Source organism: Streptomyces speibonae, assembly GCF_984686075.1.
Genome location: NZ_OZ480260.1, coordinates 7,315,028 through 7,372,698 on the forward strand (window position 1 = coordinate 7,315,028; position 57,671 = coordinate 7,372,698).

The 57,671-nt window shown below is 73.8% G+C and carries 39 protein-coding genes (2 of these 39 running past the window's edge); 14 read left to right on the forward strand and 25 right to left on the reverse strand.

Annotated elements, in window-relative coordinates; all coding sequences use genetic code 11:
* Together AC5L3C_RS33070 and AC5L3C_RS33075 are read right to left on the reverse strand one after the other, a co-directional pair.
* On the reverse strand, window positions 1-282 hold the start of the coding sequence (locus AC5L3C_RS33070) for an acyl-CoA thioesterase (protein WP_125508731.1). 585 nt of this gene lie to the left of the window's left edge; 282 of the gene's 867 nt are visible here — the first part of the coding sequence; the start codon lies at window positions 280-282; the stop codon falls past the left edge of the window.
* Window positions 283-301: 19 nt separating this feature from the next.
* Entirely contained in the window at window positions 302-2,845 is a 2,544-nt protein-coding gene (locus AC5L3C_RS33075) for a DEAD/DEAH box helicase (protein ID WP_493654121.1), read from the reverse strand.
* A gap of 115 nt (window positions 2,846-2,960) precedes the next feature.
* On the opposite strand from AC5L3C_RS33075, the gene AC5L3C_RS33080 reads away from it, so the two are divergent.
* Window positions 2,961-3,755: a metal-dependent hydrolase gene (locus tag AC5L3C_RS33080; protein WP_493652800.1), complete on the forward strand. Its 795-nt coding sequence runs from the start codon at window positions 2,961-2,963 to the stop codon at window positions 3,753-3,755.
* Window positions 3,756-3,775: 20 nt separating this feature from the next.
* On the opposite strand, the gene AC5L3C_RS33085 is transcribed toward AC5L3C_RS33080, so the two are convergent.
* From AC5L3C_RS33085 to AC5L3C_RS33105, 5 genes are all read right to left on the reverse strand, one after another.
* A complete protein-coding gene (locus tag AC5L3C_RS33085; protein WP_493652801.1) occupies window positions 3,776-4,030 on the reverse strand; it encodes a type B 50S ribosomal protein L31 in 255 nt (84 codons plus the stop codon).
* 51 nt (window positions 4,031-4,081) lie between these two features.
* Window positions 4,082-4,552: a DUF5709 domain-containing protein gene (locus AC5L3C_RS33090; RefSeq protein WP_493652802.1), complete on the reverse strand. Its 471-nt coding sequence runs from the start codon at window positions 4,550-4,552 to the stop codon at window positions 4,082-4,084.
* A gap of 249 nt (window positions 4,553-4,801) precedes the next feature.
* Window positions 4,802-6,583: an ABC transporter ATP-binding protein gene (locus tag AC5L3C_RS33095; protein ID WP_493652803.1), complete on the reverse strand. Its 1,782-nt coding sequence runs from the start codon at window positions 6,581-6,583 to the stop codon at window positions 4,802-4,804.
* Entirely contained in the window at window positions 6,580-8,421 is a 1,842-nt protein-coding gene (locus AC5L3C_RS33100) for an ABC transporter ATP-binding protein (RefSeq protein ID WP_493652804.1), read from the reverse strand. Before AC5L3C_RS33100 ends, AC5L3C_RS33095 begins: the two co-directional genes overlap by 4 nt.
* Before the next feature lie 222 nt (window positions 8,422-8,643).
* A complete protein-coding gene (locus tag AC5L3C_RS33105) occupies window positions 8,644-9,108 on the reverse strand; it encodes a MarR family winged helix-turn-helix transcriptional regulator (RefSeq protein WP_125508745.1) in 465 nt (154 codons plus the stop codon).
* Window positions 9,109-9,240: 132 nt separating this feature from the next.
* Between AC5L3C_RS33105 and AC5L3C_RS33110 the strand changes: the two genes are divergently transcribed.
* Window positions 9,241-11,043, forward strand: a complete 1,803-nt coding sequence (locus AC5L3C_RS33110) for an ABC transporter ATP-binding protein (RefSeq protein ID WP_493654123.1) — start codon at window positions 9,241-9,243, stop codon at window positions 11,041-11,043.
* 43 nt (window positions 11,044-11,086) lie between these two features.
* Entirely contained in the window at window positions 11,087-11,932 is an 846-nt protein-coding gene (gene mltG, locus AC5L3C_RS33115; protein ID WP_493652805.1) for an endolytic transglycosylase MltG, read from the forward strand.
* 18 nt (window positions 11,933-11,950) lie between these two features.
* On the opposite strand, the gene AC5L3C_RS33120 is transcribed toward mltG, so the two are convergent.
* Window positions 11,951-13,030: an NAD(P)-binding domain-containing protein gene (locus tag AC5L3C_RS33120; protein ID WP_493654125.1), complete on the reverse strand. Its 1,080-nt coding sequence runs from the start codon at window positions 13,028-13,030 to the stop codon at window positions 11,951-11,953.
* Between the two features lie 82 nt (window positions 13,031-13,112).
* On the opposite strand from AC5L3C_RS33120, the gene AC5L3C_RS33125 reads away from it, so the two are divergent.
* The gene (locus AC5L3C_RS33125) at window positions 13,113-13,535 is read left to right on the forward strand and encodes a secondary thiamine-phosphate synthase enzyme YjbQ (protein ID WP_493652806.1); all 423 of its coding nucleotides are present in this window, start codon (window positions 13,113-13,115) and stop codon (window positions 13,533-13,535) included.
* Between the two features lie 15 nt (window positions 13,536-13,550).
* Here AC5L3C_RS33125 and AC5L3C_RS33130 read toward each other — a convergent pair whose 3' ends face one another.
* Complete coding sequence (locus AC5L3C_RS33130) at window positions 13,551-14,414, reverse strand: universal stress protein (RefSeq protein ID WP_493652807.1); 864 nt, start codon at window positions 14,412-14,414, stop codon at window positions 13,551-13,553.
* Window positions 14,415-14,717: 303 nt separating this feature from the next.
* Between AC5L3C_RS33130 and AC5L3C_RS33135 the strand changes: the two genes are divergently transcribed.
* Both AC5L3C_RS33135 and AC5L3C_RS33140 read left to right on the forward strand, forming a co-directional pair.
* Window positions 14,718-15,188, forward strand: coding sequence for a cation:proton antiporter regulatory subunit (locus tag AC5L3C_RS33135; RefSeq protein WP_493652808.1), 471 nt, complete (start codon window positions 14,718-14,720; stop codon window positions 15,186-15,188).
* A 4-nt stretch (window positions 15,189-15,192) separates the two neighbouring features.
* The gene (locus AC5L3C_RS33140; protein ID WP_125508755.1) at window positions 15,193-16,440 is read left to right on the forward strand and encodes a cation:proton antiporter; all 1,248 of its coding nucleotides are present in this window, start codon (window positions 15,193-15,195) and stop codon (window positions 16,438-16,440) included.
* Between the two features lie 30 nt (window positions 16,441-16,470).
* On the opposite strand, the gene AC5L3C_RS33145 is transcribed toward AC5L3C_RS33140, so the two are convergent.
* Window positions 16,471-17,544, reverse strand: coding sequence for a DNA polymerase III subunit beta family protein (locus AC5L3C_RS33145; RefSeq protein ID WP_493652809.1), 1,074 nt, complete (start codon window positions 17,542-17,544; stop codon window positions 16,471-16,473).
* A 69-nt stretch (window positions 17,545-17,613) separates the two neighbouring features.
* Entirely contained in the window at window positions 17,614-17,757 is a 144-nt protein-coding gene (locus AC5L3C_RS33150; RefSeq protein WP_493652810.1) for a hypothetical protein, read from the reverse strand.
* On the opposite strand from AC5L3C_RS33150, the gene AC5L3C_RS33155 reads away from it, so the two are divergent.
* Window positions 17,756-18,061: a hypothetical protein gene (locus AC5L3C_RS33155; protein ID WP_493652811.1), complete on the forward strand. Its 306-nt coding sequence runs from the start codon at window positions 17,756-17,758 to the stop codon at window positions 18,059-18,061. The two genes, AC5L3C_RS33150 and AC5L3C_RS33155, sit on opposite strands and share 2 nt — an antisense overlap.
* On the opposite strand, the gene AC5L3C_RS33160 is transcribed toward AC5L3C_RS33155, so the two are convergent.
* Both AC5L3C_RS33160 and AC5L3C_RS33165 read right to left on the reverse strand, forming a co-directional pair.
* A complete protein-coding gene (locus AC5L3C_RS33160) occupies window positions 18,027-18,515 on the reverse strand; it encodes a hypothetical protein (RefSeq protein WP_493652812.1) in 489 nt (162 codons plus the stop codon). The two genes, AC5L3C_RS33155 and AC5L3C_RS33160, sit on opposite strands and share 35 nt — an antisense overlap.
* 201 nt (window positions 18,516-18,716) lie before the next feature.
* Window positions 18,717-19,109 (reverse strand): DUF5997 family protein, encoded by a 393-nt coding sequence (locus tag AC5L3C_RS33165; RefSeq protein WP_493652813.1) that lies wholly within the window; start codon window positions 19,107-19,109, stop codon window positions 18,717-18,719.
* A 58-nt stretch (window positions 19,110-19,167) separates the two neighbouring features.
* On the opposite strand from AC5L3C_RS33165, the gene AC5L3C_RS33170 reads away from it, so the two are divergent.
* Complete coding sequence (locus AC5L3C_RS33170; protein ID WP_493652814.1) at window positions 19,168-19,938, forward strand: LysR substrate-binding domain-containing protein; 771 nt, start codon at window positions 19,168-19,170, stop codon at window positions 19,936-19,938.
* Between the two features lie 18 nt (window positions 19,939-19,956).
* Here the strand turns inward: AC5L3C_RS33170 and AC5L3C_RS33175 are convergent, their stop codons facing one another.
* The 3 genes from AC5L3C_RS33175 to AC5L3C_RS33185 form a co-directional block, all read right to left on the reverse strand.
* The gene (locus tag AC5L3C_RS33175; RefSeq protein ID WP_493652815.1) at window positions 19,957-20,706 is read right to left on the reverse strand and encodes a DUF4142 domain-containing protein; all 750 of its coding nucleotides are present in this window, start codon (window positions 20,704-20,706) and stop codon (window positions 19,957-19,959) included.
* A 277-nt stretch (window positions 20,707-20,983) separates the two neighbouring features.
* Entirely contained in the window at window positions 20,984-21,667 is a 684-nt protein-coding gene (locus AC5L3C_RS33180; protein WP_493652816.1) for an HAD family hydrolase, read from the reverse strand.
* 19 nt (window positions 21,668-21,686) lie between these two features.
* Complete coding sequence (locus AC5L3C_RS33185) at window positions 21,687-22,163, reverse strand: Lrp/AsnC family transcriptional regulator (protein ID WP_493652817.1); 477 nt, start codon at window positions 22,161-22,163, stop codon at window positions 21,687-21,689.
* A 205-nt stretch (window positions 22,164-22,368) separates the two neighbouring features.
* Here AC5L3C_RS33185 and AC5L3C_RS33190 point away from each other — a divergent pair, with 205 nt between their 5' ends.
* The 3 genes from AC5L3C_RS33190 (at window position 22,369) to AC5L3C_RS33200 (ending at window position 25,607) form a co-directional block, all read left to right on the forward strand.
* On the forward strand, window positions 22,369-23,856 hold the full coding sequence (locus tag AC5L3C_RS33190; protein WP_493652818.1) for an FUSC family protein: 1,488 nt from the start codon (window positions 22,369-22,371) through the stop codon (window positions 23,854-23,856).
* A 105-nt stretch (window positions 23,857-23,961) separates the two neighbouring features.
* Window positions 23,962-24,993, forward strand: a complete 1,032-nt coding sequence (locus AC5L3C_RS33195) for a lactonase family protein (RefSeq protein ID WP_493652819.1) — start codon at window positions 23,962-23,964, stop codon at window positions 24,991-24,993.
* A 101-nt stretch (window positions 24,994-25,094) separates the two neighbouring features.
* A complete protein-coding gene (locus AC5L3C_RS33200; protein ID WP_493652820.1) occupies window positions 25,095-25,607 on the forward strand; it encodes a hypothetical protein in 513 nt (170 codons plus the stop codon).
* 90 nt (window positions 25,608-25,697) lie between these two features.
* Here the strand turns inward: AC5L3C_RS33200 and AC5L3C_RS33205 are convergent, their stop codons facing one another.
* Both AC5L3C_RS33205 and AC5L3C_RS33210 read right to left on the reverse strand, forming a co-directional pair.
* Window positions 25,698-26,618, reverse strand: coding sequence for a sirohydrochlorin chelatase (locus AC5L3C_RS33205; RefSeq protein ID WP_125508780.1), 921 nt, complete (start codon window positions 26,616-26,618; stop codon window positions 25,698-25,700).
* A gap of 84 nt (window positions 26,619-26,702) precedes the next feature.
* Window positions 26,703-27,713: an N-acetylglucosamine kinase gene (locus tag AC5L3C_RS33210; RefSeq protein WP_493654127.1), complete on the reverse strand. Its 1,011-nt coding sequence runs from the start codon at window positions 27,711-27,713 to the stop codon at window positions 26,703-26,705.
* A 111-nt stretch (window positions 27,714-27,824) separates the two neighbouring features.
* Between AC5L3C_RS33210 and AC5L3C_RS33215 the strand changes: the two genes are divergently transcribed.
* The gene (locus AC5L3C_RS33215; RefSeq protein ID WP_125508782.1) at window positions 27,825-28,502 is read left to right on the forward strand and encodes a uracil-DNA glycosylase; all 678 of its coding nucleotides are present in this window, start codon (window positions 27,825-27,827) and stop codon (window positions 28,500-28,502) included.
* Window positions 28,503-28,538: 36 nt separating this feature from the next.
* On the opposite strand, the gene AC5L3C_RS33220 is transcribed toward AC5L3C_RS33215, so the two are convergent.
* The 7 genes from AC5L3C_RS33220 to AC5L3C_RS33250 form a co-directional block, all read right to left on the reverse strand.
* Window positions 28,539-29,324 carry a thioesterase II family protein gene (locus tag AC5L3C_RS33220; protein WP_493652821.1) on the reverse strand — a complete coding sequence of 262 codons (786 nt, stop codon included), beginning with the start codon at window positions 29,322-29,324 and terminating at the stop codon, window positions 28,539-28,541.
* A 50-nt stretch (window positions 29,325-29,374) separates the two neighbouring features.
* Entirely contained in the window at window positions 29,375-29,677 is a 303-nt protein-coding gene (locus AC5L3C_RS33225; RefSeq protein ID WP_493652822.1) for a transposase, read from the reverse strand.
* Window positions 29,674-30,780, reverse strand: a complete 1,107-nt coding sequence (locus AC5L3C_RS33230) for an HAD-IIIC family phosphatase (RefSeq protein WP_493652823.1) — start codon at window positions 30,778-30,780, stop codon at window positions 29,674-29,676. The genes AC5L3C_RS33225 and AC5L3C_RS33230 overlap by 4 nt, the downstream gene beginning before the upstream one ends.
* A gap of 13 nt (window positions 30,781-30,793) precedes the next feature.
* Window positions 30,794-31,891, reverse strand: coding sequence for an acyl-CoA dehydrogenase family protein (locus AC5L3C_RS33235; RefSeq protein WP_493652824.1), 1,098 nt, complete (start codon window positions 31,889-31,891; stop codon window positions 30,794-30,796).
* On the reverse strand, window positions 31,884-32,150 hold the full coding sequence (locus AC5L3C_RS33240; RefSeq protein ID WP_493652825.1) for an acyl carrier protein: 267 nt from the start codon (window positions 32,148-32,150) through the stop codon (window positions 31,884-31,886). Before AC5L3C_RS33240 ends, AC5L3C_RS33235 begins: the two co-directional genes overlap by 8 nt.
* Window positions 32,147-33,001, reverse strand: coding sequence for a 3-hydroxyacyl-CoA dehydrogenase family protein (locus AC5L3C_RS33245; protein WP_493652826.1), 855 nt, complete (start codon window positions 32,999-33,001; stop codon window positions 32,147-32,149). Before AC5L3C_RS33245 ends, AC5L3C_RS33240 begins: the two co-directional genes overlap by 4 nt.
* Window positions 33,002-33,135: 134 nt before the next feature.
* Window positions 33,136-33,804, reverse strand: coding sequence for an O-methyltransferase (locus tag AC5L3C_RS33250; protein WP_493652827.1), 669 nt, complete (start codon window positions 33,802-33,804; stop codon window positions 33,136-33,138).
* Window positions 33,805-34,505: 701 nt separating this feature from the next.
* Between AC5L3C_RS33250 and AC5L3C_RS33255 the strand changes: the two genes are divergently transcribed.
* Window positions 34,506-50,648, forward strand: coding sequence for an SDR family NAD(P)-dependent oxidoreductase (locus AC5L3C_RS33255; protein WP_493652828.1), 16,143 nt, complete (start codon window positions 34,506-34,508; stop codon window positions 50,646-50,648).
* A protein-coding gene (locus AC5L3C_RS33260) for a type I polyketide synthase (protein ID WP_493652829.1) crosses the window boundary here: on the forward strand, window positions 50,581-57,671 show its start. It continues 7,249 nt past the right edge of the window; only the first 7,091 of its 14,340 coding nucleotides appear in the window; its start codon is at window positions 50,581-50,583; the stop codon falls past the right edge of the window. Before AC5L3C_RS33255 ends, AC5L3C_RS33260 begins: the two co-directional genes overlap by 68 nt.

Genomic DNA, 57,671 nt, shown 5'->3' on the forward strand with positions numbered 1-57,671 from the left:
CGCGGTGACCCGCCGGGTGGTGAACGACCGGCCGTCCCGCACCCGTTCGACCTGGTACACGATCGGGACCCCGGGCCTGCCGGGGCGCAGGAAGTACGCGTGCAGCGAGTGCACGGGACGGTCGCCCTCCGTGGTGCGGCCCGCGGCGACCAGCGCCTGGCCGGCCACCTGGCCGCCGAACACCCGCTGCAACGACTCCTGCGGGCTGCGGCCACGGAAGATGTCGACCTCGATCCGCTCCAGGTCGAGCAGGGCGACGAGGCTCTCGGCCGGGCTCGTCATGGGCGGCATCCTCCTGTGGTCACAACTGGCCGACATCGGTGACACGCACGACCGCGCGCCCCTCCGCGTCGGAGGCGGTGAGGTCGACCTCGGCACTGATGCCCCAGTCGTGGTCGCCGTTCGGGTCGTCGAAGATCTGCCGGACCCGCCACAGCGCGTTCTCCGGCTCCTCCTCGATCAGCAGCAGCTTCGGACCGCGGGCGTCCGGGCCGGTGCCCAGCTCCTCGTACTCGTCCCAGTACGCGTCCATCGCCTCGCCCCAGGCGTCGGCGTCCCAGCCCGACTCGGCGTCCAGCTCGCCCAGCTCCGCCACCTGGTCCAGGGCGGCGAGTTCGACCCGGCGGAACATGGCGTTGCGGACCAGGACACGGAAGGCCCGCGCATTGGCCGTGACCGGCTTGACCTGGTCCGCCTTCTCCTGGGCCTCCTCGGCGGTCATCTCCTCCGGATTCGCCAGTTGCTCCCACTCGTCCAGCAGGCTCGAGTCGACCTGGCGCACCATCTCGCCCAGCCAGGCGATCAGATCCTCCAGATCCTCGGACTTCAGGTCGTCGGGCACGGTGTGCTCCAGCGCCTTGTAGGCGCCCGCGAGGTAGCGCAGCACGATGCCCTCCGTGCGCGCCAGCTCGTAGTGGGACACCAGCTCCGTGAAGGACAGCGCCCGCTCGTACATGTCCCGGACCACGGACTTCGGCGACAGCGGGTGGTCGCCGACCCAGGGATGGCTCCGGCGGTAGGTGTTGTACGCCTGGAAGAGCAGTTCCTCCAGCGGCTTGGGGTAGGTGACGTCCTGGAGGCGCTCCATGCGCTCCTCGTACTCCACCCCGTCGGCCTTCATTGCGGCGACCGCCTCGCCGCGCGCCTTGTTCTGCTGGGCGGCGAGGATCTGGCGCGGATCGTCCAGGGTGGACTCCACCACGGACACCATGTCCAGCGCGTACGACGGCGACTCGGGGTCCAGCAGCTCGAACGCGGCCAGGGCGAACGTGGACAGCGGCTGGTTCAGCGCGAAGTCGTGCTGGAGGTCCACGGTGAGGCGGACGATGCGGCCCTCGGCATCCGGCCGGTCGAGCTTCTCGACGATGCCGCCGTCGAGCAGCGAGCGGTAGATGGCGATCGCCCGCCGGATGTGCCGCAACTGCTGCCGGCGCGGTTCGTGGTTGTCCTCCAGGAGCCGCCGCATCGCCTCGAAGGCGTTGCCCGGCCGGGCGATCACCGACAGCAGCATCGTGTGGGTCACCCGGAAGCGGGAGGTCAGCGGCTCCGGCTCGGACGCGATCAGCTTGTCGAAGGTCTGCTCGCTCCAGGCGACGAAACCCTCCGGCGCCTTCTTGCGCACCACCTTGCGGCGCTTCTTCGGATCGTCGCCGGCCTTCGCCAGCGCCTTCTCGTTCTCGATCACATGCTCCGGGGCCTGCGCCACCACGAAGCCCTCGGTGTCGAAGCCGGCCCGGCCGGCCCGGCCCGCGATCTGGTGGAACTCACGGGCCCGCAGGGTGCGTACGCGATTGCCGTCGTACTTGGTCAGGGCGGTGAACAGCACCGTGCGAATGGGCACGTTGACGCCTACGCCGAGGGTGTCCGTACCGCAGATGACCTTCAGCAGGCCCGCCTGCGCGAGCTTCTCCACCAGCCGCCGGTACTTGGGCAGCATGCCCGCGTGGTGCACACCGATGCCGTGCCGGACGTACCGGGACAGATTCCGGCCGAACCTGGTGGTGAAGCGGAAGTTGCCGATGAGATCGGCGATCCGGTCCTTCTCCTCGCGCGTGCACATGTTGATGCTCATCAGCGCCTGCGCCCGCTCCACCGCCTGCGCCTGGGTGAAGTGCACGATGTACACCGGCGCCTGGCGCGCCGCCAGCAGATCGGTGAGCGTCTCGGTCAGCGGCGTGTAGCGGTACTCGTAGGACAGCGGCACGGGCCGGGTCGCCGAGCGGACCACCGCGGTGGGGCGGCCGGTGCGCCGGGTGAGGTCCTTCTCGAAGAAGGAGACGTCGCCGAGGGTCGCCGACATCAGCACGAACTGCGCCTGCGGCAGCTCCAGCAGGGGAATCTGCCAGGCCCAGCCGCGGTCCCCCTCCGCGTAGAAGTGGAACTCGTCCATCACGACCTGTCCCACGTCGGCGTTCCTGCCGTCGCGCAGCGCGATCGACGCCAGCACCTCCGCGGTGCAGCAGATGACCGGGGCGTCCGCGTTCACGGACGCGTCGCCGGTGAGCATGCCGACGTTCTCCGTGCCGAAGATCTTGCACAGCTCGAAGAACTTCTCCGACACCAGCGCCTTGATCGGCGCGGTGTAGAAGGTGACCTCGTCGCGCGCCAGGGCGGCGAAGTGGGCACCCGCGGCGATCATGCTCTTGCCGGAACCGGTGGGCGTCGACACGATCACGTTCGCGCCGGACACCACCTCGATCAGCGCCTCCTCCTGGTGGGGATAGAGCGTGAGCCCCCGTTCCTGCGCCCACGACTCGAAGGCTTCGTACAGGGCGTCGGGGTCGGCGGTCGGCGGGAGCTGATCGATGAGGGTCACTCCCCCATCTTGCCTGCCCGCCCGCCCGATGCGGGAATCGGTTACGGGCCCGAAGATCGCGACCGCTACGCTGTGTCGCCGGCGGGGTGCCGACGCACCCGGTCAACCTGCGGGCGGCGAACGAGGAATGGGGCGGGCAACGGCGATGATGGGACCAGCACACTCACTGTCGGGTGCCGCGGCCTGGCTCGGGGTCGGTGCGGCGACGGCCGCGGCCGGGCACCCGATGCCCTGGCCGGTGCTCCTGGCCGGCGCGCTGATCTGCGCCGGCGCCGCGCTCGCCCCGGACCTGGACCACAAGGCGGCCACGATATCCCGGGCGTTCGGACCGCTCTCCCGCTGGCTGTGCGAGATCGTCGACAAGCTCTCCTACACCGTCTACAAGGCCACCAGGAAGCAGGGCGACCCGCGCCGCTCGGGCGGGCACCGCACCCTCACCCACACCTGGCTGTGGGCCGTCCTGATCGGCGGCGGCACCTCGGTCCTCGCGATCACGGGCGGCCGCTGGGCGGTGCTGGCCATCCTCTTCGCGCACATGGTGCTGGCCATCGAGGGCCTGCTGTGGCGGGCGACCCGCGGCTCCAGCAGCGACGTCCTGGTGTGGCTGCTGGCGGCGACCAGCGCCTGGATCATCGCCGGCATCCTGGACCAGCCGGGCAACGGCTCCGACTGGCTGTTCACCGAGCCGGGCCAGGAGTACCTGTGGCTGGGCCTGCCGATCGTGCTGGGCGCGCTGGTGCACGACATCGGGGACGCGCTGACCGTCTCCGGCTGCCCGATCCTGTGGCCGATACCCGTGGGGCGCAAGCGCTGGTACCCGGTCGGCCCGCCGAAGGCCATGCGGTTCCGGGCGGGCAGCTGGGTGGAGCTGAAGGTGCTGATGCCCGCGTTCATGCTGCTGGGCGGGGTCGGCTGCGCGGCGGCGCTCAACGTGATCTGACGGCCGGGCCCCCGGAGGAATCAGCCTGCGTCCTCACCGCCGTACCGGCGCTCGAAGCGGGCCACCCGGCCCTCCGTGTCCACGGTCCGGGCCTTGCCCGTGTAGAACGGGTGGCTCTCCGAGGAGATCTCCACGTCCACCACCGGGTAGGTCTCGCCGTCGTCCCACTCGATGGTCTGCCCGCTGGTCGCGGTCGACCGGGTGAAGAAGGCGTACCCGGCGGCACGGTCGCGGAAGACCACGGGGTGGTAGTCGGGGTGCTTGTCCTGCTGCATGAATGCTCCTCGGGCGACTCGGGCCCGCCCCGCGGCGGGGGAGTGGCGGGCTCAGCCGGGCAGGGTGTCCTCGTCGACGATGTGCACGGCGGCCTCCTCGGCGGACGCGGCCGCTCCGTCGATGCCGACGTCCATGGCCACCAGCGCCTCCTCCTCGTCCTCGTGCGCCCCTTCGTCGGGGGCCACGAGCCGGCCGGAGCGCTCGCCGCCGACCTCGTTGTCCAGGAGTTCCCCGTCGGTGCCCGAGGAATCCCCGATTCCGTCGCCGTCGGGCGAGACGGTGTCGGGCACCTCCTCGGCGAGCCGCTGGTCCAGTGTCTCGCCCTCATGACGCTCGGCGGCCGTCACACCGTAGTGCTCCACGGCCCAGGGCCGCTCCGGAGGGGACCAGCCCCGGTCGAGGGGATCGGAGACGCCGTCGTTCTCCAGGGTGTCCTCGGCGTCGAGCAGTCCGGCATCGTCCTGGATCTCGGACGCGTCGGGCTGGTAGACGTCGTCTCCCCAACCGTCGGCGCTGTTCACGGCTACCTCCAGAGGGTGGGGCCGGGCCCGTTCCCGCCGCTGCCCGCGCCGGGCCGTCTGCACGGGGCGCCGGCGCCACCCGTCCCCCGGTCCCTCAGGGTCCGGGCGCTCCCCGAGCCGGTGCCTGACTCCAGCCTTCCACCGGAGCTCCCCAACGCGCAACGCCACGCCCCGTGCGGCCGGTGTGGGCCGGTCCCCGCCGCGTCGACGGACGGCGGGAACGGACGCGGGCCGCACGGCGGCGCGGGTTCACCCGTGCCAGGACCGCCACAGCGCCGCGTAGGCGCCGTCCGCGGCGACCAGTTCGTCGTGGCTGCCCAGCTCGCTGATGCGGCCGTTCTCGACGACGGCGATGACGTCCGCGTCGTGGGCGGTGTGCAGCCGGTGGGCGATGGCGACGACCGTCCGGCCGTCCAGCACCCGGGCCAGGGATCGCTCCAGATGACGTGCCGCACGCGGGTCGAGCAGCGAGGTCGCCTCGTCCAGTACCAGCGTGTGCGGATCGGCGAGCACCAGCCGGGCCAGCGCGATCTGCTGGGCCTGCGCCGGGGTGAGCGCGAACCCGCCCGAGCCGACCTCGGTGTCGAGGCCCTCGTCGAGCGCACGCGCCCAGCCGTCCGCGTCCACCGCGCCGAGCGCCGCCCACAGCTCCGCGTCCCCGGCGTTCGTCCGGGCGAGCCGCAGATTGTCGCGCAGGGAGCCCACGAAGACGTGGTGCTCCTGATTGACCAGCGCCACGTGCGCGCGGACCCGCTCGGCGGTCATCCGCGACAGCTCGGCGTCCCCGAGGGTGACCCGGCCGTCCCGGGGCGCATAGATCCCGGCGAGCAGCCGGCCCAGCGTGGACTTGCCCGCGCCCGACGGACCGACCAGCGCCAGCCGGGTGCCGGGGGCGACCTCGAGGGACACCTCGCGCAGCACGTCCACCCCCTGGCGGTAGCCGAAGTGCACCCGGTCCGCGTGCACCCGGCGCCCCTCGGGGGTCAGGCCGGTGTCCCCGGCGTCGGGCTCGATGTCCCGGACCCCGACCAGCCGGGCCAGCGACACCTGCGCCACCTGCAGCTCGTCGTACCAGCGCAGGATCAGTCCCACCGGGTCGACGAGCATCTGCGCGATGAGCGCGCCCGTGGTCAGCTGGCCCACCCCGATCCAGCCCTGGAGGACGAACACCCCGCCGATCATCAGCACCGAGCCGAGCACGGTCACATGGGTGATGTTGACGACGGGGAAGAGCACCGAGCGCAGCCACAGGGTGTAGCGCTCCCAGGCCGTCCACTCCCTGACCCGCTGGTCGGTCAGCGCCACGCGGCGCGGACCCAGGCGGTGCGCCTCCACGGTCCGCCCCGCGTCCACGGTCTCCGCGAGGGCGGCGGCCACGGCGGCGTACCCGGCCGCCTCCGAGCGGTAGGCCGCCGGCGCCCGGCGGAAGTACCAGCGGCATCCGGCCACCAGCACCGGCACGGCGACCAGCACGGCCGGTGCCAGCTCCGGCGCGGTGACGACCAGTCCGCCCAGCAGCAGCGCCGCCCACACCACACCGATGGCCAGCTGGGGCACGGCCTCGCGCATCGCGTTGCCGAGCCGGTCGATGTCGGTCGTGATCCGCGACAGCAGATCACCGGTGCCCGCCCGCTCCAGCACGCCCGGCGGCAGTCCCACCGACCGCACCAGGAAGTCCTCCCGCAGATCGGCCAGCATCCGCTCACCGAGCATCGCTCCGCGCAGCCGGACCTGGCGGACGAACACCGCCTGGACGGCCAGGGCGCACAGGAACAGCCCCGCCGTGAGTCCCAGGTGCAGCTCCCGCTCCCGGTCCGAAACCCGTTCCACCAGTCCGCCCAGCAGATAGGGACCCACCATGGAGGCGATCACGGCGACCGTGTTCACGGTGATCAGCAGCAGGAAGGCCGTGCGGTGCCGGCGCAGCAACTCCCGTACGTAGCCGCGCACGGTCGCGGGCGCGCCCACGGGGAGGGTGGTCGCCGCGGTCGGGGCCGCCGGGTCGTGTTCCGGTGGCGCCACGCCGATCATGCCGTCTCCTCGATCTCTTCCAGCTCATCCAGCTCGTCGAGCTTGTCCAGCTTGTCCAGTCCGTGCAGTACGCCGTCCGCCGCCGGGCCGTCGGCCGGTGCGGCCGCGTCTCCGGGTTCGCGGGTCACCACGGCCCGGTACCGCGGTTCGGTGCGCACGAGTTCGCGATGGGTGCCCACGGCGGCCACGGTGTCGCCGTGCAGGAACACCACCCGGTCCGCCCGGTCCAGCAGCAGCGGGGACGAGGTGAACACCACGGTGGTGCGGCCCGCCCGCAGCGCGCGCACGCCCTGGGCGATCCGGGCCTCGGTGTGCGCGTCCACGGCCGAGGTCGGCTCGTCCAGGACGAGCGCCTCCGGGTCCGTCACCAGTGACCGGGCCAGCGCGAGCCGCTGGCGTTGCCCGCCCGACAGGGACCGGCCGCGCTCGGTGATCCGGGCGTCCATCGGGCCCCCGGCGGCCGACGGGCCCTCCACGAGCGCCGCCAGCACGTCGGCGCACTCCGCGGCCTCCAGCGCGTCGCGCGGCTCGACCGCTCCTGAGGCGGGCACGTCGAACAGCTCGCGCAGGGTGCCGGAGAGGAGCACCGGATCCTTGTCCTGCACCAGCACGGCCTCCCGGGCGGAGTCCAGCGGCAGCTCGTCCAGCGGCACCCCGCCGAGCAGCACCGAGGCGCCCCGCTCCGGGGCGTGCCCGCCGAGCCGCTCGGCCAGCCGCCCCGCCGCGTCGGGGTCACCGCAGACCACGGCGGTGAGCCGGCCGGCGGGGGCGAGCAGACCGGTCGCCGGGTCGTACAGGTCACCGGCCGGCATCCCGGCGGCCCGCGAACCGGCGGTGTCGGTGGCCCGTTCCAGCGCCAGCACGCGCGCGGCCCGCTTGGCCGAGGGGCGCGAGAAGGAGTACGCCATGGCGATCTCCTCGAAGTGCCGGATCGGGTAGGTGAGCAGCATGACCGAGCTGTAGACGGTGATCAGGTCACCGACGGCGATGCGGCCGTCGCGGGCCAGATGGACGCCGTACCAGACCACCGTGATCAGCAGCAGCCCCGGCAGCAGGACCTGGATCGCGGCGATCAGCGACCACATCCGCGCACTGCGCACGGCGGCGTGCCGGACCTCCTGGGAGGCGGTGCGGTAGCGGTCGAGGAAGAGGTCCTCGCCGCCGATGCCGCGCAGCACGCGCAGACCGGCGACGGTGTCGGAGGCGAGTTCGGTGGCCCGTCCGGCCTTCTCGCGCTGCTCGTCCGCCCGCCGGGTGGCCCGGGGCAACAGCGGCAGCACGGCCATCGCCAGCACCGGCAGGCCCGCGGCGACGACGACTCCGAGCGCCGGCTCGTACATGAGCAGGCCGACGCAGACCAGCACGACGGCGACCGCGGCCGCGGTGAACCGCGACAGGGCCTCCACGAACCAGCCGATCTTCTCCACGTCACCCGTGGAGACGGCCACCACCTCTCCGGCGGCGACCCGGCGGGTCAGCGCCGAGCCCAGGGTCGCGGCCTTGCGCCCCAGGAGCTGCTGTACCCGGGCGGCGGCGGTGATCCAGTTGGTGACGGCGGCACGGTGCAGGAAGGTGTCACCGACCGCGATGCCGGCTCCGGCCAGCGCCATCAGCCCTCCGGCCAGGGCGAGCCGGCCGCCGGAGCCGTCGACCGCGGCCTGCACGGCGATGCCGACGCCGAAGGGCAGCGCGGCGACGGAGGCGAAGTGCAGCAGGCCCCACGCCAGCGCCTTGAGCTGCCCGGACAGCTGGTTTCTGAAGAGCCACCACAGGAAGCGGGGCCCCGAACGCGCGTCGGGCACCCCGGGGTCGGGAAACGGAAGGTCTTGGATCTGCATGACGTCCCAGCGGCTCGGTCAGAGGGCGGCGGAAGGAAGCGGGAGGGCGGCACGGGGCAGGACCGTGCCGGTGGGAGGACTGTGGGCAGGCGGGCGCACCGCCGCGGGGGCGGAGCCAGCAAACCGTGACAGGTTGACGCCGCCACTCACGGCGGGGCAACCGGTTTTCCCCGTCCCGCACAGAACCGGCTGCCGAAACGGGTGGTCGTCACCGCACGGGCGTCAGGGGGACGCGTCCCGGCACGGCGGGGTGACCGTCCCGTCGATCAGGGTGTCCAGCAGCTCGCCCAGCGTCCGGCGCTGTTCGTCGCCCAGCGGGGCCAGGATCTCCTCGGCCGCGGTCCGGCGCGCCGCGCGCAGCTCCCGCAGCGCCGCCCGCCCGTCGTCGGTGAGCTCGATCCGGATCACCCGCCGGTTGGCCGGATCCGGTACCCGCCGCACCATGCCGTGCGCCTCCAGCCCGTCGACCAGCGTGGTCACCGCCCGGGGGACCACCTCCAGCCGCTCGGCCAGATCGGCCATGCGGGGCGGGGAGCCGTAGTGCGCGAGGGTGCGCAACAGCCGCGACTGGGCAGGGGTGATCCCGAGCTCGCGCCGCTCCAGGTGACGCTTCTGGATGCGGTGCACCCGGCGGGTGAGCCGGAGCAGCTGCTCGGCCAGCAGGCCGTCGGGATCGGAGGCGGTCATGCGGGAACATTATCAGGATGCCGCTCATTGTGAGTACAGGTAACAATGGGGGACGGCCCCGCCACCGCGGCTGCGCCACCCCCGGGGCAGCACCCCAGCACCCCCCGGGGGGTGTCCGATCCGAAGGAGACCATGCACCCCGACCACCGACCCGACTGGACCCCGCCTGCCGGTGCAGAGGAGCAGCCTCGGCAGGTGCGGCGCATCCTGCGGCTCTTCCGTCCCTACCGGGTCCGCCTCGCGATCGTCGGCCTGCTGGTCGGCGCCGCGTCGCTGGTCTCCGTCGCCACCCCGTTCCTGCTGAAGGCGATCCTCGACGTGGCGATCCCCGAGGGGCGGACCGGGCTGCTCAGTCTGCTCGCGCTCGGAATGATCCTCAGCGCGGTCCTCACCAGCGTCTTCGGCGTCCTGCAGACCCTGATCTCGACGACCGTCGGCCAGCGCGTGATGCACGATCTGCGCACCGCCGTCTACGGGCGGCTCCAGCGCATGTCGCTCGCCTTCTTCACCCGCACCCGCACCGGCGAGGTCCAGTCCCGCATCGCCAACGACATCGGCGGCATGCAGGCCACCGTGACCTCCACGGCGACCTCCCTGGTCTCCAACGTCACCAGCGTGGTCGCCACCGTCGTCGCGATGCTCGCGCTCGACTGGCGGCTGACCGTGGTGACGCTGGTGCTGCTGCCCGTGTTCGTCTGGATCAGCCGCCGCGTCGGCGACGAGCGGAGGAAGATCACCACCCGCCGGCAGAAGCAGATGGCCGCGATGGCCGCCACGGTCACCGAGTCGCTCTCGGTCAGCGGCATCCTGCTGGGCCGCACCATGGGCCGCTCAGACTCCCTGACCGGCGCCTTCGCGGACGAGTCCGAGCGTCTGGTCGACCTCGAGGTGCGGTCGAACATGGCCGGCCGCTGGCGGATGGCCGTGATCACGATCGTCATGGCCGCGATGCCGGCCGTCATCTACTGGACCGCCGGAATCGCCCTGCGGACGGGCGGTCCCGAAGTCTCCCTCGGTACGATCGTCGCGTTCGTCTCGCTCCAGCAGGGCCTGTTCCGCCCGGCCGTGAGCCTGCTGTCCACCGGCGTCCAGATTCAGACCTCGCTCGCCCTGTTCCAGCGCATCTTCGAGTACCTGGACCTCCCCATCGACATCACCGAGCGCGCGGAGGCGGTGCACCTCGACCGGATCGAGGGCGAGGTGCGCTTCGAGAACGTCACGTTCGCCTACGACGACAAGGACGGCCCCGTTCTCGACGGCATCGACATCACCGTGCCCCCGGGCGGCAGCCTCGCCGTTGTCGGGCCGACCGGGGCCGGCAAGTCCAGCCTCGGCCATCTCGTGCCACGGCTGTACGACGTCACGGGCGGCCGGGTCACCCTCGACGGGGTCGACGTCCGCGACCTCGACTTCGACACGCTGGCCCGCGCGGTGGGCGTCGTCTCCCAGGAGACCTACCTCTTCCACGCCACGGTCGCGGACAACCTGCGCTTCGCCAAGCCCGGGGCGACCGACGAGGAACTGCACGCGGCGGCGCGGGCCGCCCAGATCCACGACCACATCGCGGCCCTGCCCGACGGGTACGACACCGTGGTCGGCGAGCGCGGCCACCGGTTCTCCGGCGGTGAGAAGCAGCGCCTGGCGATCGCCCGGACCATTCTGCGCGACCCGCCGGTCCTCGTGCTCGACGAGGCCACCAGCGCCCTGGACACCCGTACGGAGGCGGCCGTCCAGCAGGCCATCGACGCGCTGTCGGCCAACCGGACCACGCTCACCATCGCCCATCGGCTGTCCACCGTGCGCGATGCCGACCAGATCGTGGTGCTCGACTCCGGCCGGGTGGCGGAACGCGGCACGCACGAGGAGCTGCTGGAACGCGACGGACGCTATGCGGCCCTGGTACGCCGGGACGCCCGACTGGAGCCGACAAGATGAAGATATGCCGGGTTTGCGGCGATATGCGGGTTACCGTGCCCGCATGCAGACGAACACTCCGTCACGGAGCACCATCCGACTGACGCGCCGGGGCCGCTTCGCCCTCGCGACGCTCGGGGCCGTCGTGGCCGGCACCGCCGTGGCGGTGCCGCTGCTGATCATGAAGGGCGACGACGAGGCCCGTCCCACGGCCCTGGTGGTCCCGGCAGGCTGGCGGGCGAGTCAGGTCTACGCCGCCATCGACAAGACCCTCGACCTCCCTGCGGGCACCACGAAGAAGTCCCTCGCCAAGGCGGACCTGAAGCTGCCGAACGAGGCCGAGGGCAACCCCGAGGGCTACCTCTTCCCGGGCACCTACCCGCTGCCCGAGAAGACGACCCCGCACGAGCTCCTGTCCCGGATGGTCGACACGGCCAACAAGAAGTTCAACGGAGCCCCGATCGCCGCCGGCGCCCAGCGCAACGCGATGAACGTCTATCAGGCGGTCACGGTCGCGAGCATCGTCCAGGCGGAGGCCGCCACCAAGGCCGACATGGGCAGGATCGCCCGGGTGGTCTTCAACCGTCTGGAGCGCGGCATGCCGCTGCAGATGGACTCGACCGTCAACTACGCCCTGGGCCGGACGAAGCCGGGCACCACGGAGGCGGACACCAAGGTCGACAGCCCCTACAACTCCTTCCAACGCATGGGCCTGCCGCCGACCCCCATCGACAGCCCCGGCGAAGACGCCGTTCGCGCCGCGATCAACCCCACCCCCGGCGACTGGCTGTACTTCGTCACGGTCAAGCCCGGCGACACCCGCTTCACCGCCGACTACGCCGAACACCAGCGCAACGTCGCCGAGTCCCACGCCCGGCAGCAGACGTCCGGCGAACCGGCCAGGACCTGACCCCGCCCGCCCCGGACCTCACGCCGCGACCGGTTCCTCCCGTGCCAGCAGCCGCCGGATCTCCCGTACGGCCGCGCGCCCCGCCCGGTTGGCGCCGATGGTGCTCGCCGAGGGGCCGTACCCGACCAGGTGGATCCGCGGGTCGGCGACCGCGCGGGTGCCCTCGACGCGGATCCCGCCGCCGGGCTCCCGCAGCCGCAGCGGCGCGAGATGGTCGATCGCGGGCCGGAAACCGGTCGCCCAGAGGATCACGTCGGCCGTCACCCGCCGCCCGTCCGCCCACTCCACCCCGTCCGGGGTGATCCGGTCGAACATGGGCAGGCGGTCCAGCACGCCGCTCTCGAGACCCTGCCGGATCGCGTCGTTGACCGGCAGCCCGGTCACCGAGACGACACTGCGCGGCGGCAGCCCCTGGCGCACCCGCTCCTCGACGAGCGCCACGGCCTCCCGCCCCGCCTGCTCGTCGAAGGGGCCCTCGCGGAAGACCGGGGGCCGCCGGGTCACCCACGTCGTCTCCGCCGCATGGGGGGCGATCTCCAGCAGATGCTGGGTGCCCGAGGCCCCGCCGCCCACCACGACCACCCGCTGCCCGGCGAACGCCTCGGGTCCCGGGTACTGCGCGGTGTGCAACTGGCGCCCGCGGAACGTCTCCTGGCCCGGATAGCGCGGCCAGAACGGCCGGTCCCAGGTGCCGGTGGCGTTGATCAGCGCCCGCGTCGCCCAGGTGCCCTCCGAGCTCTCCACCAGCAGCCGCCCACCGGACCCCTCCCGCACCGCCCGCACCGCCACCGGGCGCCGCACCCTCAGGTCGAAGACCCGCTCGTAGCGCGCGAAGTACTCGCTGATCACCTCGGACGAGGCCCGCGCGGGGTCGGCGTCCGTGAGCTCCATCCCGGGCAGCGCGTGCATCCCGTGCGCCTTGCCGTACGTCAGCGAGGGCCACCGGAACTGCCAGGCGCCGCCGGGGCCGGGGGAGTGGTCCAGCACCACGACGTCGCGGTCCGGCTCGAATCCGGTGCGCCGCAGGTGATGGGCGGCGGCCAGTCCGGCCTGCCCGGCGCCGATGACGACCACCTCGACCTCGCGCATGTAGTTCACGCTTCTACCAACAGCGCGGCGCCCCCGGATCTTCCCCGCCCGCTCCCGCACGAGGGCCGCCGCGTCGGCCAGGATGGAGGACATGCCCGATGCCTTCACCACCCGAGTCCTGACCATCGCCACCGGCTCCGACGAGAGGGTCGTCGACCTCACCGGCGACTGCGAGTCCTTCCTGCGGGAGGCCGCGGCCGGCCGCGACGGCCTGCTGAACGTCTTCGTGCCGCACGCCACCGCCGGAATCGCCGTCATCGAGACCGGCGCCGGGAGCGACGACGACCTCCTCTCCGCCCTGCACACCCTGCTCCCCGCCGACGACCGCTGGCAGCACCGGCACGGCAGCCCCGGTCACGGCCGCGATCACGTCCTGCCCGCCTTCGTGGCGCCGCACGCGACGCTCCCCGTGGTGAACGGGCGGCTGGAACTGGGCACCTGGCAGTCGGTCTGCCTGGTCGACACGAACAGGGACAACCCCGACCGGCGGGTCCGGCTCAGCTTCCTCGGCTGACCCGGACGCCCGCGCTCACCCGCCCGCCGTCCCGTCGGCGGAACCGGTTTCGGCCCGGACGACGGCGACGGGGCAGTCGGCGTGGTGGAGCAGGGCCTGGCTGACCGAACCGAGCAGCATCCCCGTGAAACCGCCGTGGCCGCGGGCACCGGTCACCACCAGCTGCGCCTCCCGGGCCGCCGCCAGCAGCGCGGGGCGCACCCGGCCCCGCTCCAGCCGCAGTTCCACGGCGACCCCGGGGCGCGCCGCCCGCTCCGGTGCCACCGCCTCCTCGAGCAGCCGGCGGTGCCGCTCCTCCAGCTGGTCGAGATCCACCACCACGTTCAACGGGTCGGCCGGGCCCGCGTACGGCGTCTGCTCGCTCCAGGTGTTCCACACGTGCATCGCGACCAGCGGCGCCCCGCGCAACGCGGCCTTGAGAAAGGCGAAGGAAGCCGCGGCGTTCCCGGCCGGCGAGCCGTCCACGGCGAGCAGCAGGGGACCCCGCGGATCCCGCCGGCCGCGCACCACCAGCAGCGGACCGTGCCCGTGCGCCGCCAGCTGCACGACCGTCGAGCCCAGCAGCAGCCCTCCGAACCCGGTGCGGCCCCGCTCGCCCACCACCGTGAGCACCGCGTGCCGCGACTCGCTGCGCAGCACCGTCAGCGTCTCACCGGACGCCACGGTGCGGGTGATCTCCAGTCCCGGCGCCAGGTCGTAGGCGCGTTGTTCCGCCTGTGCCAGCACCCCGTGGATCATCGGATCCAAGTCGGCGGCGCGGCTGAAGGCGTGCACGATCCGCAGCCGCGCGCCGCGCAGCCGTGCCTCGTGGGCCGCGACATCGACCGCGGCGAGGCTGGACGGCGAACCGTCCACTCCAACGATCACCGTGTCGTCCACAGCGCCCTCCGTCCCGGCGGCGCATCCGAGTACCCACCACGGACGGCACGTACGCGTCGCCGCACGGCCGGAGCGGGCACGCGGCCACGGCCTTCCCCGGCAAGACGGACTCCCCGGGCATTCTCGACCCCTGATGAGGACCGTGTCCATCCGTGACGACACCCATATTCCGGCCACTGAGCGGGATGGCACCATTAACCCCCTGGGGGTGGACCACCATCGTCGTGCGACGGCCGGCCGGTCACCCCGGGAACCATGACATCGGAAGATTCGGGAAGGGGACGGGCTGTGCCTGCTCCACGGATGAGCGCGACGCCGCTGCCAGGCATCGGCGTGAAATACGACCTCACCACGCGTGAGCACGAGCACCTGTCCGTGATCGCGCACCGCGACGGTGCCCGCACGGTCAACGTCTACCGCTCGGACGACCCGGACGCCTGCGCCCGGTCGCTGCGTCTGACGGTCGCCGAGTCGGCCGCACTGATCGACGCCCTGATGCCCGCCCACCACAGCCCCAACCTGCTGCACACCACGGACCTGGGGCTGGTGGCCGAGCGCATCGAACTGTCCTCCGTCTCCTACTGGAACGGGCGGCTGCTGGGCGAGACCCGTATGCGCACCGACACCGGTGCGTCGATCGTGGCCGTGCTGCGGCGGGCGGAGGCGATTCCGTCGCCCGCGCCGGACTTCCGGCTGGCCGGCGGGGACACCCTGATCGTCATCGGCACGCGCGAGGGCATCGAAGCCGCCGCCGACATTCTCGGGCGGGAGTGAGCGCGTGCACTCTTCCGCCATCTTCCTGATCGAGTTCGGCGCGATCATCCTCGGGCTCGGCCTGCTTGGCCGTCTCGCCGGGCGGCTGCAATTCTCCCCGATCCCCCTCTACCTGCTGGCCGGTCTGGCCTTCGGCGAAGGCGGACTGCTGCCGCTCGGCGCGAGCGAGGAGTTCGTCGCGATCGGCGCCGAGATCGGCGTCATCCTCCTGCTGCTGATGCTCGGCCTGGAGTACACGGCCAGCGACCTCGTCTCCAACCTCAAGACCCAGTACCCGGCCGGTCTCGTGGACATGGCGCTGAACGCCCTGCCCGGCGCGATCCTGGCCCTGCTGCTCGGCTGGGGCCCGGTCGCCGCCGTGGTCCTGGCCGGTGTCACCTGGATCTCCTCCTCCGGCGTCATCGCGAAAGTCCTCGGCGACCTCGGACGGCTCGGCAACCGGGAGACCCCGGTCATCCTCAGCATCCTGGTGCTCGAGGACCTGGCGATGGCCGTCTACCTGCCGATCATCACCGCCCTGCTGGCCGGCGTGAGCCTCGCCACCGGCAGCGTCACGCTGGCCATCGCGCTGGGCGTCGCCGGTCTCGTGCTGTTCGTCGCCGTCCGCTACGGCCGGGTGATCTCCCGCTTCGTCTCCAGTGACGACCCGGAGAAGCTGCTGCTGGTCGTGCTGGGCCTCACCCTGCTGGTCGCGGGCCTCGCCCAGCAGTTGCAGGTGTCGGCCGCGGTGGGCGCGTTCCTGGTGGGCATCGCCCTGTCCGGGGAGGTCGCCGAGGGCGCGCACAACCTGCTGGCGCCGCTGCGGGACCTGTTCGCCGCGGTGTTCTTCGTCTTCTTCGGCCTGCACACCGATCCCCAGTCGATCCCGCCGGTGATACTGCCCGCGCTCGGGCTCGCCGTGGTCACCGCGCTGACGAAGATCGCCACCGGCTACTGGGCGGCCCGCCGGGCCGAGATCTCCCCCAAGGGCCGCTGGCGCGCGGGCGGCACCCTGGTGGCCCGCGGCGAGTTCTCCATCGTCATCGCCGGACTCGCGGTGACCGCGGGCATCGAGCCGCAGCTCGGCCCGCTGGCCACGGCGTACGTCCTGGTCCTGGTCGTTCTCGGTCCGCTCACGGCCCGGTACACCGAGCCGGTCGCGATGCGCCTGGCGGCGCGCCGTGCGGCGGCGGCCGACGCCGTGCCCGCACCGAGCACGACGCCGGCCGCGGAAGCGCTGGAACCGGTGGAGGACGGCGGCGTCGAACGCTGACACCGCCGCCCACCCCGCCCGGACGGGCCGTCAGTTCTCCAGCCGCACCGGCATCAGCAGGGAGAACGTGTGCGGGTCGTCCGGGCGGCGGATCGCCAGGGGAGCCGTGGGGGCGCCGAACTCCAGGACCAGCCGGCCGCCGGCCGCCGCGGCGAGCGCGTCCAGCAGGAACGCGCGGTCGACGGCGACGAGGCCGGGGCCCGCGGCGCCGTCACCGGCGACCGTGACCGTCCCGTCGCCCGACACGTCCAGCACGGTGAGCTCGCGGCCCACGGCGTCCTCGTGCGCCCGGACCGGCCCCGTGCGCACCGCCGTCCCGAAGGCGTCCACGTCCACCACGGCGCGCCGCCCCTCCGGGAGCCGGACGAGGCGCCGGTAGTCGGGGAAGTCGTGACCGAGGCACTGCCCGGCCGTCTGCCCACCGCCGGTCTCCAGGCTCACGCGGTCGCCGTCCAGGGCCAGCCGCACCTCGTCCTCGCCGTCCAGCAGCGCCCGCATCGCGTCGGCGAGGGGGAGCGGCACGGTCATCCGGTACCGGGCCCCCTCGTGCCCGCCGGCGTCGACGCGCGCCACGGCCATCCGGTACCGGTCGGTGGCGACGACGTGGAGGGAGCCGTCCTCGGCGTCGAAGTGGATCCCGCCGAGCACCGGCAGCTCGGGGTCGGTGCCGGCCGCGAACCGGACCGCGTCCAGTGCGGCGGCCAGAGCGGGGCCGGAGAGGGACAGCCCGGCGGGGGTGCCGGTGCGGAGCGAGCTCATGGGGTTCTCCCTGTGGTCGAGTAGGGCTCGGAGTGCGGAGAACGCCTCGCGTGCGTCGGCCAGCCCCTGTTCCAGGCGGACCAGATGCGCCTCGAGAAGCCGGCGCACGAGATCGGTGTCGGCGCCCGTCCAGCCGGCCAGCACCAGCCGGACGTCCGCCAGCGGCATGCCGGCCCGGCGCAACCGGGCCAGCACCCTGGCCTCGTCCAGCTGCCCGGGGCCGTACCAGCGGTAGCCGCTGACCGGGTCCACATGGTCGGGGACCAGGACACCGGCGCGGTCGTAGAACCGCAGGGCGCTCACGCCCAGCCCGCTGTCGCGGGCCATCTCACCAATGCTGCGCATGTCGTTCTCCACACCCGGGACCCTGATCCCTCGACAAGGTCGAGGGTCAAGCCCCATCCGGCCGGCCGGTCACCGCGCGCCCTTCCGGTTGCGGGTCCTGCCCCGGAACACACCGCCGGAGAGTTCGGCCGTGCGGGTGATGGCCTCACCCGGGCAGGCGGACCCGGAGCCCACGGCGTACCACCGGCGCGCGACGGCGCGTTGCTCCGGCATGGACAGTACTGGGACGGCGCGGCGCCTTCTCGGGCACGACGCCGCACGCCGGACGTACGCCGAACTCACCAGCGGGTACGCGGGGTACACGCCGATCTACGCCACGCTGGTCGCGGAGTGGCGGGCCAGAGGCCACACCGTCCCGGAGCACCGCGACGGCCTGTGGGCCTCCTTCGCCGCCGCGACGGCGAGCGAGCGCGCGACGGTGCTGCCGGTGCCCTTCCGCGTGCCCCTGCTGAGGCCGCCGGACGAGGACGGCCGTGAGGACGTCACCAGCAGTCCGGCACCACGGTCTCCGCGCTGACCGGTGCCAGCACGGCGAGCGTGCCGGTGGCCCGGCGCAGGGCCAGTTCCAGCGGCACGGGCGCGTGCAGGGTGCCGGTGCCGTCCGGCGGGACGAGCCATTCGAGCCGGCCGGCGGGCCGGTACGGCGGCGGGACGGCCACCCACGCCCCGCGGCCGACGTGCCGCACCCCGAACCCCACCCACTCACTGGCCGGGTCGGGCGGCAGGAAGAACCCCACCCTGCGCGCCGTGACGTCCACCAGCGTGGGCCCGGGCGCCTTCAGCGGATCGCGCCACAGGATGTCCAGGGCGAGCAGCCCCAGCCGGTCGGGCACGCTGAGCACGTCCCAGTACCGGCCCGCCGCGAGCAGCGCCGTGCCCTTGCCGTTGTCCCACTCGCGCTTGCACTCCTGGGGATCGGTGGCCGCCGCGGCCAGCCACTCGACGGCTTGCTTCCACATGACGCTGTGCATGTCCCCACCCCGGGCGCGGTCGGCTGCGCCGCTGCGGGCGCGTGCGATACGGCCATGTTGGTAGATATTTCTATCCATCGGAAGGGGTGGCGTGGGCTGGCGTTTTCGGCCGCCGCGGACGGACACGGGCTCACCTGGGGAAATGCGAACACCCCCGGACCGGACATCCGGTCAGGGGGTGGGACGTGTGCCGGTCGGGTGTCAGTCGCCGCGCTGTGCGCGCTCCCGGTCGCGCTGCTTGATGCGGGCCGCTTCCCTGCGGACCTCCGCCTGGGTGGCGCGCTCCCGCTCCAGCCACTCCGGCCGCTCCTGCTTCAGCGCCTCGATCTGCTCGGTGGTCAGGGGCTCGGTGACTCCGCCGCGCGCGAGACCGGCGATGGACACGCCCAGCTTCGCCGCGACCACCGGGCGGGGGTGCGGCCCGTCGCGCCGCAGATCCCGCAGCCACTGCGGCGGATCGGCCTGGAGCGCGTTGAGCTCGGCACGCGAGACCTCACCCGCACGGAACTCGTCGGGAGTGGCCTCGAGGTACACACCCAGCTTCTTCGCCGCGGTCGCGGGCTTCATCGTCTGGGTGCCTTGGTGCTGCGTCATGGCGTCCAGGGTAACGAGCGCGTGCACCGCCCCCGACCACGGCCGGTAACCTGGCCGGGTGACAGGCTCGGAAGTGTCCCCCTCGTTCCGGCTCGTGTACGTCCCCGGCGTGATGCCCGGCAAGTGGGTGCGCATCTGGAACGAGCGGCTGCCCGGTGTCCCCCTGACCCTCACCCAGGTGCCCGCCGGCACGGCGCAGGGGCTGCTGCTGGACAAGGAGGCCGACGCGGGCCTGGTCCGGCTGCCCGTCGACCGTACGGTGCTCAGCGCCATCCCGCTCTACACCGAGCAGACCGTCGTCGTGGTGCCGAAGGACCACCTCGTCACGGCCGCCGACGCGGTCTCCCCCGGAGACCTGGCCGACGACATCGTGCTGCACCCCCTCGACGACGTGCTCTCCTGGGAGGAGGGCCTGCCCGGACGGCCCGCCCTGGAGCGCCCCGCCACCACTGCCGACGCCGTCGACCTCGTCGCCGCCGGGATCGGTGTGCTCGTCGTGCCGCTGTCGCTCGCCCGGCTGCACCACCGCAAGGACCTCACCCACCGGCCGCTCGACGGGGCCCCCGAGTCGGGCGTGGCCCTGTCCTGGCCCGAGGCGGCGACCACGGACCAGGTGGAGGACTTCATCGGCATCGTCCGCGGCCGGACCGTCAACAGCACCCGCGGCCGGACACAGCAGCCGGCGCAGCCGAAGAAGCGGCAGCGGAGCGAGGAGAGCGGCACCCGGCGCCGGCAGCCGCCCCGCGGCTCCGGCGGCCGCGGCCGCCGGTCCGGCGGCGGGGGCACGGCGCAGAACCCGCGGCGGGGCAGGCCCCGCCGCGGGTCGTGACCGGGCCGCTGAGCCGCCCTACTTGACCGTCGGTGACGGCGTCGGCGCCGGCGAGGCGGTGTTGAGGTCCTTCAGCTCCTCGGGGATCTCCAGCGCCAGCACCTGCGCGCCCGGCTGCGGCGCCGGCGGCGTCACCGCCTCCCGCGGCATCTTGGGCGGGCTGGTCTGCTGGAAGTTGACCTGCTCATGATTGACCAGGCCGGTCTTCTCCAGCACCGTGATGTGGTCGAGCACCGTGTCGTTGGCCTGGTCGGCCAGCTGCCGCACCAGCGTGTTCCTGGTGGTGGCGCGGATGTTGGCGATGGCCGGGAAGATCTGCCCGTGCGTCACCCGCATGATGTTCACCGCAGTGGAGTCGAACTCCTTGCCGTTGGTGGCCTTCACGGTCTCCACGAACCCCCGCTGCTGCGGCGACGCCACGTTCGGCAGGGTGATGCCGAGCTCCACGGAGATCTTGCGGCAGGCCTCGTCCAGCCGGCCGTGGCCGACGACCAGATGCTCGCCCGCCTCCTTCATCTCGGGCGTCGTCCCACGCTCCATCGCCATCATCCCCAGCGGGTGTTCCCACAGTCCGGCCGCACGCACCTTGACCACGAAGTCGCGGTCCGCCTCGGTGAGCGGACCGTAGTTGGTGTTCGCCACCACCCGGTCCTGCTTGGTCGAGGTGTTCTGTACGCCCAGCATGGTGGGATAGGCGAGCGCGGTGAGGGTCAGAATCATGGCTCCGCCCACGAACGCGGTTCCTGCCGTGCTGCGCGAGATGCGCATCGTGCCTCCTGGGATATGAACGGCCCAACAGCAGGGAGTACGGACGCCAGGCGCGAGGCAATCACCGTCCGGCCAAGAATTTTCGGTCACTGTGGAACGCGCGGGCAGCTTTCCGCGTCCTCTCGGTTGCCGCCGCCGCGCCCCGCGCGTCCCGTGTCCACCGGGAAGAATGCGTGTGACCAGCATGCTTTCGTCGGCGAAGGGGTTTCGCGGCCCGGACCTGGGCGAACGAGTCCGGCGCCGCCGCCTCCGCCGGCCCCGGAGAACGTGTCCAAGATCACATATCCGCGAGCCAGGCGTGCGCGGCCCGAGCCGTGAACTCCGCCTGCCCGCCCCGCAGCAGCAGACCGGCGGTGGCGAACTCGGGAGCGCCGGCCTGACCGGCTACGTACGGGACGGCGATGCAGCGCATTCCGGCCGCGTGCGCGGCGGCGGCGCCCGGAGCCGCGTCCTCGACGACCACGCAGTCGGCCGGGTCCGCGCCGAGCCTGCGCGCCGCCTCCAGGAAGACGTCGGGGGCCGGCTTGCCGTGGGCCACCTCCTCGGCCGAGACCGCCGTGCGCAGATGCGCGTCCAGGCTCGTGCCGGCCAGGATCGTCCCGATGGCCTCGGGCGAGGAACCGGAGGCGACGGCCATCGGGACGCCCTCGGCCGCCAGCAGCTCCACGAACGCCCGCATCTCCGGGTACACCCGTGTCGAGGCACCGGCCAGCCTCAGGTAGTGGCCGTTCTTGACCTCGAGGAGTTCCTCGACCGGGGCCGGCAGACCGTACCGCCGCCGCCAGTCGGTGATCGTCTCCCGCGTGCTGATCCCGACGTAGCGCTGGTGCTCCTCCCACGAGAAGTCCGGGACCCCGTACGCGGCGAGGGTCAGCCGGCCGGCCTCGTAGTAGTTCGGCTCGCTGTCCACGAGCGTTCCGTCGAGATCGAAGATGACCGAGAGGGTGCCGAGCGTGCTCATGGGTCCAGGATGGCAGGGCTCACCTGCGGGCCGTCCGGCCGATCGACTCCACCAGCGGCAGCAGCCGGTGCGGGACGCGTTCGCGCAGCGCCACCTCGCTGCGGGTGCGGACGACGCCGGGCAGGCTGATCAGCTTCTGGACCACGTCCTCCAGATGGGCGTTGTCACGCGCCACGACCCGGGTCAGCAGATCACCGCCGCCGGTGATGGAGAACGCCTCGACGATCTCCGGTACGGCCGCGAGCGCCTCACCCACCTCGTCCAGATGCCCCTGGGTGACCTCGATGTGCACGAACGCGAGCACGGGGTGGCCCAGTGCGGCGGGGGAGAGGGCGGGGCCGGTGCCGGTGATGACGCCGTCCCGCTCCATCCGGTCGAGACGGGCCTGCAGGGTCCCGCGGGCCACCCCGAGGATCCGCGCGTACTCCCGCACGCTGGTGCGCGGCCGCTCCAGGAGCAACCGCAGGATGCGGGTGTCGAGTTCGTCCACCGCCATGAGGTTCCCCGGTTCCCGAGCCGGCCATTGGCACGTCGATGGCCGTAGGTGTGCCTTTCAAACTGTACCAATGGCCCACTCTCACACCAGCCGGTTGAGCCAGTGGTGGAGGAGATGCTGATATGGATGCGTCGATGGCGCTGCGGACCTCCGCGGCGCCTTTTGCATGTCACGGCGCACACCAACGAATCCCAGGGGGCGGTACGTGCTGAAGAGGGTGTTCATGGCTCCGGACCCGGGCCGGACGCGGCTGCGCTTCGCGGCGCGGGCCGTGCTCGGCATCGCACTGGCCGTCGTCGTCTGCGGCCTCGCCGGGCACTCGCTCACCGGCGCCGTCACCGGAGGGCTCGCCGCGCTGCTCGCCCTGTTCACCGTCACCGACGCCACGGTCCGCGGACAGGCCCTCACCACGGCGCTGCTGCCCGCCGCCGGCCTGCCCGTGCTCGCCGCCGCGGCCCTGCTGCACGACCACCAGGTCGCCCGCGACCTCGCCTTCCTCGCCGTCGTGGGGCTCGGCGTGTACGCCCGGCGCTGGGGCCCCCGCGGCCACAGCCTCGGGGTGTTCGCGTTCATGACGTACTTCGTGGCGCAGTTCCTTCAGGCGCGCCCGGCCCAGCTGCCCGAGCTGTACGCCTCCGTCCTGCTGTCCGTGCTCGCCGCGGCCGCGGTGCGCTTCGGACTGTGGTGCTACGAACGCCGGATGCCCCCGCCCGTCGTCCCCGCGCCGCCCGTCGGCACCGGGCTGGCCCGGGTGACCACCCGGCAGGCCGTCCAGGCGACCGCCGGAGCGGGATTCGCCCTCGTCGTGGGGCAGCTGGTGTCCGGGCAGCGCTGGTACTGGGCCGTCGGCGCCACCTGGTGGGTCTTCGTCAACACCACCTCGCGCGGCGAGACCCTGGTACGCGGCTTCCGGCGGGTGCTGGGCACGGTCCTCGGCATCGGTCTCACCCTCTGCGTCGCCGTTCCCGTCCACGGCCAGGGACCGCTCACGGCCCTGGTCGTCGCCCTCAGCGTGTTCGGCGTCTTCTACACCGCCGCCGTGTCCTACACCTGGATGATGCTCTGGGTGACGGTGCTCGCCGCCATGCTCTACGGCCTGCTGGGCGTGCTGTCCCCGGGGCTGCTGGCGCTGCGGCTCGTGGAGACCGGCGTCGGCGCGCTCGGCGCCGCGCTGGCGGTGGCTTTCGTCCTGCCCGTGACGACGCACAGCATCACCGACACCTGGATCCAGCGGGCCCTGCGCTGCGTCCACGCCTGCACCGCCGAGGCCGCCGCCAGGCTGGCCGGGACCCCGGGCGCCGATCCGGGCCCGCTCGTGGCGGAGCTGGAGCAGCTGCTCGCCCGGGTGCGCCTGTCGGTCGCCCCGCTGGTGCACCCGCTGAACCCGATGCTCGGCCGCAAGCGGCGCGCCCGTCGGGTGCTCGCCCTGCTGGACGACTGCGCCCGGGAGATCCGCGGTCTCGTCGCCGTCGCCGCCGACCCGGAGGCCTCGCACGACGTCCGCCTGACCGCCGCCTGCTGGCGGGTGGAGGCCGCGGTGGAGGCGCTCACCGGCGGCCGGGACATCGCGGTACGGACGGCCCCGGCGGCGTCCGAGCCCGCCCTGGCCCACCTCCACGGACTGGAGCGGGCCCTCGCCGAACTCTCCACGCCGCTCAAGGCACCCCCAGGCTCTCCGCTGGTCGGGGCCTGATTCCCGCCGTACGCGCGGAACGACCCGCCGCGGTGTTGGTCTAGACCTCACCTGATCGACTGCTACCGTCCACCACGGGCCGGTATCGGACGAGAGGGGACAGGCGTGGCGGACGGCAGACGGCGGGCGTTCATCGGATCGTTCACGGCCGCGGGCGGCCCGGGCATCGTCACCGCTGCCATCACCCCGGGCAGCGGCGCGCTGACCCTCCTGGGCAGCGTGGACAGCGTGTCCGATCCGTCCTGGCTGGCCCTGTCGCCCGACGGGAGCATGCTGTACGCGGTCAGCGAGACGGCGGAGGGGGCCGTGGCCGCGTTCCGGACGACCGCCGGGGGACCGCGACCGGCCGGGCGCGCGGTCCCGGTGGACGGCAGCGGTCCGACCCACCTCAGCCTCTTCGCCGGTCACGTCCTCACCGCGAACTACGGATCCGGCAGCGTCAGCGTCGTACCGGTGCGTCCGGACGGCACCCTCGCGCGCGCCGTCTCCGGGGTGCTCCGGCACCGCGGCTCCGGCCCGCACCCGCAGCGCCAGCAGGGGCCGCACGCCCACCAGGTGCAGCCCGACCCGAGCGGGCGCTGGGCGGTCGGCGTCGACCTCGGCACGGACTCGGTGCGGGTGTGCGCCCTGGCGGACGGCGCTCTCGTGCCGCACCGGGAGACCGCCCTGCGTCCGGGCTCGGGACCGCGCCACCTGGCCTTCCACCCGGACGGCGCCCACGCGTACGTCCTCAACGAGCTCAGCCCGTCCCTCGTCGTCTGCCGCTGGGAGGCCGCCGACGGCCTGCTGAAGCCGCTCGCCGAGATCCCGGTCCTGCCCGGCGCCCCGGCCGGCGACGCCTACCCCTCCGGTGTGGCCGTCTCGCCCGACGGACGCTTCCTGTGGACCGCGACCCGCGGCGAGGACGTCCTCTCCGTCTTCGCGGCCGAGGCGGGCGGCAGGGCGCCGACCCTGCTCACCACCGTGCCCTGCGGCGGTCACTGGCCCCGGGCGATCACCGTCTCCGACGGAGTGCTGTACGTCGCGCATGAACGTTCCGGCGATGTGACCTGGTTCTCGCTCGACCCGGACACGGGAGTACCGCGGCGCCGAGGCTCCGTCCCGGTGCCCGCCGCGTCCTGCGTGGTCGTGGGCTGACCGGTTCGTTCGCCCCGGTGCACCCTGCAATGTTGCAGGGTCACCTCGACCGCCGACGCCCCTAACGTGAACGCCGTCGGCCGTACGAGAAGGGGCAACACATGCGCAACAGAGCACTGGCCATTTCGCTGGGAATGGCCGTCGCGTTCACCGGGCTCTCGGCGACCACGGCGAATGCCTACAGGAACGCGGACATCACGATCTCGAGCTGGCAGCCGGACACCGGCTCCTGCCCGTGCAGCGACAGCAGCGGCCTCGACTACACCGGCTTCAAGAAGGACGCGGGTGGGAAGGGCATGAAGCTGGTCGTGAAGAAGAACGGCACTCCCGTGGCGCAGATGGAGTTCCACCCGTACGACGAGGTGCTGTACGCCTACGACGGCAAGAACGACGGCGACACGATCTACTTCCGGGCCATGTGGTACGAGGGCATCTTCAAGAAGGAGGCGACCTACTGGGCACCGGGGACGTCCAAGGTCCTCGATGTGAACAAGGTGCAGATGGCCAAGGACGACGACATCGAAGAGGGTACGACCGTGCACTTCAGGGTCTTCGACGACAAGGCGCTGAAGGACCCGCTGACTCCTTGGTACCGGTACAACGCGCGGGCCTGACAGCCCGGCCCGCACCGTGAGAAAGTCCCGTCCCCGCCCTCCGGGCGGACGACGGGACTTCACTTTGTCGCGCTGTGCCCTCGACGTGCCCTAGTGGGCCGGAGTGCTCTGCGCCTGCTGCGGGGCGATTCCCAGGGCGGTCGTGTACTTGGCCAGCGCCAGCTTGCCGATCGCCGGGTACGGGCCGAGCGCCTCGGCGGCGGAGCACCCCGCCTCCTTCGCGGCCTCCTCGAGCAGGCTCGCGTCGATCTCCGGCCCGATCAGGTACGGCGCCAGCGCCAGCTGCTGCGAGCCGGAGCCGCGCAGCTGCTCGGCCACGGAGGCGATGGAACCCTCCTGGTCCAGGGCGGCCGCCATCACCGGCACGGCGAGGCGCGCGGCGAGCAGCATGCCGGTGATCCCGGCCGCCTGCACCGCCTCGTCACCGCCCACCGAGGCGAGGATGATGCCGTCCGCGGCGGTCGCCACGGTGAACAGGCGGGCACGGTCGGCGCGGGCCAGCCCCGCCTCCGACAGCCGGACGTGCAGCCCCTCGGCGAGCAGCGGGTGCGGGCCCAGCACATCGGTCAGCTCGGCGGCGACACGGCTGTCCATCACGGCCTGGCGGACCTGGCGCAGCAGCGCGCTGTCCGGGCCGGCGAGCAGCGGGACGACGACGGCGACGGGGCCGTCGGGCTCCTTCACGTCCGCTCCGGCGGCACGGGCCTGCTCGAAGCGGGCGGTGCGCTCCTCGGCCGCGTGCGCGAGGACGGACGTCAGCGAGGGGAACTCGTCGTCGCCCTCCAGGAAGCCGACCCGGGCGTCGAGACCGGGCAGCTCGGAGCGGGCGATGCTGACGACCTCGTCGGCGAGCGAGCGGGTGGCACCACTGGGCGTACCCGGCACGGCGAGGACGAGCGCGGGCGCATCATCGGGAGCCACCAGGGGCTCGGGACGGCGGTGCCGCCCGGGCTGGCGGGGGCGCGGCATTCGTACTGGCAGGCCGGACGCGGGCCCAGTGGGGGTGCTCATGGTGCGGCATGTTAGTGGCTTCCTGGGCTCCTCTGTTCGGGGAGGGGGCAGGCGAGCGGTATCCGTCCGGTTTTGTCTGGAGAGTTACGTACGGGTGTCGGTTCCGCGAGTGACGTCCTCACCGGTCGCGGACGTCACACTCAGCAACTTCTCGTCACTCGGGAGAACGAGCGAACCGGTGGCGAGGTCCTCCGCGATCCGCACCGCGCCGTGCAGCGGATCCCCCTCGGCCGTGATCCGCCGCGCCCGCGGCAGCCGCTGCGCCAGCTCCTCTTCCACGGGACCGAGCAGCACGGCCCCCATCCCGAACAGCCCTCCCGTGAGACCGACCGCCGGCTCGCCCCCGGCCGGGCACACCGCGGCCGCCGAGTCGGCCATGTGCCGGGCCGCCGCCCGCAGCACGTCCACGGCGACCCGGTCGCCGCCGGCCGCGCACTCACCGACGCGCGGCGCGAACGAGGCGAGCACGGCCGGACGGTCGCTGCGGGGGTACAGCAGGCCCGGCAGTCCGGCCACGGGCCCGAACATGTCCTCCGCGCTCTCCAGCAGCCGGGCGGAGCCGCCCTCCCGCCCGTCATGGGCGCGCAGCGCCGCCTCCAGGCCGGCCCGTCCGATCCAGGCACCGCCGCCGCAGTCGCCGAGCAGATGGCCCCAGCCGTCCGCCCGGCGCCAGCCCGTCAGATCTGTGCCGAGCGCGATGAGGCCGGTGCCTGCGGCGATCACCGCACCGGGCCGGGTACCGAGGGCGCCCGCATACGCGGTGACCGCGTCGGCGGCCAACGCCAGCCGCCGTACGCCCAGTTCCCTGGCGAGCGCGCCCGGCAGCTCCGCGCGCAGGCCGTCCCCCAGGCCGGCCATCCCGGCCGCGCCGACGACGGCCGTTTCCAGCCGTCCGACCCCGGCCTGCGCGCACAACGCGCGCGCCGTCGGCACCAGTTGTTCCAGGAAGTGCCCCGGGTCGATGCCCCGGGGCCCGGTCCGCACCGGCTCCTTCGACGCGGCCCGGGCCAGCGGACCGCGCCCGGCGGCCCCGACGACGACCCGCAGCCCGGAGCCCCCGGAGTCCACGGCGAGGAAGCCGGCCGTCCCGGTCAGCAACAGGCTCCCCTCCTTCCCGGTGACCGGCCGCGTGACGCGCCCGCCCGGTGTCAAGATCTCGACGGAGAGGAAGAGTAGCGCCCCGGGCTACCAGTAGAGTGACGCGGCGTGGCACCACGACCCTTGTATGAACTTGTTGAAGCGGGCTGGGCGAAGGCTCTCGAACCGGTGGCCGAGCGCATCGCCGCCATGGGGGACTTCCTCCGCGCCGAGATAGCGGCGGGCCGGACGTATCTTCCGGCCGGGGCGAATGTCCTGCGGGCCTTCCAGCAGCCTTTCGACGACGTCCGTGTCCTGATCGTGGGGCAGGACCCCTACCCCACACCGGGTATGGCGATCGGACTGAGCTTCGCGGTCTCGCCCGAGGTGCGTTCGCTGCCGGGCAGCCTGGAGAACATCTTCCGGGAGATGCACTCCGACCTCGGGCTGCCCCGGCCGTCCAACGGAGATCTCACGCCGTGGACGCAGCAGGGGGTGCTGCTGCTCAACAGGGCGCTCACCACGGCTCCGCGCAAGCCGGGCGCGCACCGCGGCAAGGGCTGGGAGGAGGTCACCGAGCAGGCCATCCGCGCCCTCGCGGCCCGCGGGAAGCCGCTGGTGTCGATCCTGTGGGGACGCGACGCGCGCAATCTGCGGCCGCTGCTCGGGGAACTGCCGGCGATCGAGTCCGCCCATCCGTCCCCGATGTCCGCCGACCGCGGCTTCTTCGGTTCGCGCCCGTTCAGCCGGGCCAACGACCTGCTCATGCGGCAGGGTGCCCAGCCGGTGGACTGGCGGCTGCCGTAGGGCAGCACCCGGCGCGTGCGTCCCGTCCCGGCCGGATCAGTGCCCGGCGCCGGTACGGGAACGCTCCTGAAAGCCCGTCAGGTCCTCCCGCAGTGCAGCGGTCACCTGCTCGCTCCGCTCGGCGAGATAGAAGTGGCCGCCGCTGAAGGTGCGGATCCGGAAGTCCGCGCGGGTGTGCCCCGCCCACCCCGCCGCCTCCTCCTCGCTCACATGGGGGTCGGCGTCACCGGTGTAGACGTACAGGGGGCACCTCAGCGGCGGTCCCGGCCGGTACACGTACCGTTCCACGGCGGTGTAGTCGGCGCGGAGGGCGGGGAGGATCATCCGCACCACCTCCTCGTCGTCCAGCAGCGCGGGGGCGGTGCCCTGCAGTCCGCGTACTTCCGCGATGAGCCCCGCGTCGTCCCGCAGATGCACCGTCTCCCGGCGTACGGTGCCGGGCGACCTGCGCCCCGACACGACCAGCCCCAGCAACCGTCTGCCGAGCTCCGGCTCCAGGCGCCGCGCCGTCTCGAAGGCGAGCGTGGCGCCCATGCTGTGCCCGAAGAACACGAGGGGGCGGCCGGCGTGCCCGCTGAGCGCCTCGACGATCCCCTCCACCAGTTCGCCCACGCTGGTGAGGGCGGGCTCGGACCGGCGGTCCTGGCGGCCCGGGTACTGCAGCGCCAGCACCTCGGCACGGGGTGTCAGCCGAGCGGACAGCGGCGCGAAGTAGCCGGCCGAGCCACCCGCGTGCGGGAAGCACACCACCGTGACCTCGCCGTCCGGTGCGGGGTGGAATCGCCTGACCCAGCGTTGGCTCGAATCCAGCACGTCGACCACGTGATCCCTCCCTTCGTCGCGCCGTCGGACACGCCCGTCCGCAACGGCGTTCACCAGCGCGTCTCCCCGGCCGCGTGCCGCGCGGCCCTCCGGAGGATCTCGCGCTCCTCCTCCAGCTCGCGGACCTTCCTGCGCAGGGCGGCGTTCTCCGCCTCCAACGCCCCCGGCGGCTCGGCGGGATCCTTCTTCGCCCTGCGGCCCCGGGGCCGGTTCGCACCGGCCGCCCGCACCCATGTCCGCAGGGTTTCAAAAGAGATCTCCAGATCGGCGGCGACCTGCTGGATCGTCGCCTCGGGCCGTGACCGGTACAAGGCGACCGCCTCCGCCTTGAACTGCGGCGGATAGCGCTTCATGACCACGAGACGCCCGAGTGAGACTTCTTCTCTGTGAGGTCGACCGCGTCCAATGACATCGTTGCCGGACCGGGACGCGGTGCGGGGACGAGATGGAGACGCTGGATTCCCGTGGTGTCGCCGGCCGGCGGCTCCGGTGTGCCGCGGCAGGCACAGGGCCGGTCGTCGAAGCCGGCGAACCGGTAGGCGATCTCCATCATCCGGTTGCGCTCGGTGGCCCGGAAGTCGGCGATCATATGCACCCCGGCCGTCGCGGCCTGGTCGACGAGCCAGTTGAGGACGACGGAACCGGCGCCGAAGGACACCACACGGCACGAGGTCGCCAGCAACTTGAGATGCCATGCCCCGGGCATCCTGCGCAGGAGGAGCAGGCCCACCGCCCCGTGCGGCCCGAACCGGTCGCCCATGGTGACGACCAGCACCTCGTGCTCGGGATCGGTCATCAGCCCGCGCAGGGCGGCATCGTCGTAGTGCACCCCGGTCGCGTTCATCTGACTGGTGCGCAGGGTCAGTTCCTCGACGCGGCTCAACTCGCCGCCGGTCGCCCTGCCGATCGACATCCACAGGTCGAGCGAGCGCAGGAAGTCCTCGTCCGTGCCCTGGTACTCCTCGCGCTCGGCATCCCGGCGGAAGCCGGCCTGGTACATCCGGCGGCGCCGTCCGGAGTCCACGGTGACGGTGGCCGGACTGAACTCGGCACGGCCCAGCAGATCCGTCAGCTGTCCGGGGTCGTAGCAGCGCACGTCCGGCAGGTGGTAGGACACCTCGGCACGCTCGGCCGGCGTGTCGTCGATGAACGCCATGGCGGTGTGGGCGAAGTTGAGCCGTTCGGCGATGGAGCGGACCGAGTCGGACTTGGGCCCCCAGCCGATGTGCGGGAGGACGAAGTACTCGGCCATGCCGAGTTGTTCCAGGCGCCGCCAGGCGTGATCGTGGTCGTTCCTGCTGCACACCGCCTGCAGGATGCCGCGCCGGTCGAGTTCGGTGATCACCTGCTTGGTCTCATCCGTGATCCGGACGTCGTCGCCGTCCAGGAGGGTGCCTTGCCACAGTGTGTTGTCCAGATCCCAGACGAGGCACTTCACCGTCGTGGGCTCACCCATCGGCCGTCTCCTCCTACGAGCGTGACAGCACGTGCTCGGCCAGCATGACCTGGCACAGCTCGTTGCTGCCCTCGATGATTTCCATCAGCTTGGCGTCCCGGTAGGCCCGGGCCACCAGGGAACTGTTGTCCGCGCCGGCCGAGCCCAGGATCTGGACCGCCGCCGCGGCACCCTGTGCGGCCTGCGTGGCACCGACGTGCTTGGCCAGGACGGTGGCGGTGACCGCGTCCGGGGCGTTCGCGTCCCACAGCGCGCTCGCGTGCTCACACGCCCGGGTGGCGATCTGCTCGGAGACCAGCAGTCCGGCGAGGTGCCGCCCGACCAGTTGGTGTTCCCCCAGGGGCTTGCCGAACTGACGGCGTGAGCGCGCGTGGGCGCCCGCTGCGGCCAGGCAGCCGCGGAGGATACCCACGCAGCCCCAGCCCACGGACATCCGGCCGTACGCCAGGACGAGGGTGATCAGCAGCGGGAGGGGCATGCCCGCGCCGTCCAGCAACCGCCGTGCGGGTACCCGGACCTCCTCCAGCCGGATGTGGGAGTGTCCGGCGGCCCGGCAGCCCAGCGGATCGGGAACCGGCTCGATGGTGACACCGGGGGTGTCCGCGGGAATCGCGACGACCGCACCGCCGTCCTCGTACCGTCCGAAGATCACGAGTTCGTCGGCGTAGCGGGCCGCGGTGATCCACGTCTTGACCCCGTCGACCACCACGTCGCCGCCGTCGCGCCGGATGGTGGTGCGCATCGCGGCGACGTCGCTGCCGGCGTCCGCCTCGGAGAAGCCGACGGCCGCCAGCCGGCCCCGGACCAGACCGCCCAGCAGGCCGCTGCGCTGCTCGGCGTCACCGAGTCGCTGGAGGGCCCACGCGGCCATGCCCTGCGAGGTCATCACGCTCCGCAGCGAGCTGCACAGACTCCCGACCCGCGCGGTGAGTTCACCGCCCCGGGCGCTGTTCAGGCCGAGACCGCCGTACTCCTCGGGCACCTGGGCGCAGAGCAGGCCGCGGCCGGACATCTTCCGCAGCAGCTCGTGCGGGATCAGCCCGCTGCGGTCCCAGTCGTCCGCCTGGTCACCGACCAGCTCGGTGACCTCGGCCGCGAGCCGGTCAGGCATCGACGCGTCCGCCCAGCCGGGTCACGAGCCCGACCATCGAGTCGACCGTCCGGAAGTTGTCCAGGCGCATGTCGGCGCCGCTGATGGCGATGCCGAAGGTCTTCTCCAGATGGACCACCAGTTCCATGGCGAACAGCGAGGAGAGTCCGCCGGCCGCGAAGATGTCGACGTCGGGCTCCGGGGCCGTCCTGGTCCTGGTCTCGATGAAGGCCGAAATGGCCGACTGGACGTCCGTGGGTCGGTCGGTGGGGGCGGTCATGTCGCGCTCTCCTCGTACGTGTAGAAACCTTGTCCGGTCTTGCGGCCGTGGTGGCCGTCGGCGGCCTTGTGCAGCAGCAGGTCGCAGGGGCGGCATGCCTCGTCGCCGGTGCGCTTCAGCAGCACCCACAGGGAGTCGACCAGGTTGTCGATGCCGATCAGGTCCGCCGTACGCAGTGGTCCGGTGCGGTGGCCGAGGCAGCCCCGCATCAGGGCGTCGACGTCCTCGGCGGAGGCCGTGCCCTCCTGCACCAGCCGCGCCGCCTGATTGATCATCGGATGCAGCAGTCGGCTGGTGACGAAGCCGGGCGCGTCGCGGACCACCACGGGCCTGCGGCCGACCTCGCGCAGCAGGCCGCGTACGGCGTCCAGGGTCGCCTCCTGGGTGCGCGCACCGCGGACGACCTCGACGGTGGTGATCAGGCCCGGCGGGTTCATGAAGTGGACGCCGATCAGATCACCGGGGTGCCGCACGGCCTCGGCCAGCTCGTCGACGGGGATCGAGGAGGTGTTGGAGACGATCGGGGTGCCCGGGCGGACCCGTGCGGACACCTCGGACAACACCGCCTTCTTCAGGCCGGTGTCCTCGGTGATCGCCTCGATCACCAGCCGGGCGCCGCGGGCGGCGGACACACCGGAGTGCGGGCTCACCTCGCCCTGTTCCCGGTCCGGCGGCAGCGCGCCCATCAGGTGGGCCGTACGCAGTTCCTGCCGGATCCGGCCGGGGGCCCGCGTCAGCTGCTCCGGGGCGGTGTCCACCAGTCGTACGGGCAGGCCGTGGCCGGCCAGCAGTGCGGTGATACCCACGCCCATCACACCGGCACCGAGAACCGTGATCGGCTCGGTCGTCATCGCGTTTCCTGCCTTCTGTGGGTCACGGCACGGTCGTTCCCCCGGCACGGCGGCCACCGTGCCGGGGAGGGGAGGGAGAAGAAGAGGGGCCGTTCGCCGCGTGGCCGCGCCACCGGCCGGGATGCGGCGGGGTTTCAGACGGTTTGTTTGCGGGCGAGGGTGATGCCGTCGGCCATCGGCAGCAGGGACACGTCGACTCGCTCGTCGCCGTGCAGAAACGTGTTGAACTCCCGGATCGCGACGGTGTCGGCGTCCTGGGCGCCGGGGTCCACCACCCGTCCGAAGAACAGGGTGTTGTCCACCGCCACGAGACCGCCGGGCCGCAGCAGATCCAGTGACTTCTCGTAGTAGCGCCGGTAGTTGCTTTTGTCGGCGTCGATGAACACCAGGTCGAAGTGGCCCTCCCCGCGCTCCAGGCGCAGTGCGTCGAGTGTTTCGCCGGCATCGCCGATCCGTAGTTCGATGCGGTCGTCGACGCCTGCCTTCCGCCAGTACCGGGCCGCGATGTCGGGCCACCGGTCGGTGATGTCGCACGTGGTCAGCCGGCCCTCGGGCGGCAGGGCGCGTGCCATGCACAGGGTGCTGTAACCGGTGAAGGTGCCGATCTCCAGCACGTTGACCGCGCCCGTCAGGCGCACCAGGAGGGCGAGCAGCTGGCCTTCTTCGGCCGGCACCTGCATCGCGGCCCCCGCGGGCAGTTGCGCGGTGAACTCGCGCAGGTCGGTGAGTACGTCGTCCTCCCGCAGGGAGACCTTGCGTAAGTAGGCGTGCAGAGCGTCGGAGACAACGAGCTGTTCAGCCATCGTCGATTCCCATCGGGGTGCGTCCATCCGTGCCGTGCAGACCCGGCTCGTCGGGGCGTGCGGGTCGTTCCGTCCGGCCCGCGCGTGGCGCGACGCCGCGGTGCCCTTGCCGGCCCCAACACACCACTGGCTGACGCGCGTTGCCGTCGGACCGGGCGGCGGTCAGTCTACGAGCCGTCCTGAATCACGCGCCGTCCGACTTCAGGAATCGGCGGCGCGATGAAATGACCTCCGCCAAACCGTTGTCACCGTACGTAAAGGATCATATGCAAAGTGTAATCAAAGGGCGGAGTCAAGGTATTCGATCCGGCCAACCGCAGGGAAATACGTGCTGAATGTCTTCGACCATTGAGTGAATAAGAAGCAATTAACTGACGCTAATGGCCCGCAATCGGACGGGAGGGGGGTCCGTGCGAGGGAGTGGCTTGTTCCTTTCCTCGGACAGTATCCGGCGGCTCGGTGTTACGGGTTTCCGAACGCCCTTGTTCCGTATGGGAGTTGATGGCATCATCGGCCGTCGGCTGCCCGGGCCGCGGATGATGGAGCATGTTGCGGTATCGCTCTCTCCGCAGTGATAAAGAGGCGGTATTACGGTTTCCCCGCACGCGGCGGTTCACAGGAAAAAAAATGACCTGACGATGTTTCCGGAGTTCCCCCTGGGGCCAGGGTGAGAATTTGAGGAGAATTTTGAGGAGCAGGTGTTGACCAGAACGGTCCCGTCGCAGGATGCCATCGCGGTCATCGGCTATTCGTGCCGTCTGCCCGGAGCGCCCGACCCCGACGCCTTCTGGCGGCTGCTGCTCGACGGACGGCACGCCATCACCGAAGCGCCGGCGGACCGCTGGACGGCCGCCCAGCTCGACGCCGCCGCGACCCCGCACGCCGCGAGCGCGCGATGGGGCGGATTCATCGAGCACCCCGACGCCTTCGACGCGGCCTTCTTCGGCGTCTCGCCCCGCGAAGCCGCCGCGATGGACCCGCAGCAGCGGCTCGCTCTGGAACTGGGCTGGGAGGCCGTCGAGCACGCGGGTCTGCTGCCCGCCGCGCTCGCGGGCACCCGCACCGGCGTGTTCATCGGCGCGGGCGGGGACGACTACGCCACGCTGCGGCGGCAGTCGGCCACCGCGATCACGCACCACACGCTGGCCGGCACCCAGCGGGCCCTCATCGCCAACCGGCTCTCGTACACCCTCGGCCTGCGCGGCCCGAGCCAGCTCGTCGACACCGGCCAGTCGTCGTCGCTGGTCGCCGTGCATCTCGCCGGGCGGAGCCTGCGCAGCGGCGAGTCCGTCACCGCGCTGGCCGGCGGCGTCAGCCTCAACCTGGCACTCGACACCGCGCTGGTCGCCGCGGGGGTCGGCGCCCTCTCCCCGACCGGACGCTGTCACACCTTCGACGCGCGGGCGGACGGCTATGTGCGTGGCGAGGGCGGCGGCCTGTTGCTGCTGAAGCTGCTCGACCGGGCCGTCGCCGACGGCGACACCGTCCACGCCGTGCTCCTCGGCAGCGCCGTCAACCACGACGGCGACGGCAGCGCGCTGACCGTGCCCGACGTCACGGCACAGCGCGAGGTGGTGGCACTGGCCCAGCGGGCGGCCGGCGTGTCGCCCGCCGACGTCGACTACGTCGAACTGCACGGCACGGGCACCAAGGCCGGCGACCCCGTCGAGGCGGCCGCCCTCGGCGCCTCGACCGGCGCCGGGCGGCCGGCCGGCGCGCCCCTCCTCGTCGGCTCGGCCAAGACCAACGTCGGTCACCTGGAGAGCGCCGCCGGTGTCGTCGGTCTGCTCAAGACCGTCCTGGCGGTGCGCCACGGCACCATCCCGGCCAGCCTCAACTTCGACGCGCCGCCCTCCGGCATCCCCCTCGGCGAACTGAACCTCCAGGTGGTCACCGGACCGCGTTCCTGGCGCGACGACCGCCGGGTCGCCGGCGTCAGCTCCTTCGGCCTGGGCGGTGCCAACTGCCACGTGGTGGTGGCCGCCCACGTGCCCGACGGGTCCGCCGTCCCGGCCTCCGCCGAGCGGACCCCGGCACCCACCCCGGCACCCACCGCGTCACCCGGCGGCGCCGTACCCCTGGTCGTGTCCGGGCGGACCCCTGCCGCACTGCGCGCACAGGCCGCGCGGCTCGCCGACCTGATCGACGCCCGCCCCGGCACCGACCCCGTCGACCTCGGCGGTTCCCTGCTGTCGTCCCGCACCCTCTTCGACCACCGTGCGGTGTCCCTGGGGACCGCCGGCCTGCGGGCGCTGGCGGCGGGCGAGGCCGGCGAGGACGTGGTCACCGGACACGCCACCACACCCGTGGGCAGGACGGTGTTCGTCTTCCCCGGCCAGGGGGCGCAGTGGGTTGGCATGGCGCGTCAGCTCATGGATGAGTCCTCCGTCTTCGCCGCCCGCATGGACGAGTGCGCGCAGGCCCTGGAACCCTTCACCGACTGGCGCCTCGCCGATGCGCTCGGCGACGCCGGCGCACTGGCGCGCACGGAGGTCGTCCAGCCGGCCCTGTGGGCGGTGATGGTGTCGCTCGCCGCGACATGGCAGGGGCTGGGCGTCGTCCCCGACGCGGTGCTCGGCCATTCCCAGGGCGAGGTCGCCGCCGCCGTGGTGGCGGGCGCCCTGTCCCTGGAGGACGGCGCGCGCGTGGTGGCCCTGCGCGCCAGGACGCTGCGCGCCCTGGCCGGCCGCGGCGGCATGACATCGTTGCCACTCCCGCCCGACCAGGTCCGCGCCCTGATCGGCCCCGAGCTCTCGGTCGCCACCGTCAACGGTCCCTCGTCGGTCGTGGTCGCCGGCGCCCCGGAGGCACTGGCGGAGCTGGAGGCACGTGCCGCGGAACGGGACGTCGAGGCTCGCCGGCTGCCGGTGGAGTACGCCTCCCACTGCCCGCAGGTGGAGGAGATCGAGCAGGACGTCCTGGACGCCCTGCGGGACGTGACCCCCCGCGCGGCGGGCATCCCGCTGTTCTCGACCGTGCACGTGGACTGGGTGGACGGCACGGAGCTCGACGCCCGCTACTGGTACCGCAACCTGCGCCGGACCGTCGAGTTCGAGGCGGCCGTACGCACCCTCGCGGACACCGGACACGGTGTGTTCGTCGAGGTCAGTGCCCATCCGGTGCTGACCTCGGCGGTGGCCGCGACCGCCGGTGACGTGATCACGGGCGGGACGCTGCGCCGGGACGACGCAGGGGCACAGCGGCTGCAACGCTCGGCCGCCGAACTGTTCGTCCAGGGCGTCGCCGTCGACTGGTCCCCGCGGTTCACCGGCGCCGCCCGCGTCGCCCTGCCCACCTACCCGTTCCAGAGGCGGTCCTACTGGTTCGACCGGGCCGCCGGGCCCGCCCCTGCGGCGACGGCCCCCGCCGACACCACGCTGCCCGCACTGACCGAGCTGGTCCGGTCCCACGCCGCCGCCGTCCTCGGCCATCCGGGCGCCGACGACGTCGACGTCCGCCTGGCCTTCAAGGCCCTCGGCCTCGACTCCACCTCCTCGATGGAACTGCGCGGCCGGCTGGCCGCGGCGACGGGCCTGCGACTGCCCGCGGCCCTGGTCTACAACCACCCCACCGTCGAAGCGGTCGCGACCTTCCTGCACCGTGCCCTGCACGGCGAGGAGACCCCCGCACCCGCCGAGGCACCCGCCGCCGCACCGGCGGACGCACCGGCCGACGAACCCGTCGCGATCGTCGCCATGAGCTGCCGGCTCCCCGGCGGGGTGCGCTCACCCGAGGACCTGTGGCGACTGGTGGAGTCCGGCACGGACGCCGTCGGCCCCCTGCCCGAGGACCGCGGTTGGGACCTCCGGGCCCTGCTCGGCGGCGAGGGCGACGGCGACGGGACCAGCCATACGGGCTTCGGCGGATTCCTGGACAGGGCGGGCGACTTCGACGCCGGCTTCTTCGGCATCTCCCCGCGCGAGGCGCTCGCCATGGACCCCCAGCAGCGGCTGCTGCTCGAGACCGGCTGGGAGGCGTTCGAACGGGCCGGCATCGTCCCCGCCACCCTGCGGGGCAGCGCCACCGGCGTCTTCGTCGGCGCCATGAGCCAGGACTACCTGCCCCGGCTGCACGAGCTGCCGGCCGAGGCCGAGGGGTACGGCCTGGTCGGCGGGGCCGGCAGCATCGCCTCGGGCCGCATCTCCTACACCTTCGGCCTGCAGGGTCCGGCCGTGACCGTCGACACCGCCTGCTCGTCGTCCCTGGTGGCGCTCCACATGGCCGCACGCGCGCTGCGCGGCGGCGAGTGCTCCCTCGCCCTGGCCGCCGGGGCCACGGTGATGTCCGGCCCGGGCATGCTGATGGAGTTCAGCCGGCAGAACGGCCTCGCCCGCGACGGCCGCTGCCGCGCCTTCAGCGACGACGCCACCGGCACCGGCTGGGGCGAAGGCGTCGCCGTACTCCTGCTGGAGCGGCTGTCGGACGCCCGGCGCAACGGACACCAGGTGCTCGCGCTGGTGCGCGGCACCGCCGTCAACCAGGACGGCGCCTCCAACGGCCTGACCGCGCCGCACGGCCCGTCCCAGGAGGGCGTCATCCGCGCCGCCCTGGCCGACGCACGGCTGACCGCCGCCGACGTGGACGCCGTCGAGGCCCACGGCACCGGCACCGTCCTGGGCGACCCGATCGAGGCCGAGGCGCTGCTCGCCACCTACGGCCAGGACCGCGAGGAACCCCTCCTGCTTGGCTCGCTGAAGTCCAACATCGGCCACACCCAGGCCGCCGCCGGTATCGCCGGAGTCATCAAGACGGTGCAGGCGATGCGGCACGCGACGCTGCCCGCGACCCTGCACGTCCGTACCCCGTCGTCCCGCGTGGACTGGTCGGCCGGCGCGGTGCGGCTGCTCACGGAGAACACGCCCTGGCCGGCCGGGGACCGCCCGCGCCGGGCCGGCGTCTCGTCGTTCGGGGTGAGCGGCACCAACGCCCACGTCATCCTCGAGGAGGCACCGCCCACCGCCCCCGGGAAAGCACACCGGACCCCGGCCACCGCGCCGGCCTCCCCGCCCTGGATCCTGACCGCCCGGGACGCCCCCGCCCTGCACCGGCAGGCCGGCCGCCTCGCGGCGCATCTGGCCGCCGCCCCGCAGCCGCGCCCGGTGGACATCGGCTACTCGCTGGCGGCCGGACGGACCGCGTTCGAGGAACGCGCGGTGCTGCTCACCGGCCAGGACGGGCTGCGCCCGCTCGCCGAGGCCACGCCCGGGGACGGGCTGCCGCTGCCCGGTGTGGTGCGCGGCACCGCGCTGCCCGACGCCAGGACCGTCTTCGTCTTCCCCGGGCAGGGCTCCCAGTGGGCCGGCATGGCGCTGGAACTCGCCCGGTCCGCACCGGTCTTCGCCGAGCGGCTGCGCGCCTGCGAGGACGCCCTGGCACCGTACGTCGACTGGTCGCTCTCCGAGGTTCTGGCCGAGCCCGGAGCGCCCCGGCTGCGCCGCGTGGACGTCGTGCAGCCCGCCCTGTTCGCCGTCATGGTCTCCCTGGCCGCCCTCTGGCGCTCCCACGGGGTGCGTCCCGACCTGGTCGTCGGCCACTCCCAGGGCGAGATCGCCGCGGCCGTGGTGGCCGGCGCCCTCTCGCTGGATGACGGCGCACGCGTCGTCGCCCTGCGCAGCCGGGCACTGCGCGCCCTCGCCGGCCGCGGCGGCATGGTGTCCCTCGCCGAGCCGGAGGAGGCCGCCGCTCGCCGGCTCACCCGCTGGGGCGGCCGGCTGTCCGTCGCCGCCGTCAACGGCCCCGGGACCGTCGTCGTCTCCGGCGACCCGGACGCGCTGGACGAACTCCTCGCCGCGTGCGAGGAGGAGGGCTGCCGCGCCCGCCGCGTCCCGGTCGACTACGCCTCGCACTCGGCGCACGTCGAGGAGATCCGCGAGGCGGTCGTCGGGGCACTGGAGGGGATCGAGCCCCGCCGCGCCGCGGTGCCGTTCCTCTCCACGGTCACCGGCGAGGTGCTCGACGGCACGGGCCTCGACGCCGCGTACTGGTACCGCAATCTGCGCGGCACGGTCCGCTTCGGCCCCGCCGTGGCGGACGTGCTCTCCTCGGGCTCCGCGCTCTTCATCGAGATCAGCCCGCACCCGGTGCTCCTGCAGGGCATCTCCGGGACCGTCGACCGCACCCCCGACCGCCCGGCGGCCGTACTGTGCACGCTGCGCCGGGACGACGGGGGCCCCGAACGGTTCCTCACCTCCCTCGCCGAGGCCTACGTGCACGGGGCGCCGGTGGACTGGACGGCGCTGTACGAGGGCAGCGGCGCCCGCCGCACGGACCTGCCGACCTACCCGTTCGAGCCCCGGCGGTACTGGCTCGACACCTCACGCGCCGCCGCGCCCGCACGGCCGGGCCCCGACACCTGGCGCTACCACGTCACCTGGACCCACCGGCCCGACGCCGACCGCGCACCCGCTCCCGACGCCCTGGCCGGACACTGGCTGGCCGTGGTGCCCGAGCACCTCGCCGAGGACACGTACACCGCCGGGGTGTCGGCCGTTCCGGCCGCGTACGGCGCGGACGTCTCCACCGTGACCGTTGCCGCCGGCTCCGACCGGGCCGCCCTCACCGAGCGGCTGCGTGACGCGGCCGGCGACGGCCCCGTCGCGGGCGTCCTCTCGCTGCTCGCCCTGGACGAGCGGCCGTGCCCCGGCCACCCGGCCGCGCCCGCGGGCCTGGTGGCCACCGTGGCGCTCGTCCAGGCCCTCGGCGACACCGGCCTGACCGCGCCGCTGTGGCTGGCCACCCGGGGCGCCGTCGCCGTGGACGCCGCCGACCGGCTCACCGCCGCCGCGCAGTCCCCGGTCTGGGGCCTGGGCCGGGTCGTCGGCCTGGAACACGCCGACCGCTGGGGCGGTCTCGTCGACCTCCCCGCCCGCCTGGACCAGGACACACGCACCCGGCTGGCCGCCGTCCTCGCGGGCCTGCCCGCCGACGGCCCGGCCGGGCCCGCCCACGGGACCGAGGACCAGACGGCCGTGCGCGCGGCGGGCGTGTCCGTGCGCCGGCTGACCCGGGCGGCCCGGGGCGGCCGCCCAGGGGCCCGCGCCTGGGAACCCCGCGGCACCGCGCTCGTCACCGGCGGCACCGGCGCCCTGGGCGCGCACGTCGCCCGGCGGCTCGCCGACCGCGGCGCCGACCACCTGCTCCTCGTCGGCCGCGCCGGGCGACAGGCGCCCGGCGCGGACGCGCTCCGCCGTGAGCTGGAGGAGCGCGGCGCCCGCGTCACGATCGCCGCCTGCGACGTGGCCGACCGCGACGCCCTGGCGGCGCTGCTCGCCTCCGTCCCGCCGGAACACCCCCTCACCGCCGTCGTGCACACCGCCGCCGTCCTGGACGACGACACGGTGGCGGCGCTGCGCCCGGAGCAGATCGAGCGGGCGCTGCGCCCGAAGCTGGCCGGCGCACGGCATCTGCACGAGCTGACCCGGACGCTCGGCCTGGACGCGTTCGTGCTGTTCTCCTCCGTGGCCGCCACCTTCGGCGTCCCCGGTCAGGGCAACTACGCCCCGGGCAACGCCTTCCTGGACGCCCTCGCCGAGGAGCGCCGCGCCGAAGGGCTCGCGGCGACCTCCGTCGCCTTCGGCCCCTGGGCGGGCGCGGGCATGGCCGCCCGGACCGGCGTCGGCGGTCTGCTGGCCCGGCACGGCCTGCTCGCCATGGACCCCGGGGACGCCCTGACCGCGATGGAGCGGGCCGTCGCGGACGACGAGACCTGCCTCACCGTGGCGGACATCGACTGGGACCGGTTCTTCCTGGCGTTCACCGCCTCCCGCGCCCGGCCCCTGCTGCACGGCGTGCCCGAGGTACGGCGCATCCGCGCGGCCGCGGCCACCGCCGCCGAGGAAGGCGGCACGGCCGGCACCGCGCTCGCCCGGCGGCTGGCCGCGGCCGGCGAGGATGAGCGCGGCCGCATCCTGCTGGACGTGGTGCGCTCCCACGTCGCCACCGTGCTCGGCCACACCGGCGCCGATGCCGTCCCGGCGGAGCGCACGTTCAAGGAACTCGGCCTCGACTCGCTGACCGGCGTGGAGATCCGCAACCGGCTGGGCGCCGCGACCGGACTGCACCTGCCCGCCACCCTGGTGTACGACCACCCGACCCCGGCCGCCCTGGTGCGCCACCTGCGCACCGAACTGGCCGGCCCGCCGGGCGCCGCACCCGGTCCGGACCCCGTGCCCGGGCCGGCCGGGCCCGACCACGACCCGATCGCCGTCGTCGCCATGAGCTGCCGCTTCCCCGGCGGCGTACGCACCCCTGAGGACCTCTGGCGGATCGTCGGCGAGGGCACCGACACCGTCGGCGCCTTCCCCGCCGACCGCGGCTGGGACCTGGACGGGCTGTACCACCCCGACCCGGCCCACCCGGGCACCACCTACGTGCGCGAGGGCGCCTTCCTCGACGACGCCGCCGGCTTCGACGCCGACTTCTTCGGCATCTCCCCGCGCGAGGCGCTCGCCATGGACCCGCAGCAGCGCGTGCTCCTCGAGACGTCCTGGGAGCTGCTGGAGCGCGCCGGCCTGGACCCGACCACACTGCGCGGCAGCCGTACGGCCGTCTTCGCCGGCACCAACGGGCAGGACTACCCGGCGCTGCTCGCAGCCGCGCCCGGGGACCACGCCGACAGCGAGGGTTACGGCAGCACCGGCGCCGCGGCCAGTGTCGTCTCCGGCCGCATCTCCTACGCCCTCGGCCTGGAGGGGCCCGCCGTCACGGTCGACACCGCCTGCTCGTCCTCGCTGGTCGCCCTCCACCTGGCCTGCCAGTCGCTGCGGCGCGGCGAGTGCGACCTGGCGCTGGCCGGCGGTGTCACCGTGATGTCCACGCCCGGCCTGTTCCTGTCGTTCAGCCGGCAGCGCGGCATCGCCCCCGACGGGCGCGCCAAGGCGTACGCCGCCTCCGCGGACGGCACCGCCTGGGGCGAGGGCGCCGGACTGCTGCTCCTGGAGCGGCTGTCGGACGCCCGGCGCAACGGACACCAGGTGCTCGCGCTGGTGCGCGGCAGCGCGGTCAACCAGGACGGCGCCAGCAACGGCCTGGCCGCCCCGAACGGCCCCTCGCAGCGGCGGGTCATCACGGCCGCCCTGGCCGAGGCCGGCCTGCGCGCCGACGAGGTGGACGCGGTCGAGGGCCACGGCACCGGCACCCGCCTCGGCGACCCCATCGAGGCGCAGGCACTGATCGCGGCCTACGGGCGGCACCGCGAGCCGGACCGGCCCCTGCATCTGGGCTCGGTGAAGTCCAACATCGGCCACACCCAGGCCGCCGCGGGCGTCGCCGGCGTCATCAAGATGATCATGGCGATGCGGCACGGCGTCCTCCCGCGGTCCCTGCATCTGGACACCCCCTCCGACGTCGTCGACTGGACCGCGGGAGCCGTACGGCCGCTGACCGAGGCGCGGCCCTGGCAGCCCGCGGCCGGGGCGCCGCGCCGGTTCGGCGTGTCCGCGTTCGGCATCAGCGGCACCAACGCGCATGCCCTGTTCCAGGAGTTCCGGGAACCCGGCCCGCGGGACGCGCCGAACCCCGGGACCACCGGGGGACGGTCCGCCACCGGCGCCCGGCTCTTCCCGCTCGCCGCCAAGGGCCGCCCCGCCCTGCGCGCCCAGGCCGCGAGCATGCTGTCGCTCCTGCGGAGCGAGTCACCGTCCGACGACGCGCTGACGGACATCGCGTACTCGCTGGCCACCACCCGCGCCGCACTGCCCGACCGGGCCGTCGTGCTCGCCGAGGACCGCGACGCCCTGGTGCGTGCGCTCGGCGCGCTCGCCGACGGCCGCCCCTCGGCCGGCCTCTTCGAGGGCACCGCCGGCGACGACGCCGCCGGGCCGGTGGCCTTCCTCTTCACCGGGCAGGGCAGCCAGCGCCCCGGCATGGGCGCGGAACTGTACGCCCGCGTCCCCGCCTTCGCCGCCTCCTACGACGAGGTCTGCGCGGAGCTGGACCGGCACCTCGACCGGCCGCTGCGCCAGGTCGTCCACGAGGACGCCGAGGCCCTGGAGCGCACCGAGTACGCCCAGCCCGCGCTGTTCGCCCTCGAGACCGCCCTCTTCCGCACGCTGCGGGAGTGGGGCGTGCACCCGGGGAGGCTCGCCGGCCACTCCATCGGTGAACTGGCCGCCGCCCACGCCGCCGGCGTCCTCACGCTCGCCGACGCCGCCGTCCTGGTCACCGCGCGCGGACGGCTGATGCAGGCCCAGCGCGCCGACGGCGCCATGCTCGCCGTCCAGGCGTCCGCCGAGGAGGCGGCCGGCCCGCTCGCCGCCCACGGGGACGAGGTCGCCGTGGCGGCCGTCAACGCCCCCGGGTCCGTGGTGCTCTCCGGCGACGCCGACGCGATCGACGCCCTCGCACAGCACTGGCGTGCGCAGGGCCGCAGGACCAAGCTGCTGCGCACCTCGCACGCCTTCCACTCCCCGCACCTGGACGGCATGCTCGCCGAGTACGAGCGGATCGCGGCCGGCCTCTCCTACGCGGCGCCGTGCATCCCCGTGGTCTCCACCGTGACGGGCGCCGAACTCACGCCCGAGGAGGCGTGCTCGCCCGCCTACTGGGCCCGTCAGGCCCGGGCCACCGTCCGGTTCGCCGACGCCGTACGCACCCTGCGCACCGCCGGCACCACCACATTCGTGGAACTCGGTCCCGACGGTGTGCTCAGCGGCATGGTTCCCGACTGCCTCCCCGAGGAGGACCCGCTCGCGGTGTCCCTGCTGCGCGACGGCCGGCCCGAGGAGCACACCCTGCTGGCCGCCGTGGCCCGCCTGCACACCACCGGCGCCGGACCCGACTGGAAGGCGCTGTTCGCCCCCACGGGAGCCGTCCGGCGCGCACTGCCGACCTACCCCTTCCAGCACCGGCGGTTCTGGCCGCACGCACCGGCCGCGACCCCGGCCGCCGACCGGTGGCGCTACCGCATCGGCTGGACGAAACCGGCCGAGCCCGCAAACACGGGCGCACCGGACCACACCTGGCTCGCCCTGGTCCCCGACGCCGAGGACGCCACCCCCGCGCTCGCCGCCTGCCGCGCCTGGCTCCGCGAACGCGGCACCCCCGTCGTCCCCGTCCCGGCCGGCACCGAACGGGCCGCGCTCGCCCGGAAGTTGCGGGACGCGGCCGGAGCCGGCCAGGTCTCCGGCGTACTGTCGCTGCTCGCGCTCGACGAGCGGCCGCACCCCGCCCACCCGGCCGTCCCGGCCGGCCTGGCCGGTACCCTGACCGCCGCTCAGGCACTGTCCGACGCCGCCCTCGACGCCCCGCTGTGGCTGGTGACGCAGAACGCGGTCACCGTGGACCGGGACCGGGACACGGCACGGCCCGAGCAGGCGCAGACCTGGGGGCTCGGCCAGGTCCTCGGCCTCGAACGGCCCGGGCTGTGGGGCGGCCTGGCCGACCTGCCCGCCGACGTCGACTCCGGGGCGCTGACCCGGCTGGGCGCCGCCGTCACCGGCGGCGGCGACGAGGACCAGATCGCGATCCGCGCCGAAGGCGTCCGCGCCCGCCGCCTGGAACGCGCCCCCGCCCCCCAGGACGGCCCGCTCTGGCAGCCGCGCGGCACGATCCTGGTCACCGGCGGCACCGGCGCCCTCGGCCGCCATGTCGCGCTGCACCTGGCCCGGCACGGCGCCGAGCACCTGGTGCTCGCCGGCCGCCGAGGCCCGGCCGCGCCCGGCGCCGACGCCCTGCGCGACGAACTGGCCGCCCTCGGGGTCCAAGTCACCGTCGAGGCGTGCGACATGACGGACCGCGACGCCGTCGCAGCGCTGTTGGCGGCACACCCGCCCACCGCCGTCGTGCACACCGCGGGCGCACTGGGCCCCGGCTCCTTCGACGACGACAGCGTGGCCGCGCTCGGCGAGACCGCGGCGGCCAAGGTGCTGGGCGCCCGTCACCTGGACGACCTGCTCGGCGACACCCCGCTGGACGCGTTCGTGCTGTTCTCCTCCATCGCCGGCGTCTGGGGCAGCGCGGGACAGGGCGCCTACGCCGCCGCCAACGCCCACCTGGACGCGCTGGCCGCCCGGCGCCGGGCCCGCGGGCTCACCGCCGTCTCCGTCGCCTGGGGCCCCTGGGCGGGCGGCGGCATGGCCGACGACGAGGCGCTGGACCGGCTGCGCCGCCGCGGCCTCGCCGCCCTGGCCCCCGCCGCCGCCGTCGCCGCCCTGCGCGCCCTGGCCGCAGGACCGGACGCCGCGGTCGCCGTCGCCGACGTCCACTGGGAGGAGTTCGCCCTCGCCTACACCGCCGCGCGCCCGCGCCCGCTCATCGAGGACCTGCCCGAGGTGCGGGCCGTCCTGGCGGGCCGGGCACAGGACCCGCAGCCCCCGCGATCCGCGTTCGCCGCCCAGCTCGCGGGACTGCCCGCCGCGCGCCGCGAGCAGGCGGTCCGCGACCTGGTCCGCGACCACGTCGCGGCCGTCCTCGGCCACGACACCGCCGACGGTGTCGCCGCCGACCGCGCCTTCCGCGACCTGGGCTTCGACTCCCTGACCGCCGTGGAACTGCGCAACCGCCTGGTGGAGGCCACCGGGGTACGGCTGCCCGTCACCGAGATCTTCGACCACCCCACCGTCACGGACCTGGCCGGCCGGCTGTACGCCGGACTCGGCGCCACCGCACCGGGCGCCGAGGAGCGCACGGCCGCCGCCGAGGTCCCGCGGGCGGCCGACGGCGAACCGCTGGCGATCGTCTCCATGGCCTGCCGCTTCCCCGGCGGCGTGGCCTCGCCCGAGGACCTGTGGCGGCTGGTCGCCGACGGCGAGGACGCCATCGGCCCCCTCCCCGCCGAACGCGGCTGGGACCTGGAGCGGCTCTACCACCCCGACCCCGACCACAAGGGCACCTTCTACGCCCGCGGCGGCGGCTTCCTCCACGACGTCGGCGCCTTCGACGCCTCCTTCTTCGGCATCTCCCCGCGCGAGGCACTGGCCATGGACCCCCAGCAGCGGCTGCTCCTGGAGACGTCCTGGGAGGCACTGGAACGGGCGGGCATCGACCCGGCCTCGCTGCGCGGCACCCGCGGCGGCGTCTTCGTCGGCGCCGCCGCACAGGGCTACGGCAGCGGATCCGCCGACGGCGTCGAGGGCCACCTGCTCAGCGGCACCGTCACCAGCGTGGCCTCCGGCCGCATCGCCTACACGCTCGGCACCGAGGGCCCCGCCGTCACCGTGGAGACGGCCTGCTCCTCCTCCCTCGTGGCGCTCCACCTGGCCGGCCAGTCCCTGCGCTCGGGCGAGTGCGCCTACGCCCTGGTCGGCGGCGCCGCCGTGATGGCGTCCCCCGACGTCTTCGTGGAGTTCAGCCGGCAGCGCGGACTGTCCGCCGACGGCCGGTGCCGGTCGTTCGCCGAGGAGGCCGACGGAACCGGCTGGTCGGAGGGCGTCGGCGTGCTCGTCGTCGAGCGGCTGTCGGACGCCCGCCGCAACGGCCACCCGGTGCTCGCCGTGATCCGCGGCTCGGCCGTCAACCAGGACGGCTCGTCCAACGGCCTGACCGCGCCCAACGGCCTCGCCCAGCAGCGCGTCATCCGCCAGGCACTGGCCAACGCCCGGCTCGAACCGGCCGACGTGCAGCTCGTCGAGGCGCACGGTACCGGCACCACCCTCGGCGACCCGATCGAGGCACAGGCACTGCTGGCCACCTACGGGCAGGACCGCGAGGAACCGCTGTGGCTGGGCTCCGTGAAGTCCAACATCGGCCACACCCAGGCCGCCGCGGGCGTCGCCGCGATCATCAAGACGGTGCTGGCGATGCGGCACGGCACCCTGCCCAGGACCCTGCACGCCGAGCGGCCCAGCACCAAGGTCGACTGGAGCGGCGGCAACGTCCGGCTCCTCACCGAGGCCCGCCCCTGGACGGGACCGCGCCGGGCCGGTGTGTCGGCGTTCGGCATGAGCGGCACCAACGCCCACGTCGTCCTGGAACAGCCGGAAGCGGACGAGACACCCGCACCCGCCGCCCCGGACCACGCGGCACCCCTGCTGCTGTCCGCCCGCACCGCCGGAGCCCTGCGCGAACAGGCCGCACGATTGCACCGGCTGCTGCGCGACACCGACGTGCCCGCCGCCGACGCCGCCCGCACGCTGGCCGGCCGGACCTCCTTCGAGCGGCGCCTGGCCGTCCTGGGCCCCGACCGCGACGCCCTGATCTCCGCCCTCGCCGCGCCCGAGGCCGCGCCGAACGCCGTCCTGGGTGAAGCCGGCTTTGGCCGCACGGTGTTCGTCTTCCCCGGCCAGGGCACCCAGTGGACCGGCATGGCGCTGGAACTCGCCGGCACCGAACCGGAGTTCGCGGCCCGTCTGGACGCCTGCGCCGAGGCCCTCGCCCCGTACACGGACTGGTCCCTGCGCGAGGTCCTCGCGGACGAAACGGCCCTGGCCCGCGTCGACGTCGTCCAGCCGGCCCTCTTCGCCGTCATGGTCTCGCTCGCCGCGCTCTGGCGCTCCTACGGCGTCCACCCCGACGCCGTCGTGGGCCACTCGCAGGGCGAGATCGCCGCAGCCGTGGTGGCCGGAGTCCTGACCCTGACGGACGGCGCGAAGACCGTGGCGCTGCGCAGCCGGGCCATTGGCCGTTCACTTGCGGGCAAGGGCGGCATGGTCTCCGTGGCCGCGGACGAACCCACCCTCCACGACCTCCTGGACAACCACCCCGGGCGCGTCGGCATCGCCGCCGTCAACGGCCCCGCGTCCGCCGTCGTCGCCGGCGACCCCGAAGCGCTCGACGCCCTCCTCGCCGACTGCGACGCCCGCGGCCTGCGGGCCAGGCGCCTCCCCGTCGACTACGCCTCGCACTCCGCCCCCGTGGAGGAGGTACGGGACGAACTCCTCGCCGAACTGGCCGGTGTCCGGCCCGCCCCGGGCGAGATCCCCCTGCTGTCCACCGTCACCGCGGACTTCGTCGACGGCACCGCGATGAACGCCGAATACTGGTACCGGAACCTGCGCGAACCGGTCGCCTTCGACGCGGCCACCGAACGGCTGCTGCGCACCGGACACACCCTGTTCGTCGAGACCGGCCCGCACCCGGTGCTGACCGCCGGCATCGAGGGCACCGCCGCGGACGCCGGACTCCCCGTCTCCACCGTCGGCACCCTCCGGCGCGGCGAGGGCGGCCGGGGCCGCATGCACGCCGCCCTCGCCGAGGCGTGGGTCGCCGGCGCCGACGTCGACCGGACGGCCCTGACCGGCCCCGGCCGGCGGGCCGAACTGCCGACCTACCCCTTCCAGCGCGAGCACTACTGGCAGCCCACACCCGGCAGAACCGCCGGCACCCCGCAGCAGGCTCCCGACGTGCTGTACCGCACCGAATGGCACGCCCTGCCCGACCAGGACGCGCAGACACCGCTGGACGACTGGGCGGTCGTCGTGCCCGACGGCGGCCACCCGCTCGTCGCCGCCCTGCCCGGACCCGTCACCACCGACGCCGGCCTCAAGAACCTGACCGGCCCCGTCGCCGGAGTGCTCTCCCTGCTGCCGCCCGCCGACACCCCGGCCCTCCTGCGGGCCCTGGAGACGGCCGGCGTCCAGGCCCCCCTGTGGTGTCTCACCACCGAGGCCGAGCGGGACCCCGAGCAGGCCGCGCTGTGGGGCCTCGGCCAGGTCGCCGGCCTGGAGCAGCCGGAACGCTGGGGCGGCCTCGTCGACCTGCCCGCCGACCTCGACGACACCGTCGTACGCCGCCTGCGCACCGTGCTGGGCGGCACCGAGAGCCAGGTGAAGGTCCGCGCCGACGCCGTCCGCGCCCGGCGCCTGGTCCGCGCCCCGCAGGCCACGCCGCCCGCCGAACGCTGGGCACCCGGCCGCGTCCTGGTCCGCGGCGCCGAAGGGCTCCTGGCCGCCGGAATCACCGGCTGGCTGGAGCGGCACGGCGCCGAAGGCGTCCGCGTCAGCGCCGACCCCGCCGCACCGCCCGAACCTGGCGAGCGCACCGTGATCCAGGTCGCGCCCGCCGAGCCGCCCGCCGGCCCGGTCACCGAGGCCGTGCCGTCCGTGCCGGCCGAACCCCACGGCACCATGGAAACCTTCGTCCTGCTCCACCCGCTCAGCGGCGTCTGGGGCGCGGCACGGCAGGCCGCCGCCACCGCCCGCTGCGCGGGCCTGGCCGCGCACACCGCCCGGCTGCGCGACCGTGGCGTCCGCGCCGTCACCGTCGCCGTCGGCGGCTGGGAACCGCAGGCACCCGCCGAGACACCGGTGTCCACCGACACGATGATGGCGGCGGTCCGCCGGGCCGTCGAACGCGACGAGCCCACGCTCATCGTGGCCGACGTCGACTGGAACCGCATCGTCTCGGCCGTCTCCACCCCGCGCCGGCTCGACCTCATCTCCGAACTGCCCGAGGCCGCACCGCAGGAGCACGAGGACGACCTCGCCCAGCGGCTGTCCGCACTGCCGGAAGCCGACCGGCGCCGGGCCCTGCTCGATCTCGTCACCGAGCAGGCCTCGGCCGCCCTCGGCCATCACACGCCCGGGGCCCTTCCACCCGACGCCCCCTTCGCCGACCTCGGCTTCGACTCGCTGCTCGCCGTCCAGTTCCGCAACCGGCTCTGCGCGGCCACCGGACTGAGCATCTCCCCGACGGTGGTGTTCGACCACCCGACACCGGCCGCCCTCGCGGACCACCTGCACGGCGAACTGCTCGCCGAACCCGACCCGGTGGCCCCGGTCCTGGCCGAACTCGACCGTCTGGAACGCACCTTGGGACAACTGCCGGTCGTGGACGAGATCAGCACCCGACTGCACACCCTGCTGCGCCGCTGGAACGAGCGCATCGCACCGGCCGACGCCGGTGAACTCGGTTCGGCCAGTGCCGACGAACTGTTCGACCTACTCGACAACAATTTCGGCAGTGCCTGAGGAGCCCGCTCACACCATGACAGACGACAAGAAACTGCTCGACTATCTCAGGCGTGCCACGGCGGAGCTCGGCCAGACCAAGGAGGCCCTGCGCGAGGCCCGCCGGGCCCGGCACGAGCCGATCGCCATCGTCGGCATGGACTGCCGCTACCCGGGCGGCGTCGGGTCCCCCGAGGACCTGTGGAACCTGGTCGCCGAAGGCACCGACGCCATCACCGAGTGGCCCGCCAACCGGGGGTGGGACCTCGAGGGCCGGTACGACCCCGACCCGGAACGCAACGGCACGTCCTACACCCGCAACGGCGGCTTCCTGCACGACGCGGACCTGTTCGACGCGGGCTTCTTCGGCATCTCGCCCCGTGAGGCCCTCTCCATGGACCCGCAGCAGCGGCTGCTCCTGGAGACCGCCTGGACCGCCGTCGAACGCGCCGGACTCGACCCGCACACGCTGCGCGGCACCAGGACCGGTGTGTACATCGGCGCCATCGGCAACGGCTACGGCGACCGCTCCAGGGACGTCCCCGAACTCCAGGCACTGCTCGACACCGGCACCGCGGACAGTGTGGTGTCCGGCCGTGTCTCCTACGTCCTCGGCCTCGAAGGGCCCGCGGTCAGCGTCAACACCGCCTGCTCGTCCTCGCTGGTCGCCATCCACCTGGCCGTCCAGGCACTGCGCACCGGCGAGGCCACCATGGCGCTGGCCGGCGGCGTCACCGTGATGGCCACCCTGGACGCGTACATCGCCTTCAGCCGGCAACGCGGTCTGTCGCCCGACGGCCGCTGCAAGGCGTTCGCCGACGCCGCCGACGGCACCGGTTGGTCCGAGGGCGTCGGCGTCCTGGTTCTCGAACGCCTCTCCGACGCGCGGCGCAACGGCCACCGGATCCTCGGCGTGATCCGCGGCAGCGCACTCAACCAGGACGGCGCCTCCAACGGCCTGACCGCGCCCAACGGCCCTTCCCAGCAGCGCGTCATCAAGGACGCGCTCGCCAACGCGCAGCTCTCCCCGGGCGACATCGACGCGGTCGAGGCGCACGGCACCGGCACCAGGCTGGGCGACCCGATCGAGGCGCAGGCGCTGCTGGCCACCTACGGCCGCCACCGCGAACGGCCGCTGTGGCTGGGCTCGTTGAAGTCCAACTTCGGCCACTCGGCGGCGGCGGCCGGTGTCGGCGGGGTCATCAAGATGGTGATGGCCATGCGGCACGGGGTGCTGCCGAAGACGCTGCATGTCGGCACCCCGAGCCGGGCCGTCGACTGGTCGGCGGGCCGGGTGGAGCTGTTGACCGAGGCGCGGGAGTGGGTGGAGGAGGGTGCTCCGCGCCGGGCCGGTGTCTCCGCCTTCGGTGTGAGTGGGACGAACGCGCATTTGATTCTGGAGCAGGCGCCGGTGGGGGAGCCGGTTGAGTCATCGGGTGTGCCGTCGGGTGTGGTGCCGTGGGTGGTGTCGGGGCGTTCGGTGGGGGCGTTGCGTGCGCAGGCGGCACAGCTTGGGCCGCTGGTGGGGGAGGACCGCGCGGCGGTGGGTGCGGCGTTGTGGGGGCGGTCGGTGTTTGAGCATCGTGCGGTGGTGGTGGGTGGTTCGGCGGAGGAGTTCGCGGCGGGTCTGCGGGCGGTGGCGGATGGTGAGGCGTTGGCGGGTGGTGTGGCGGGGCCGGTGGGCAGGACGGTGTTCGTGTTTCCGGGGCAGGGGTCGCAGTGGTCGGGGATGGCGGTGGAACTGCTGGGGTCGTCGCCGGTGTTCGCGGCGCGGTTCGGGGAGTGCGAGCGTGCGTTGGAACCGTTTGTGGACTGGTCGTTGGCGGAGGTGGTGCGCTCGGGTGTGTATGACCGGGTGGATGTGGTGCAGCCGGTGTTGTGGGCGGTGATGGTGTCGCTGGCTGCGGTGTGGGAGTCGGTGGGGGTGCGCCCTGATGCGGTGGTGGGGCATTCGCAGGGGGAGATCGCCGCTGCTGTGGTGGCGGGTGCGTTGTCGCTGGAGGACGGTGCGCGCGTCGTCGCCCTGCGCAGCAAGGCCATCACCGTCCTGGCGGGTCGTGGGGGCATGGTGTCGGTGCCGTTGCCGGTGGATGAGGTCCAACGGTTGTTGCCGGAGGGTGTGTCGGTGGCGGCGGTGAACGGCCCGTCCTCGGTGGTGGTGGCGGGTGATCCGGCCGGTCTGGAGGCGGTGTTGTCCTCCGTGGAGCGGGCCCGCCGTGTTCCGGTGGACTACGCCTCGCACTCGGCCCATGTGGAGGAGATCCGTCAGGAGATCCTGGACGTGCTCGCGCCCGTGTCACCCCGCGCGGCCAGGGTGCCGTTCTTCTCCACCGTGGACGTCGGATGGGCCGACGGCACGGGCCTCGATGCCGGGTACTGGTACCGCAACCTGCGCCGGACGGTCCAGTTCGAGGCGGCAGTACGGGAGCTGGCCGGCGACGGCCACGGCGCTTTCGTCGAGGTCAGTGCCCACCCCGTCCTGACGGTGGGGCTGGACGAGACCGTCGGTGACGAAGCGGTGATATCAGGCACCTTGCGCCGCGACGAGGGCGGTCTGCGCCGGTTCCTGACGTCGGCGGGTGAACTCTTCGTCCGTGGAGTCGAGGTGGACTTCACCCCGTTCTACGGAGGCGTCCCGCCCTGCCGGGACCTGCCGACCTACGCCTTCCAGCACAAGCGGTACTGGCTGGAGGACAGCATCGGCATGGCCGAGTCGGAGCAGAACCTCTTCTGGCGGACGGTCGAGGACGGCGGCCTGGGGGAGCTGCTCGGACTGGATCCGCGGACCCCGCTCAGCGACGTGCTGCCCGCCCTGTCCGACTGGCGCAACCGCCACGACCCCCGAGCCACGGTCGACTCCTGGCGCTACCGCGTCACCTGGAAGTCGCTGCCCGGCGGCGGGCCCGGCCGATGGTCCGGCCACTGCCTGCTGCTCGTACCGGAGACCGGCCACCCCCTCATGGACGAGGTGTGCCGGGCGCTCGAGGACGCCGGTGCCACCGTGACACGCGCGGAGCTGACCGCCGCGGACAGCGACCGGCGGACGCTCGCGCGGCGGTTCGCCGATGTGCCGCGACCCCTGGACCGGGTCGTGTCGCTGGCCGGACTGGACGAGCGGCCGCATCCGGAGCACGCCGTGGTGCCGGTCGGTACGGCTCTCACCCTCGCCCTGGTGCAGGCGTTGGAGGACGCCGGCGTCGACGCCACGCTGTGGTGCCTGACCGGCGGCGCGGTCTCCACCGGCGACGACGGCCTGGTACCCCGCGCCGCGCAGAACCTGGTGTGGGGCCTGGGACGCGTCGCCGCGCTGGAGTACCCGCGGCGCTGGGGCGGACTGCTGGACCTGGCCCCCGGCTTCGACCCGGCCGCCCTGGTGACCGCGCTGGCCGGCCACGGTGACGAGGACCAGCTCGCGCTGCGCCCCGGAGCCGTGTACGGGCGCCGGCTCGAGCGCGCCCCGCTGCCCGACGGACCCGCTCCCGCTCCCTGGCGGCCCCGCGGCACCGTCCTCATCACCGGCGGAACCGGCGCCGTCGGCGGGCAGATCGCCGGCTGGCTCGCCCGCAACGGCGCCGAGCACCTGGTGCTCCTCAGCCGGCAGGGGAGCGACGCGCCCGGCGCCGACGAACTGACCGCCGAACTCGAGTCCCTGGGCGCCCGCGTCACCACCGCCGCCTGCGACGTGACCGACCGCGGGCAACTGGCCGCGCTCGTCGCCGATCTGCAGGCGCGGGGCGAGCCGGTCAGGTCCGTCATGCACACCGCGGGCGCCGGCCGTCTCGTACCGCTGCCCGACACCGGCCTCGCCGAATTCGGCGATACCCTGCACGCGAAGGTGCTCGGCGCCGCCCACCTGGACGAACTGATCGGCGAGGTGGACGCGTTCGTCCTGTTCTCGTCCATCTCCGCGGTCTGGGGCAGCGCCGACCACGGCGCCTACGCCGCCGCCAACGCCTACCTCGACGGCCTCGCGGAGAACCGGCGCGCCCGCGGGCTCGCCGCCACCTCGGTGGTGTGGGGCATCTGGGCCCCCCAGGACGGCAAGGGCATGGCCGCCAACCTCGCCGAGCGGCAACTGCGCGGCCGCGGCATCCCCTTCATGCGTCCCGCGCTCGCCATCGAGAGCTTCCAGCAGGTACTGGACCGGGACGAGACGGTCGTCGTGGTGGCCGCCGTCGACTGGGACCGCTTCGCCCCGGTGTTCACCTCGGCCCGGCCCAGCCCCCTCATCTCCGACCTGCCCGACGCAAGGGCCGCGCTGGCCGGCCAGGACGACGACACCACGGCCCTGGGCACGACCGGCTCACCCCTGCTGGACCGGCTGCGCCCCCTGTCCGCCGCCGAACAGCGCGAACTGCTCGCCGAGTTGGTACGTACGCAGGCGGCGGCCGTGCTCGGCCACGACTCCGCCGCCGAGATCGAGCCGGGCCGTGCCTTCCGCGAGCTGGGTTTCGACTCGCTCACCGCGGTGGAGCTGCGCAACCGGCTGAACGCCGCGACCGGCCTGCGGCTGCCGGTCACCGTCGTCTTCGACCACTCCTCCGCCACCGCGCTCGCCGGCCACCTGCGCGACGAACTGCTCGGCACGGCGGCGGCACCGGCCGCCCCGGTCGCGGTCACCGTGCCCAGCGGGGACGACCCCGTCGTCATCGTCGCCGCGAGCTGCCGCTACCCGGGCGGCGTCCGCAGCCCCGAGGATCTGTGGCAGCTGCTCGCCGAGGGCCGTGACGCGATATCCGAGCTGCCGGGCGACCGCGGCTGGGACCTCGGCGGCGTCTACGACACCGACCCCGACCGGCCCGGCACCACCTACTCCCGGGCGGGCGGCTTCGTCTACGACGCCGGCCTGTTCGACCCGGCCTTCTTCGGCATCAGCCCGCGCGAGGCGCTGGCCATGGACCCGCAGCAGCGGCTGCTCCTGGAGACGTCCTGGGAAGCCCTGGAGCGGGGCGGCATCGACCCCACCGCACTGCGCGGCACCCCGACCGGTGTCTTCGTCGGCGCCAGTTACCAGGGCTACGGCGGTGACGGCGAGCGGGTTCCCGAGGAGGCCGAGGGTCACCTCATCGCCGGCATCTCCAGCAGCGTGCTCTCCGGCCGTGTCGCGTACGCGCTCGGCCTGGAGGGACCGGCGCTGACCGTCGACACCGCCTGCTCGTCCTCGCTCGTCGCCGTGCACCTGTCGGCGCAGGCCCTGCGGTCCGGCGAGTGCTCGCTCGCGTTGGCCGCCGGCGCCACCATCCTCGGCTCCACCCTGTCCTTCACCGGTTTCAGCCGGCAGCGCGGCCTGGCGGCCGACGGCCGGTGCAAGCCGTTCGGCGCGGAGGCCGACGGATTCGGCATCGCCGAGGGCGTCGGCGTCCTGCTGCTGGAGCGGCTCTCCGACGCCCGGCGCAACGGGCACCCCGTGCTGGCCCTGGTGCGCGGTAGCGCCGTCAACCAGGACGGCGCGTCCAACGGCCTGACCGCGCCCAACGGGCTCTCGCAGCAGCGCGTCATCCGGCAGGCCCTGGCCAACGCCGGCCTCGACCCCGCCGACGTGCCGGTGGTCGAGGCGCACGGCACCGGCACGAAGCTGGGCGACCCCATCGAGGCGCAGGCGCTGCTGGCCACCTACGGCCAGGACCGCGACGCGGACCGGCCGCTGCGGCTGGGCTCGGTCAAGTCCAACATCGGGCACACCCAAGCGGCTTCGGGCGTGGCCGGCATCATCAAAATGCTCCAGGCCATGCGGCACGGCACACTGCCCCGGACCCTGCACGCGGACGTGCCCTCGCCGTTCGTCGACTGGTCCGCCGGCACCATCGAGCTGCTGACCGAGGCGCGGCCCTGGGAGGGACCGCGGCGGGCCGGTGTGTCGTCGTTCGGCATGAGCGGCACCAACGCGCACGTCATCATCGAGCAGGCCGACCCCGTCGAGGAGCCGGCCGCGGAGGACGACGGGCCCGCGCCGACCGTGGCGTGGACCCTGTCGGGCCGCACCGAGGAGGCCGTACGCGACCAGGCGCGCGCCCTGCTGGACCGGCTCGACACCGAACTCCTCGACGCGGGCCCGCTCGACATCGCCCACTCGCTGGCCACCAGGACCGCCTTCGAGCGCCGCGCCGTCGTCGTCAACGCGGACCGCGAGGAACTGGCCGCCGGCCTCCGGGCGGTGTGCGACGGCGAGGCGCCCGTGCACACCGCCGACGCCGGCCGCCGCACCGTGTTCGTCTTCCCCGGCCAGGGCACCCAGTGGACCGGCATGGCCCTGGAACTGCTGGAGAGCGCCCCGGTGTTCGCCGAACGCTTCGCCGAGTGCGAGCGCGCGCTCGCCCCGCACATCGACTGGTCGCCGTCCGAGGTGCTGCGCAGCGGCGACTACGAACAGGTGGACCGCATCCAGCCGGTGCTGTTCTCCGTGATGGTCTCGCTGGCCGCGCTGTGGCGGTCCTGCGGCGTCGAACCCGACGCGGTGGTCGGCCACAGCCAGGGCGAGATCGCCGCCGCCTGTGTGGCGGGCGCGCTCTCCCTGGAGGACGCTGCGACGGTCGTCGCGCTGCGCAGCAAGGCGCTCACCGCCCTCGCCGGGCAGGGCGCCATGATGTTCGTGGCGATGGCCGCCGAGCCGCTGCGCGAACGCGTCCTGGCCTGGGGCGGCCGGATCGGCGTGGCCGCCGTCAACGGGCCCGCCTCCGCCACCGTCTCCGGCGACCCCGAGGCGCTGGAGGAGCTGAGCGCCGCGCTGTCGGACGAGGGCGTCCTGCGCTGGCCCATCCCCGGTGCCGACTTCGCCGCCCACTCCGCCCAGGTGGAGCGCATCCACGACGAACTCCTGCGGGTGCTGGACGGCGTCACCCCGCGCCCGGCGGCCGTCGGCTTCTGGTCGACCACCGCCGGCGCGTGGCTGGACGGCTCCGCACTGGATGCCGCGTACTGGTACCGCAACCTGCGCGAGACCGTGGAGTTCGACCGGGCCGTCCACCAGCTGATCGCCGACGGCTACGACACCTTCGTGGAGGTCAGCCCCAACCCGGTGCTGGCGATCTGGGTGCAGCAGGCCAT

Coding starts and splice junctions, on each gene's coding strand:
- mltG (WP_493652805.1), top strand. CDS start 11,087: ATGCAGACGAACACTCCGTCACGGAGCACCATCCGACTGACGCGCCGG.
- AC5L3C_RS33105 (WP_125508745.1), bottom strand. CDS start 9,108: ATGACCGCCTCCGATCCCGACGGCCTGCTGGCCGAGCAGCTGCTCCGG.
- AC5L3C_RS33095 (WP_493652803.1), bottom strand. CDS start 6,583: ATGATCGGCGTGGCGCCACCGGAACACGACCCGGCGGCCCCGACCGCG.
- AC5L3C_RS33135 (WP_493652808.1), top strand. CDS start 14,718: ATGAGCGCGACGCCGCTGCCAGGCATCGGCGTGAAATACGACCTCACC.
- AC5L3C_RS33250 (WP_493652827.1), bottom strand. CDS start 33,804: ATGGCTGAACAGCTCGTTGTCTCCGACGCTCTGCACGCCTACTTACGC.
- AC5L3C_RS33175 (WP_493652815.1), bottom strand. CDS start 20,706: ATGCGCATCTCGCGCAGCACGGCAGGAACCGCGTTCGTGGGCGGAGCC.
- AC5L3C_RS33160 (WP_493652812.1), bottom strand. CDS start 18,515: ATGCACAGCGTCATGTGGAAGCAAGCCGTCGAGTGGCTGGCCGCGGCG.
- AC5L3C_RS33235 (WP_493652824.1), bottom strand. CDS start 31,891: ATGCCTGACCGGCTCGCGGCCGAGGTCACCGAGCTGGTCGGTGACCAG.
- AC5L3C_RS33200 (WP_493652820.1), top strand. CDS start 25,095: ATGCGCAACAGAGCACTGGCCATTTCGCTGGGAATGGCCGTCGCGTTC.
- AC5L3C_RS33165 (WP_493652813.1), bottom strand. CDS start 19,109: ATGACGCAGCACCAAGGCACCCAGACGATGAAGCCCGCGACCGCGGCG.
- AC5L3C_RS33205 (WP_125508780.1), bottom strand. CDS start 26,618: ATGAGCACCCCCACTGGGCCCGCGTCCGGCCTGCCAGTACGAATGCCG.
- AC5L3C_RS33180 (WP_493652816.1), bottom strand. CDS start 21,667: ATGAGCACGCTCGGCACCCTCTCGGTCATCTTCGATCTCGACGGAACG.
- AC5L3C_RS33240 (WP_493652825.1), bottom strand. CDS start 32,150: ATGACCGCCCCCACCGACCGACCCACGGACGTCCAGTCGGCCATTTCG.
- AC5L3C_RS33110 (WP_493654123.1), top strand. CDS start 9,241: ATGCACCCCGACCACCGACCCGACTGGACCCCGCCTGCCGGTGCAGAG.
- AC5L3C_RS33100 (WP_493652804.1), bottom strand. CDS start 8,421: ATGCAGATCCAAGACCTTCCGTTTCCCGACCCCGGGGTGCCCGACGCG.
- AC5L3C_RS33125 (WP_493652806.1), top strand. CDS start 13,113: ATGCCCGATGCCTTCACCACCCGAGTCCTGACCATCGCCACCGGCTCC.
- AC5L3C_RS33185 (WP_493652817.1), bottom strand. CDS start 22,163: ATGGCGGTGGACGAACTCGACACCCGCATCCTGCGGTTGCTCCTGGAG.
- AC5L3C_RS33155 (WP_493652811.1), top strand. CDS start 17,756: ATGGACAGTACTGGGACGGCGCGGCGCCTTCTCGGGCACGACGCCGCA.
- AC5L3C_RS33080 (WP_493652800.1), top strand. CDS start 2,961: ATGATGGGACCAGCACACTCACTGTCGGGTGCCGCGGCCTGGCTCGGG.
- AC5L3C_RS33230 (WP_493652823.1), bottom strand. CDS start 30,780: ATGGGTGAGCCCACGACGGTGAAGTGCCTCGTCTGGGATCTGGACAAC.
- AC5L3C_RS33085 (WP_493652801.1), bottom strand. CDS start 4,030: ATGCAGCAGGACAAGCACCCCGACTACCACCCCGTGGTCTTCCGCGAC.
- AC5L3C_RS33225 (WP_493652822.1), bottom strand. CDS start 29,677: ATGAAGCGCTATCCGCCGCAGTTCAAGGCGGAGGCGGTCGCCTTGTAC.
- AC5L3C_RS33150 (WP_493652810.1), bottom strand. CDS start 17,757: ATGCCGGAGCAACGCGCCGTCGCGCGCCGGTGGTACGCCGTGGGCTCC.
- AC5L3C_RS33245 (WP_493652826.1), bottom strand. CDS start 33,001: ATGACGACCGAGCCGATCACGGTTCTCGGTGCCGGTGTGATGGGCGTG.
- AC5L3C_RS33145 (WP_493652809.1), bottom strand. CDS start 17,544: ATGCGCAGCATTGGTGAGATGGCCCGCGACAGCGGGCTGGGCGTGAGC.